This window comes from Velazquezella soli, from assembly GCF_977018685.1.
In genome coordinates this window covers 2,641,022-2,698,692 of the sequence record NZ_CDRNXF010000004.1, presented here as the reverse complement: position 1 = coordinate 2,698,692, position 57,671 = coordinate 2,641,022, and the positions used below count along the sequence as shown (strand labels likewise).

The window sequence follows — 57,671 nt, the reverse complement described above, 5'->3', positions numbered from 1 at the left end:
GCACCCACCCAGCCATAGGTCGTGAGCGTCTTCAGCCAAATATTGTGCTCGTCTTCGCCGAAGATTTTTCCAAGCGCCATCGGTCCCATGCCGAGCGGTCGCTCCATTGCCATCAGAAAGCCGATCTTATGCCGCTCGAAGCGACCAAGCCGCGCGCCGTCGTAATCCTGCACCAGTTTCGCACGGTTGGAAAACAGGTCGGCGATCTGCGGGATCTGCAAAGCGATCGCAAGGGCGAGCACGAGAGCCACGCCGGCACAAATCGAGATGACCAGGATCTTCAGGCGGAATGCCGTCGTGCGCTCCTTGAGGAGCATGAGGACGATCAGCGCGATGGCACCGAACAGCAGGAGGCCCCAGGCCGCGCGTGAAAACGACAGGAAGATGCCGATCGCCAGCACCAGCATGCCGAGGATGAGAAGGGGGGTACGGATGACCGGGCCGGTCAGCATGCGGTAAAGGAGATAGAGGAGCGGGCCGACCAGATAGGGGCCGAACACGTTGGGGTCCTGAAAGGCGCCCATGGCGCGGTTATAGCGGGTAAAGACATGGGCCCCGGGAAACGCGTCGAAATAGCCGAGGATGCCGAGAGTGGCCGTGATGATGGCGGCCGCCACCCAGGCATGAAAGATGATCTTCAGCCGCCGATGGTCGTTCTCTATGACCGCTGCAAAGAACACGGCGGTGAGCGCAAGAAAGATCGAGACCGCATAATACATACCGGCGCCGGACGAATCCTTCATCACGAAGATGGAAAACAGGCCGCTGATGTTGAAGATCAGCAGCATCGCCATCAGCATCGCGACGGTGCGCGAGATTCTGAGCCCAAACAGGAACCAGAGGCCGATCTGGGCCACCATCATCAGTTCGTAAGGGGCAGGCTCCGACATGACGAAGCCGGACAGAAAGACGCCAAAGGCCAGCATGCCGTTTGCCACGAGAGCGAACACGGCCAGCTGGACGTTGAACGGCCGGTTCTTATGTGCGGCCAGCGTCGTCAATATGCATTGTCCGTGTTGAGAAGCCGGATCGGCGTCAGGAACAGGATCTTGAGATCGAACAGGATCGACCAGTTCTCGATATAGTCGAGATCGTGGGCGGTGCGGGCACGGATCTTTTCGTCGCTGTCCAACTCGCCGCGCAGTCCGTTGATCTGCGCCCAGCCAGTCACGCCGGGTTTCACGCGGTGGCGGGCGAAGTAGCCTTCGACGACGTCCACATATCTGCGTTCGCCAGTCTGGGCACTGACCGCATGCGGACGGGGACCAACGAGAGACAGCTCTCCTTTCAGCACGTTGAACAGCTGCGGTAGCTCGTCGATCGAGGACTTGCGCAGAAACCGGCCGACGGGCGTGACCCGCGGATCGCCCTTGGTCACGGCCCTGATCGCGGTCTGGTCGCTCATGCTCGTGTACATCGAGCGGAATTTGAGAACGTTGATGATCTCATTGTTGAAGCCGTGGCGCTTTTGGCGAAACAGCATCGGCCCTTTCGAGCTGAGCTTCACGGCAATGCCGGCAGCCAGCATGACGGGCCAGAGGCAGGCGATCGCGAACACGGCAAAGACGATATCGAAGATGCGCTTTGCGACCGAATCCCAGTCGCGGATCGGCTTGTCGAAAATATCGAACATCGGAACGGTGCCGACGTGACTATAGGCCCGTGGGCGGAAGCGCAGGCGGTTCGCATGCGCCGCGAGCCGGATATCGACCGGCAGAACCCAGAGTTTGCGCAGAAGCTGCAGGATACGCTGCTCGGCGCTGGCAGGAAGCGCGATGATGAGCATGTCGATACGGGCAAGGCGCGAGAATTCCACAAGCTCGGCAAAGGTACCAAGCTTCGGGTAGCCGGCAACGACGGTCGGCGAGCGGTCGCTGTTGCGGTCGTCGAAGATGCCGCAGATGCGGATGTCATTATCCGACTGGCGTTCCAGGGCGCGCACCAGTTGCTTGGCAGGTTCGCCGCCGCCGACGATTACGGCGCGGCGTTCCATAACGCCGTTGCGCGCCCAGTGGCGGATGCCAAGCGCGATCGCCTGCCGCTCGGCGGCAAGGACGACGCAGCTGACGGAGAACCAGACGATGAGACCGGTCACGGGCACCCAGCCGCCCGCGGCAAAGCTGAGCGCGAGATTGGTCAGGACAAAACCGAAGGCCCATGTGATGAGAACCCGCTTCAAGGTCCTGTTGGCGGACCTCAGGGAGGGGATCTGATAGGTGTCGGCAATCTGCAGAAGCAGAAGCGTGATGGCAGAACCGAAGGTGATGATGACCAGGCGGGAAAGCGACATCTCGGTCGCGCCGTAGATCAGGTCGACGATGAGGCCGACAATCAGGATCGCGGCAAATTCGGTAAGCCGGATCAGTCCGACCAGCAGGGATGGCGAATAGCTGGTTTCGCGGAACTGCTGGGCGATCTGGCGTGCGAAGGGATTGAGGACCGCGCCCGCTTCCTTCTCCTCGCTCGCACGCATCTCGGAGACCTTGCGGCGAAGGCTTTCGACGTCGAATTCATCGGGCTTGTTCAGCGGGCTCATGCCAGGATCCTCGACTCAGCTGCCGCGAAGGCGCAGAAGTAGTCTCAGTCCAGTAGCAAAAAGAAGCTAAAGAAGCCTTTAGCTGTACCTGCGGTCCGGGATTTGGCCGAGTAAATCCTGGTACAAGTGAAGCATGTCGTCCGCCATAACGGAGGCGGAAAACACCGCCTTGAAATCGGACGGCTTCGGCATGACGCGGTCATGCCACTCCGGTGTCTGCAGTGCCTGCGTCATCACGTCGGAAAGACTTGTGGCGTCGCCGGGGACGGCAAGGGCCGCACTTTTCACACCCAGCACTTCGGGAATGCCGCCGACACGCGATGCGATGACAGGCTTCCCGGCGGCGAGCGCTTCCAGCACGATATAGGGCATCGCTTCCGCCCGCGACGGAACGACGACGAAATTTGTGAGGGCAAACGCCTTGCGGGCGGGCATGGCCGGCATCATCGTCAGCCGGCGGCCAAGGCCACGTTCGGAAATCATGGCTTCATAGCGCTCACGGTCCGGACCGTCGCCGACCATCAGCGCCGAGAGCGGCCGACCGACCGCGCGTTCCGTTCGGGCAAAGGCGTCGATGAAGACATCCGGTCCCTTCAGGTCGCGCAGCATGCCGATATAGAGAAAGTCGACCGCGGAAATGACCGCTGGGACCGGCTCGAACTCGGCTTCGCCAATGCCGTTATAGATCACGCGCGCAGTCTTGAGCGGTTTTCCGACCTTTTCCTCGTAGGTGCGGCGCTCGTAATCGCAGACAAAGACCAGGGCATCGCCGAAGCGTTCCTGGAACCGTTCGAGCTGCAGCACGACCTTGCCCGAAAGACTGGACCGGTCGAAATGCAGACTGCCGCCGTGCGGCGAATAGAGGCGGGCCACGCAATACCTGTTAACCCGCAAGGCTGAGCCGATCAATCGCGCCAGAACGCCGCCCTTGGCGCCGTGTCCGTGCAATATGTCCGGCCGCAAGCTCTTGATATGCTTGTAGCTTCTGTAGAGTGCCGCAAGATCGGAAGGAGCGATCGAACGGCGCATCGGAATTCGTGTCAGGCCAAGCGAAAGCTGCGGCCGGATCGTGTCGAACAACCTGTCCTCGTGCTCGCCACCGGTCGAGCTGTCGCAGAGGATGCCGACCTCGTGGCCGGCAGCCCGATGTTCTTCCACCAGGTCGCGCACATGGCGGAAGATCCCGCCGACGGGCGACCTGAAACAATGGAGGATGCGCAAGGGAGGGGCCTCAGCCGACATGATGATGTCAGAACAGCCGCTCGCGGACGTAGACCGTGTCGCCAGCGAGGACCTGTGAGGAAATCGTCGTACGGCCCGTGATGACCTCGCCGTTGATCTTGCGTGTGACGTCGACATCGCGCTGGTTTCCGCGAGAGGTAAAGCCTCCGGCGATTGCGATGGCGTTCTGTGCCGTCATGCCGGGCACATAGGAATACTGTCCGGGTCGTCCGACTTCGCCCATGACGAAAACCGGGCGGTAGCGATCCATTTCGATCGTCACGTCGGGATCGCGCAGATAGCCCTGCTTGAGCTTGGCGGCGATTGCACCCTCGAGCGTCGGCATGGTCTGGCCCCGGGCCGTGATCTGACCGATCAGCGGGAAGGCGATATAGCCGGCCTGATCGACGGTATAGGTGTTGGAAAGGCTCGGCTGTTCGAAGACGCTGACACGTAGCCGATCGCCGCTGTCCAGCCGGTAAGGCTGGATCGTCGCTTCCTGAAAGCTTTTGGGAGCCGGTTTGTAGGAGGCGCAGCCCGACAGCGTCATCGCAACGGCTGCCGCCGCAAGAGCCAGAACGGTTTTGGCGCGCTGGTTGCGCGTCGGATTTTTCTTGTCTTGGGCGAATAGCATGTTCGCGTCCCAGGCTCGGGGTGGTGGTTCGACGATTTCGAGCCTGTTATCGATCCATTAGGGTTAATGCCCGGTAAAGAGAGGCGCGACGACCATCGGAAATAATGCCTGCAAGATCAGAGTCCGGTTTTTCTTCGAAGCCGCGACTCATTAACTGTAGCGTTACCATGATAATTTACTGTCCGCCCAAATAGACCAGTTTGGAGCGGGCAATGTCTGGCGTAAACGGCGGCCATCAGGATGTGGATATCGACCTCAGGCAGGTCATCGCGGCCGTCTGGGAACGCAAGGCGAAGATCCTCGCCGTCACGATCGCGGCGGGCGCGCTGGCGCTGGTCGGCGCCTCGCTGATCAAACCCAGCTACAAGGCCGAAACCAGGCTGCTGATCGAATCGCGATCGCCGAACCTCTCCGGCGGGGAAGGGGCAGGCAGTTCCAACGATCCGGTTCTGGACACGCTTAACATCACCAGCCAGGCCCAGCTGCTGCAATCGACCGACCTCATCAAGCGGGTTGCGCGCGATCTGAAGCTTTCCGATCGCCCGGAATTCGACCCGGCTGGACAGTCGGCACTGCCGGACCTTCTGGTGATGGTCGGCCTGAAGCAGGATCCGATGGCGATCGATCCGGAAGACCGGGTCATCCAGAAGTTCCGCGAAAAGCTGTCGGTCTATCCGGTCGAGGGCTCGCGCGTCATCGCCGTCGAATTTGCATCGCATGATCCGAAGCTCGCGGCTGATGTGCCGAACCGGATGGCCGAAGCCTATCTTCAGATCCAGAGTGGCTCGAAGGTGGACACCCATGCCGAAACCGCCCGCTGGTTGGAGCCGGAAATCGCCAACCTGACGACCCGCGTCAACGATGCCGAAAAGAAGGTGGCGGACTACCGCTCCTCGAACGGCCTTTTCCAGACCAGCGAAGCCAACAGCTTTTCCAGCAAGCAGTTGAACGATATCTCGACCGAACTTGCCCGCGTTCGCGCCGATCTCGCCAATGCCGAGGCCCGTTCGGAAAACGTCCGCGCTGGTTTGAGAGCCGGCCGCGCTTCGGACACGCTGGCGGACGTCGCGGGATCGGCGGTCATCCAGCGTCTGAAGGAAACCCAGACCAATTTGCAGGCGCAGATCAATGATCTCTCGACATCCCTGCTCGACAACCATCCGCGTCTTCGGGGACTTCGCGCGCAGCTCAGCGGTATCAATCAGCAGATCGAGCGTGAAACCCAGAAGATCCTGGCAAGCCTCGACAACGAGAGAGAGATTGCACGGCTCCGCGAGCGTCAGCTGACGCAGCAGATGAACGGCTTGAAGGCTGATTCGGCCAAGGCCGGTGAAGAGGAAGTCGGGCTGCGGGCCCTGGAACGCGAAGCGTCTGCCCAGCGCCAGCTGCTCGAAACCTATCTCGTGCGCTACCGCGAGGCGACGTCGCGCCGCGACGCCAATTCAAGCCCTGCGGATGCCCGCATCGTATCGAGCGCGGTCGAACCGTCGGAACCCTTCTTTCCGAAGGTCATTCCGATCGTCATCGTGGCGACGCTTGCGACACTGATCGTCAGCTGCCTGGTCGTCATCATCGCCGAACTGTTCAGCGGCCGGGCGCTCCGCCCTCTCAATCGCCGTCGCGAGGACGATTTCCTGCTGACACCACACGAGGTCGCAACGCCTGCGGTCGAACCGGCCCCGGCCGAGCTCGAACCGACCCCTGCGGGCGCTTTGGTTGCAACAACACCCGCCGCAGCTCCGGTTGCGGCAGAAACTGTTACAGATCGGCCAAAGCGCGAACACAGACTGTTCGCGGCGGCAAAGGAAATGCTGGCTGCCTCCCGCAAGGATGCCGCTGCCGCGAAGGGCGCGGAAGTTGACCAGAAGCAGGAGGCTGCGGTCGCTGCCGAGCCACCGGTCGAAGAAATTGCCGTCACGACGCCGGCGAACGACGGGGAGGAGGAATCCTTCACGATCGCGTCCGTTGCCCGCTACCTCCAGCGCCGTGCGGTGCCGATCGGCCTGGTCGTGTCGCCCGGTGGCGATGCAGGCTCGACGGCGACCGTGATGTTGGCCCGTGAAATTTCGGAGCGCGGTCGCACCGTCGCCCTGATCGACATGACCGGCTCGGCTTGCCCGACACGGCTGATGGCGCAGGACGTCAAGCTTGCCGGCATCACCGATCTGCTGTGCGGCGAGGTTGCGTTCGGGGAAGCCATCCATCCGGACCGTCTCTCGGATGCGCATATCATCCCGTTCGGTTCTGCCGATCCGGTTCGCGCCATGCGGGGCGCCGATCGGCTGCCGATGGTCGTCGATGCACTCGCAGACGCCTATGATCTGGTGCTGATCGAATGCGGCCCGGCGGAAGCGCCGATGCTGTCGCGACTGACCCGCAACGAAAAGGCGGAGGTCATTCTCTCCGTGCCTGAGTTCAAGGAAGAGGATGTCGCAAAGATCGTCCAGGACTTCCAAGGCGAGGGAATTCGCAACCTGCTGGTAATGTCTGACGCCAATGACCGCAGTTCGCCGCGCAAGGCTGGACGACAGGTGGCGTGAGCCACACCGTATGAACCACGATCTACAAGGCGTCTTTCAGGCCGCCTTGTTCGTTTTGGCGGCCCGCAGTTTCTGCAAAAGAGCGTAAAGTCGCGGGTTGTGCTTCACCGCAGCCTTCGCCCTCGTTGCCAGAACCATCAGCGGTTTGAGGACGGAACCCTTCGGTGTGATGGCGATGAGAATATCGTGCAGCACGGTTTCCTGGCTGCACCAGCTGCGCTTGTAGGGCTGGTCGCCAACGCCGAAATCGAACAGTGCCGCGCCTTCGCGGCAGCATTTCTCGATCATCAGCCAGAACAGCAATTCGCCGGGGCTTGCCTCGGGGCAGATGCTGTCGTCGATGGAGCTGAACTGGCAGATCACATGGTCGCCCTTGCGCGACACGCCGGCAATCGCCACCACATGTCCCTCGTGCTCACCCCGCATACGGATCGCGTGAAGGGTGAGCGACGTGTCTGTCCCATCATTCGGCGCGTCCATCAGGCGATGGAAGAAGTCACGGATCTCAGATGCGTGGAAGACATCAGGCAGGCCGAACATTTTCAGCCGCGCCGCCTTCTGCCGGAAGAACGTATCGAGCAGCGCGTGCTTTTCGTCCGCGTCTAGCGCGATCACATGGTCATAGCCGCCGGCTGCTTCGATCTTGCGGCTCTGTGAGCGGAATTTCTTGCGCCGCGTCTTGGCGTTGAGCTGTGCGAGCGTCGTCTCGAAATTCGGAAAAAGCGGCAGCTGGAACGAATGGTTCTGGTTCTCGGTCGTCGCCAGCGCACCCAGCGGATGCCGACTGCCGCGCCAGGAGAGCGGCACGCAATCGAGCACCACGAGATCGGCATAAGGAGAAAGAGCCGTGCGCAGCATGCGCAGGAACGGCTTCAGCTCGGCAGCGGAAGCCACCTCGAGTGCCGGATCGAACAGGCCGGTATTGAGATTGTTGTAATGGTTGCCGGGGAGGCGGGCGATGCGGATGCTTTTTTCGAGCACGATATCGAGCGGCAGGATAAACACGGCGCGACCGCCGATGCGACCGACGACGACTGCGAGCGTGCGGCCGTGGGATTTTACCCAGGCTTCGCACCAGTCGAAACCCTGATGCAGCGAATTGAGTTTGATCGCCTGCAGACGGTGCCAGTCGGACTTCAGATCCGCCATGTCCGTCGCGACTGCCATTTCGATCTGCGCGAAACGCAACGGGACAGTCTCACGGGAAGGCGATCCCGATGTCCCTGCCGGCGCAAGCTCTTCAATCAGTCTCGAGGTTTGCATGACGCGCTCCGCTGTCTTTCAAGCGGGGAGAATAGGCAGCGTGCACCAACAATCTGTTTATTGCTGTGTCGCCTGCCGCCAATACTATCACGGCTGGTTAATGCGGGGTGAACCCAGGCATAACCTAGACTTTCGGCCGTGCGCCCGCCATCCACTTGATGATCAGCATGGCAGGCAGGATCCACAAAAGCCCTGATAGCAGGAAGTAAAGGAAATGCACCCACCACGGCGATGTCGCGAGCAACAGCGTCGCGACGGTGGTTGCGGCCAGCGCGTAGACGATGACGAGCACGATGATCATGATCGTGCCGATGAAACTTCTCAGGCGTGGGACCAACGCGTTTCTCCTCCCGCGACGCGATGCCGCAAAGCATCGGGGCTTGTTTTGCACGTGTCCTTGGGGCAAATCAACGGCAAGAAGCGGAAAGATAACCACGCGCATGGTGCTCTCGAGCTCATGCGAGGCTGATCTTTCTTCGAGCGACAGGAGTTTCCGCATGTCGGCGACTGATAGCGTCATCATCGATGTCATCCATCCGGCAGCAAAACGCCGCGAGCGCGACCGCAGATCGGTGCGTATCTGGCTCGGCTTCGTCGTCTTCGTGCTGTTCTGCCTCGTCCTCGTCGGCGGCGCGACCCGGCTGACCGATTCGGGTCTTTCGATCACCGAGTGGAAACCGATCCACGGTGTCATTCCGCCGCTCAATGCGGCCGAATGGCAGGAAGAGTTCCAGCTCTACCAGCGCATCCCGCAATATCAGCTGGTCAACGCCGGCATGACGGTCGACGAGTTCAAGACGATCTTCTGGTGGGAATGGGCGCACCGTTTCCTGGCGCGCTCGATCGGCCTCGTCTTCGCCGTGCCGCTGATCTTCTTCTGGGTGACCGGTCGCATCGAGAAACGCCTGCGCTGGCCGCTGGTCGGCACGCTGGCACTCGGCGGATTTCAGGGCTTCATTGGCTGGTGGATGGTATCGTCGGGTCTCACCAAGCTCGTCAGCGTCTCGCAATACCGGCTCGCCACCCATCTGGTCATCGCCTGTCTGATCTTTTCGGCCTGCGTCTGGATCATGCGAGGCCTCACGCCCCAGAAGCAGGGGGCGGCCCCGACGCGTCACTCCTATATCGCGGCTGGAGGCCTCGCGTTTCTGGCGCTGTTCCAGATCTATCTCGGCGCACTCGTCGCAGGCCTCGATGCCGGCCTCAGCTACAACACCTGGCCGATGATGGATGGCGCCTTCATTCCGGCCGACCTCTTCCTGCGCGATCCCTGGTGGATCAATCTGTTCGAAAACCCGAAGACCGTGCAGTTCGTCCACCGCTGCGGCGCCTATGTGCTTCTGGCAGCAGCACTGGTCCATATGGTCGTCTCATTGTCGAAGACGCCCGGATCCGTCCATACGGGCCGCGCCGTCATTCTGTTCCTGCTCATCTCTCTGCAGGCCGTGATCGGCATTCTGACGCTGGTTTACCAGGTGCCGCTGGATCTGGCGCTCGCGCATCAGGGTGGCGCGCTTGTCGTGCTTGGCTATGCCATCACCCATCTGCGCGGCTATGTCGGCGAATATCCGCTTGAAGACAGAAAAGCCGCGGCGAACTGAGTTCACCGCGGCTCTGATTTCAAAATTCGGAATGCTTTAGGCCGACAGCATCAGGTCCATGTTCTGGACCGCGGCACCGGAAGCGCCCTTGCCGAGATTGTCGAGCAGCGCCACGAGATTGACATGCGGGCTGCCTGCCGCGCCGAACACGAACAGCTTCATCCTGTCGGTGTTGACCAGTTCCTCGGCCTCGACGCGGGCAAGCTTGGCGCTTTCTGCGAGCGGCACGACGGTGACGATATCCTGATCCTCGTAATGCGCGACAAGGGCACTGTGAATGCTCTCAAGCGTCGCGCCGTTCGCGAGGTCCTCAAGAAACAGCGGCACCTGCACGATCATGCCCTGCGCGAAACGGCCGACGGATGGCGAAAACAGCGGCGCGCGATCGAGCAGGCCGTGTTCCTTCATCTCGGGCACGTGCTTGTGCTTCAGCGTCAGGCCGTAGAGAAAATTGTTGGCGGAGATGGCATCCTCGCGTGACGCGTCTTCCATCTGGCCGATCAACTGCTTGCCGCCGCCGGTATAGCCGGACACCGCATTGACCGAGACCGGGTAGCCATCCGGCAGGAGACCGGCGGCGCGAAGCGGACGCAGTAGCGCGATCGCGCCGGTCGGATAGCAGCCCGGATTGGCGACGTTGCGGGCAGCCCTGATCTTGTCGGCCTGCGCCTTGTCCAGCTCGGCAAAACCATAGGCCCAGTTCGGATCGACGCGGTAGGCGGTCGAGGTATCGATCACCCGCACGTTGTTGTTGCCGGCAAGCATTGTCACGGCTTCTTTCGAAGCCTCGTCGGGCAGGCAGAGGATCGCGATATCGGCGCTGTTCAGCAGGTCCTCGCGCATCGCGGCATTGCGCCGCTCGGCTTCCGGGATCGACAAGAGCTCGACGTCGCGGCGGTCGGCCATGCGGGTGCGGATCTGCAGCCCTGTCGTGCCGTGTTCGCCGTCGATGAAGATCTTTGCCGTCATGGTCTTTATCCCTGAAATGTCAGTGCCTTGGGGTGAGAGCCGGAATCAGTTTGCCAGCTGCTTGATTCAATGTGTCAACGGGCGGAAAGTCGCTCCGCGCGCAGGCCAAGCATATACATCGCAACCGTTGCCCCGGCAATGGCGGTGATATCGGCGTGGTCATAGGCCGGCGCCACTTCCACCACGTCGGCGCCGCAGATCTCGAGGGCGCCGAGTTTGCGCAGCGCCGACAGGATTTTCGCACTCGACGGACCACCGGCAACGGGCGTTCCTGTACCGGGCGCGTAGGCGGGGTCCAGGCAGTCGATGTCGAAGGTGAGGTAACACGGGCGGTCGCCGACATGGGCAAGGATCGCATCGGCGATGGCCTGGGCGCTCAGGTCCTCCACCTCATGGCCCGGCATGATCCTGATGCCGAAATCCTCAGGCGCATGGGTGCGGATGCCGATCTGGATCGAATGCTCAGGCTCGATCACGCCCTGTCGCACGGCGCGCGCCACGAACGAGCCGTGGTCGATCCGTTCGATCTCGCCGGCCTCGTCCGCATCGTCGCTCCAGGTGTCCTGATGGGCATCGAAATGGACGAGGGCGAGGGGACCGTTGCGGGCCGCATGCGCCCTCAAGAGCGGCCAGGTAACGAAATGATCGCCGCCGAGCGACAGCAGAAACGCGCCCGACTCGATGATCTTCGTCGCCTCCGCCTCGATCAGCCGCGGCGTCTTCCAGTGATGACCGTAGTCGAGCATGACGTCACCATAGTCGATGACCGACATGGCTTCGAAGAGATCACGCGAGAACGGATATTGCGGGTCGTTGTCGAAGATCGCCGAAGCGCGGCGAATGGCCTGGGGTCCGAACCGCGCGCCCGGCCGGTTGGAAACCGCCGCATCGAATGGAATACCGAGGACGACCGCATCGGCGCCGATCAGATCCTTGGTATAGCGCCGCCGCATGAAGGACAGCGCGCCCGCATAGGTCGGGTCGGTGGCAGCATCGCGCAGGGACTTGGCGGTAAAGGCGTTGTCGATGGATTTTGAAGCCATTGCATTCTCCCGGATCGCAGAGAAAGTGCAGTGGGAGTGTCTGGAAGACAAGACCCGGACCGAAGAAAGCCCGAAACGAAAAAGGCGGAGCCGAAGCCCCGCCTTTCGAAATGCAAAGTCTTGAAGCGATTAGCGCTTCGAGAACTGGAAGGACCGGCGGGCCTTCGCCTTACCGTACTTCTTACGCTCGACGACGCGGCTGTCGCGGGTCAGGAAGCCACCCTTCTTCAGAACCGGGCGAAGGCCTGGTTCGAAGTAGGTGAGGGCCTTGGAGACGCCGTGACGAACGGCACCGGCCTGACCGGAAAGACCACCACCGGTGACGGTGGCAATGATGTCGAACTGACCTGTGCGGGCAGCGGCAACCAGCGGCTGCTGAAGGATCATCTGCAGAACCGGACGGGCGAAATACGCCGAGAAGTCGCGACCGTTGATGATGATCTTGCCGGAGCCTGGCTTGACCCAGACGCGGGCAATCGCGTTCTTGCGCTTGCCGGTTGCATAGGAACGGCCTTGTGCATCGACCTTGCGGACGTGAACCGGTGCCTGGCTTTCAGCCGGAGCGAGGTCCTTCAAAGAGGAAAGATCGGCCATGATCAGGCGCTCCTTACGTTCTTGCTGTTCAGCGATGCCACGTCGAGAGCGACCGGCTGCTGTGCTTCATGGGGATGGTTGGAGCCGGCGTATACACGCAGGTTCTTCAACTGGCGACGGCCGAGCGGGCCACGCGGGATCATACGCTCGATCGCCTTTTCGACGACGCGCTCAGGAAAGCGGCCTTCGATGATGGCGCGTGCAGTACGCTCCTTGATGCCACCCGGGTAACCGGTGTGCCAGTAGTACTTCTTGTCTGTGTATTTCTTGCCGGTCAGGACAACCTTTTCAGCGTTGATGATGATGACATTGTCACCGTCGTCGACGTGAGGTGTGTAGGTGACCTTGTGCTTGCCGCGAAGGCGATTGGCAACGAGGGTGGCGAGGCGACCGACAACGAGGCCTTCGGCATCGATGATGATCCACTTCTTCTCCACCTCTGCAGGCTTCTGAACGAAGGTTGACATTGTTTTTCTCTCTCATCTGAACCCAAGACCACCGGAAGACCGGCCGTAAGGGCGTTTTTTGTTGCTTGATTTGCTCGGCTATGCCGACAAAAAAGAAAGCGGGCCTTCGAGAGGTCCGCGATCTGGGCGGCTTATACGACGGAGCCTAAAAAGCGTCAAGCAGCCGGCCCGGAGCGGTCGGAAAAATAGCTCAACGTTTAGAATGACTTACTGATGAGGTAAAATAATACCTCACAAATATTCGGCCGGTGTTTCGTCTCTTACACGACTTCTTGAGAAGGGATACCTTGGTTTGAGCCGCAGCAGGCCGGACGCCTGGCTGGTGGGAAAATGTGATTCCGGAACCGAGTTGGAAGATTTCCATTGCTTTCCTATGTCCAGGTGACTGCATGAAGAGGTTAGAACCATGGCTCACGATCGGTATGACGACGACGTCATCGCTGGCGTCTTGAAAAGCACGAAGACGATTGCGCTGGTCGGCGCATCGCCCAATCCCGACCGGCCCAGCAACCGCGTCATGGGATTTCTGTTGCAGCGCGGCTACCGGGTGTTTCCGGTCAATCCCGGCCAGGCCGGCAAGCAGATCCTCGGTCAGGACGTCTATGCGAGCCTCGCGGATGTGCCCGAACCCGTCGATATGGTCGATGTGTTCCGCGCTTCGGAATATCTGGACAGTGTGGTGGACGAAGCGCTGGCGCTGGATCAGCTGCCCAAGGTCATATGGGCGCAGCTTGGCGTGCGCGACGATCAGGCCGCAGTCAAGGCGGAGGCCGCCGGCATCCAGGTAATCATGGATCGCTGCCCGGCGATCGAGTACCCAAGGCTTGCCCGTCTTCTCGGATAGGGTAAGGGAGCGGGGCAGGTAATTCGCGGACTCTTTTCGCAATCGCTGCGAATGCTGCAACGATATTTCTTGATCGCCGTCGGCCCGCAGGCCCTGCTGTGATGAAACGACCCTAGAGGAGACCGGCATGGCCAACCCGAATTCACGAAGTTCCGGCAATCCCGGATTTTCAACGCTCGCTGTTCATGCCGGCGCCGAGCCCGATCCGACGACCGGCGCCCGGGCGGTGCCGATCTATCAGACGACGTCCTTCGTCTTCAAGGATACCGAACATGCAGCCGCATTGTTCGGGCTGAAGGAATTCGGCAACATCTATACCCGCATCATGAACCCGACGCAGGCCGCGCTGGAGGAAAAGGTGGCGGCGCTCGAAGGCGGCACGGCAGCCCTTGCCGTCGCGTCCGGCCATGCAGCGCAGTTGTTGGTCTTCCACACGGTCATGCAGCCCGGTGACAACTTTGTCGCGGCGCGCAAACTTTATGGCGGTTCGATCAATCAGTTCGGCAACGCATTCCAGAATTTCGGCTGGCAGGTGCGCTGGGCCGATAGCGCCGATCCGGAAAGTTTTGAAAACGAGATCGACGATCGCACCAAGGCGATTTTCGTCGAAAGCCTGGCAAACCCCGGCGGCACCTTCGTCGATATCGCGGCGATTTCGGAGGTGGCCCAGCGTTTCGGAATCCCGCTGATCGTCGACAACACGATGGCGAGCCCCTATCTCGTCCGGCCTCTCGAACACGGCGCCGATATCGTCGTGCACTCGCTCACCAAATTTCTCGGCGGCCACGGCAACTCCATGGGCGGCATCATCGTCGACGGCGGCACGTTCGACTGGTCGCGCTCCGGCAACTACCCGGTACTATCAGAGCCGCGGCCAGAATATTCAGGCATGGTGCTGCACGAAACCTTCGGCAATATCGCCTTTGCGATCGCCGCGCGCGTACTCGGCCTTCGTGACCTGGGACCGGCCATCTCACCCTTCAACGCTTTTCAGATCCAGACGGGGATCGAGACGCTTTCGCTGCGGATGCAGCGCCACTGCGACAACGCGCTTGCGGTCGCTGAATGGCTGAGCCGCCATCCGAAGGTTGGATGGGTGAACTACGCCGGCCTGCCTGACGACCCGAACAATGCTCTGCAGAAGCGCTATTCGCCGAATGGTGCCGGCGCTGTCTTCACCTTTGGCCTGAAGAACGGCTACGAGGCCGGCAAGATCTTCGTGGAGAGCCTTAAGCTCTTCTCGCATCTCGCCAATATCGGCGATACCCGCTCGCTGGTCATCCACCCGGCATCGACCACCCACCGGCAACTTACCGAAGAGCAGCAGATCGCCGCCGGTGCCGGACCTGACGTGGTCCGCCTGTCTGTTGGCATCGAGGATGTGGCAGACCTGATCTCCGACCTCGACCAAGCATTAGCAAGGACTTGAGACACTCATGAAGAACTGGCTGACATTCGATTTGACCGCAATCGAACCGGAGGAGGGCGCACCCGCGCCCGACCGCGTCATCTTCGGCGATCCGAAATTCCTCACCTGGAATTTCGAGGAGGCCGACGGCGGCATCTATGCAGGCGTCTGGGAAGCGACGCCGGGCAAGTGGAAGATCGTCTATGACGAGTGGGAATATTTCCACATCCAGTTCTGCTACTCGATCATCACCGAAGAAGGCGCAGAACCGCTGCATCTGAAGGCCGGCGACAGCATGGTTCTGCGGCCCGGGCTGGTCGCGACCTGGGAAGTGGTGGAGACCACCCGGAAGGATTACGTCATCAGGCTCTGAGCCTGACTGCAGGGCCTCCGGCTGCTCCTATCCCCAGATGAGATCGAGCCGCTCCAGCCCGTGGAAATGGTAGACGTCCTTGACAGTCGGCACCCCGGCCAATTTCAGGCCGGGCAGGCGGCGAAACAGGATGGGCAGAACCGTTTTCAGCTCCAGCCGCGCCAGCGGCGCGCCGATGCAGAAGTGGATGCCGGCGCCGAAGGACAGGTTCTGGCCTTCCTGGCGATCCGGCTTGAACGCCAGCGGATCTGAAAATTTCCTGGGGTCCAGATTGGCGGCGGCGAGGATCAGGCTCACCTTGTCGCCACGCTTCAGGGAAACGCCGTCGATTTCCGCGTCCTCGAGCGCCCAGCGCTGAAAGATATGGACGGGCGCGCACAGCCGCAGCGTCTCTTCCACCGTCCGCTCCGTCGCGGCCTCGTCGCGGAAGAGCTCGGCCGGCGAGAGACCGCTTTCGAGAATCACGCGAACCGAATTGCCGATCTGGTGCACGGTCGCCTCGTGGCCGGCGTTCAAGAGCACGATCGTGGTTGAGACGAGTTCGTCATCGGTCAGATACTGGCCCTTGTGCTCCGTATGGATCATGTGGGTGAGCAGGTCTTCGCGCGGTTCACGCCGGCGCTCGGCAATCAGCGTTTTCACATAGGCTGCGAATTCCCCGGCGGCGCGGTCCGCCGCATGTTCGTCTTCCCGCGAGCGCTTGAACATGTACATGCCGACATAGGCATGGCTCCATTTCAGCAACTGCGGCCCCATCTCGTCCGGAATGCCGATCATCCGGGCGATCATCGTCACGGGAATGATGTCGGCAAAGGCCCAGAGCAGTTCCACCCGGCCTTGGCCGTCGAACGCGTCGATCAGACGCTCCGCAAGCTCGGTAATCTCCGGCCGCAGCTTCTCGATATGGCGGGAGACGAAGGCTCGGTTTACCATTGTCCGCAGCCGCGTATGTTCCGGCGGTTCGATCTCCAGGAGCGAGTGCCGCTCGGCGAGGTCGAAATTTGCAAGATGCGCTTCCGGCTCGGGGAGGCCCAGCTCCTCGCGGCTGGCGACATGCAGGATCTGCCGGCCGAATCGGCGGTCGCGCAGGAGAAGGTTCACATGGTCATAACCTGTGAAGAACCACTGCCGCTGCTCCTCCCAGAAGAAGGTTGGGCAGTGCTGATGCAAAAGCCCGTAGACGCGGTTCGGGTCGCTGTAGAAGGCCGGGTTGCGGCCATCCAGCGAGACGCGACGGGTTTCTGGATCGATGCGGAGGAAATCGGGGATCGCGGTCATGCGGAATGGGTAACTCAATCCGCGGTCCCACGAAAGCCCGTCATTCGTCTGTCGCGATACCCTCGCGCCGCGGATCGGCACTTCCCGCAAGTCCTCGGTCGGTGATCTCGATTGCCTGCAGGCCAGACGTCATTTCGCCGGCCTTCACCTCGTAGCCGAGTGACTTCAGCGGCTCCATCAGCGTCTCGGCCCGCGTTCCGGCTTCGATATCGTATGTCCCGAAACGGTTGATCAGATGCGGCTGGGCGACGATTTGCTCCACCGGCATGCCCCAGTCTATATAGGCGACCAGCGCCTGCGCCACATATCCGATGATCTGGCTGCCGCCGGGCGACCCGATGGCCATCAGCGGCTTGCCGTCCTTCATCACGATCGTCGGCGCCATCGAGGAGCGGGGGCGTTTGCCCGGCTCGACGCGGTTGGCGACCGGCAGGCTGCCATCATGCGTCTTGAAGGAAAAGTCGGTGAGTTCGTTGTTGAGCAGGAACCCGTTGACCATCAGCCGCGATCCGAAACCGTTCTCGATCGTCGTCGTCATGCTGGCGACGTTGCCGTCCTTGTCGACGATTGAGATATGGCTGGTGGAGGGAAGTTCGATCGCCTCGCCGCGGCCGAACAGGAGCGCGTGATCCCAGGTCGGCTCGCCAGCCGTCACGGCATCCTTGGCAAGTGCCTTGTCCGTGTCGAGCAGTCTTGCCCGTTCGCCGAGATATTCCTTTTTGAGGAGACCCTTGATCGGTGCCGGCACGAAATCTGGATCGGCCAGATATCTTTCGCGGTCCGCAAACGCCAGGCGCTGCGCATCGCCGATCAGCCTCCAGCTTTCAACATTGTCCGGCCCGAGCCCCTTCAGATCGAAGTTTTCGAGAATGCCCAGCATCTGGCCGACGGCAACGCCACCGGAGGAGGGTGGGCCCATGCCGCATATATCGAGAGCGCGATAGGCAAGGCAGACGGGTTCCCGCTCCTTGACCCTGTAATTGGCGAAATCGGATAGCGAGAGAACGCCGGGATTGCCCTTTGCCTCGCGCACGGCCTTGACGATCGCCTGCGCAATCGGGCCGGAATAGAAGGCATCGGCGCCGCCAGATGCGATCGTTCGCAGCGTTTCTGCATAGGCGGGGTTCTTGAGGAGAGTGCCGATTTTCAGCGGTGCGCCGCCATCGTCGAAGAAATAGCGGATCGTAGCGTCATCGGTCTTCAGCTTGTCACCTTCGGCCGCAAGCAGAGTGCCGAGCCGGGGTGATACCTCAAAGCCGTCAGTGGCGAGGCGCTCGGCGGCAGTAAACAATCCCGCCCAGTTCGCCTTACCGTATTTGCGGTGGACGGTTTCGAGAAGCCGCACCGTGCCCGGCGTGCCGACCGACCGGCCGCCGACCACGGCTGCCATGAACTTCAACGGCTGACCCTGATCGTCGAGAAAGAGCTTTGGCGTCGCTTCCATCGGCGCCGTCTCGCGGCCGTCTAACGTTGTCAGTTTCTTCGAGGCTGCGTCGTAATAGACTAGGAAGGAGCCGCCGCCGAGGCCGGAACTCTGCGGTTCCACGAGGCCGAGCACGGTCTGCACGGCAACCAGCGCATCGGCAGCACTGCCGCCTTTCTCGATCACTGCACGACCCGCTTCCGCGGCGAGCGGATTGGCGGCGGCGACCATGTAGCGCTTCGTCTCGACCCGCTTGGCCGACGTGACTGCCGATGCCTTTTCCGGCGCGGTCGTGTCCGATGCCTGCTGCGCCGAGGCAACCGAGATCGTCAGGAAACCGGCGAGAACAGTTCCGGAAATTTGCTTCAGCATGGCATGTCTCTCCGCATTTTTGATTTTGCTCGGAGAGAGTGTGGAGCATTGTCGCGCCATTGCAAGACTTTAGGCGGTCGTGGGCAACGGCACTATTGGCTGAGGACGACGATGCGTTTCAGCGACGCCACCTGTTGGGACACGCTGATGTCTTCGAAAGGATCTGCGGCAAACGGTGTTGGGGACGCAAAATCCGTTGACGGTACGATCATGATTTCCTGATCCGTATGAACGGCGGTGCGGTCGCGGCCGCTGGTCTTCGACACGTAAAGAGCCTTGTCGGCAGCGGTTAGCAACACGTCGATATCAGCGTCCTTCGTGGAGCACAGCGAGATGCCGGCGCTGACCGTCACGGCTATCCTGTGTTCGCCGACACTGATTGGATGGCGTCTGAGCGTCGAGCGGATTGCCTCTGCGATACTGGCTGCTTCGACCATATCGGAGACGCGGATGATCGACGCGAACTCCTCACCGCCCATGCGTCCGAACGAGCCGCGGCCGCGCTGAGCCGCCGCACCAATCCGTGCAAAGGCGGAGAGCACGTCATCGCCGGCCTGATGACCGTAGACGTCGTTGATCTGCTTGAACCCGTCGAGATCGAACTGGATGAAAGCAATCATGCTGCCATCCAACGCATCAACGCCCTTCGACCGGTGAAACTCTTCCAGCAGACCGCGGCGGTTGAGCACGCCGGTCAGCGGGTCGGTCCGCGCCAGCTCCTTCAGGGTCAGCTCCGACCGCTCGGTCAGGAGTCGCGCCCCGCAGACGATGCTGCCGACAAAGACGAAAGCCGTCGGGAGATAGAGCCACGGCGAATGCGACGCAGCGACAAGCGCATCCGGTCTACCGATGAACACCATCAGGACAATCAGCGCACAGGAGAAGAACTGTATCCCGATGACGCTGGCAAACACGCGACGGGTGATACTGGGCGGACCGCGATGGTAAAGCAGAATGCCGATGATCATGGCGTGACCGACCATGGCCGCGACGTGGTGAAGGATGGCGCGACTGGCGAAGTCGCCGCGGACGGGGTCGAGAAACATCCCGGCAATCCAGATCAGGGCCGGAATGCCAACATAGGGTTCCACGGGCCGGCGGTCGAGTTGCATCAGGCCCGCAGCCCACAGGCCGATACCCGCAAGAACCATGGTATTGGCGATCTCAATCGAAACGAAGTCCGGGATGTCGCCGCGCATTGCGACCAGAGCTGCGCCAATCCCGTGCACAGCGAAGCCGCTGCCCCAGCTGAGATAAAGTGGTTCGCGCTCATAGTACCAGCGTGAAAAGAGCAGGACGGCGAGCGTCACCGCTTCAGCGGCCCAGATCAACAGACCCGTCAAGATATCCACATCCAGCTCCGTCATTCATTCCCGGCCGCGTCAGTATGCGGCCAAGTCTTTAAGGCTGCGTTGCTGTTTTGCGTCGGTTATTTTGATTAGAATGCTGTCATTTATTCATATCCGCTTTACCCTGCTCGATCAAAAATGCTTGGATGGCCGTCGATACTTCTCTTTTGCCTCTGGTATATGAGAGTTGTTGCATTATCGGTCAGCCTCGCGCATCCCAAGCCGATTAAGGATATCGGGCTCTCCGTCTTGAAGTACCCGGCGGTGACACTCTATGTAGGAGATAACCCATTCCAATGATTCCGGAGCGCATCGCCGCCTTCGGCGATGCATTTGACAAAGGACGGACATGAGAAATCCAGTTGATACCGCAATGGCCTTGGTGCCGATGGTCGTTGAGCAGACCAATCGCGGTGAACGCTCCTACGATATCTACTCGCGCCTCCTGAAGGAGCGCATCATCTTCGTCACCGGTCCGGTGGAAGATTACATGGCGTCGCTCGTTTGCGCCCAGCTGCTTTTCCTTGAGGCTGAAAATCCGAAGAAGGAAATCGCGCTCTACATCAATTCGCCAGGTGGTGTCGTCACCGCCGGCATGTCGATCTACGACACGATGCAGTTCATCAAGCCGGCCGTATCGACGCTCTGCATTGGTCAGGCCGCGTCGATGGGCTCGCTGCTGCTGTGCGCCGGCGAGAAGGGCATGCGTTTTGCAATGCCGAACTCGCGTATCATGGTCCACCAGCCCTCCGGCGGCTTTACCGGTCAGGCGTCGGACATCGAACGTCACGCCCGCGACATTCTGAAGATGAAGCGCCGTTTGAACGACGTTTACGTGAAGCACACCGGCCGTACGCTTGAGGAAGTTGAAAAAACTCTCGATCGTGACCACTTCATGACCGCCGACGAAGCTCAGGACTGGGGCGTCGTCGACAAGATCCTGACCACGCGTCAGGAAATGGAAGGCGTTTCGGCGTCTTGAGGCAATAGTGGCATCCGTGCTGCTCACCCGGATTTGAGTGATTTCGGGGGTTTCAAGTGGCACGGAACGCGCTATTAGTACCTATTAAGGCTGTGTTGAGTGTTTATGACATAGCATTGGCGTCTTAGGGGTTTCGTTGCAGCCGGTCATTCTGGACCTGCGAAAGCGAGTTTAAGGCCGGTAGAGTACCCCTTGAGCGAAGACAGGCGCGGCATGGCGTCCGCGCGTGTCGACAGCGACAAAGTTGACCGCGACCGTCTGGACAGGCGGATAGGCGGAGTGCTGGAAGGAAAGTGATATGAGCAAAGTCAGCGGCGGCAACGGCGGCGACTCCAAGAATACCCTGTATTGCTCCTTCTGCGGAAAGAGCCAGCACGAGGTCCGCAAGCTGATTGCCGGCCCGACCGTATTCATCTGCGATGAATGCGTCGAATTGTGCATGGACATCATTCGCGAAGAGAACAAGTCTTCGATGGTGAAGTCCCGTGAAGGCGTTCCCACGCCGCAGGACATCATCAAGGTCCTCGACGAGTACGTCATCGGCCAGAAGCAGGCCAAGCGTATTCTGTCGGTCGCAGTCCACAATCATTACAAGCGTCTCGCGCATGCCTCAAAGGGCGGCGATGTCGAGCTTGCGAAGTCGAACATCATGCTCGTCGGTCCGACGGGTTGCGGCAAGACCTATCTTGCCCAGACGCTCGCGCGCATCATCGACGTGCCCTTCACGATGGCCGACGCGACGACACTCACGGAAGCCGGCTATGTCGGTGAAGACGTGGAAAACATCATTCTGAAGCTGCTTCAGTCTGCGGATTACAATGTCGAGCGCGCCCAGCGCGGCATCGTCTACATCGACGAAGTCGACAAGATCTCCCGCAAGTCGGACAACCCTTCGATCACCCGCGACGTGTCGGGCGAGGGCGTCCAGCAGGCGCTTCTGAAGATCATGGAAGGCACGGTTGCATCGGTTCCGCCGCAGGGTGGTCGCAAGCATCCGCAGCAGGAATTCCTGCAGGTCGACACGACGAACATCCTGTTCATCTGCGGCGGCGCCTTTGCCGGTCTCGACAAGATCATCTCTGCCCGTGGCGAGAAGACCTCGATCGGTTTCGGTGCATCCGTCCAGTCTCCGGACGATCGTCGCGTTGGCGAAGTGCTGCGCGAACTGGAGCCGGAAGATCTGGTCAAGTTCGGTCTCATTCCGGAATTCATTGGTCGTCTGCCGGTTCTGGCAACGCTCGAGGATCTCGATGAGGATGCGCTGATCCAGATCCTGTCGGAGCCGAAGAACGCGCTGATCAAGCAGTACCAGCGCCTGTTCGAGATGGAAGACGTCGAACTGACGTTCCACGAGGACGCGCTGCGCGAGATCGCCAAGCGCGCCATCATCCGCAAGACGGGTGCTCGTGGTCTTCGCTCGATCATGGAAAAGATCCTGCTCGACACGATGTTCGAGCTGCCGGCGCTGGAAGGCGTTCGCGAAGTGGTCATTTCCGACGATGTGGTGCGGGGCAATGCACGTCCGCTCTACATCTACGCCGACAGGCAGGAAGAAAAGGCCAACGTTTCGGCCTGATCCTCAGCGGTCATAGCGACATTGAGAAGGGGCCCCATTGGGGCCTCTTTTTCGTTTTAGCCTCGGCTATTGTTTTAGGCCGTATTACACGATTTTTGCACTGCAAAGAGTTGCAAGATAATCCGCTTGATTTAGACAGGGTCAGGGATGAACCTTTCCGTTCCGGCTGCTTCGCACCTTTTGTGCGTGTGACGTTGATTTCGGACCTCGTCTCGAAAAGCTTTGTCGGCAAGAACGGTGGCGCGTCCGTGCTGAAGAGCTGACATTTTGCGTAAGGCGTTATGCGTGGGCGCTTTGTCTGACGGCTGGTTGCACAAGGTGCAGTGCAGCGACCTTGCAAGGCTTGAAAACGATCTGTGAAAACTCCACTTTTAGCGGGAGTGAAGTGCTTGGGTAATTTCTCAAGCCATCCCGGCAACGGGACGATGGAAAGGAAATGACATGACGAATTCAACGTCTGCGGCATCCGGCGCTGAGACCTATCCGGTCCTGCCTCTGCGCGACATTGTGGTCTTCCCGCACATGATCGTGCCGCTGTTCGTCGGACGGGAAAAGTCCATTCGGGCGCTTGAAGAGGTCATGGGTTCCGACAAGCAGATCATGCTCGTCACCCAGATCAATGCCAGCGACGACGATCCTGAGCCTGAGCAGATCTACAAGGTCGGCACGGTGGCCAATGTGCTGCAGCTCCTGAAGCTCCCGGACGGAACCGTCAAGGTTCTGGTCGAAGGCAAGGCGCGCGCCCAGATCTCCGAATACAGTGACCGCGACGAGTTCTACGAAGCCAAGGCCGAGATTCTGGCCGAGCCCGATGAGGACGCCGTTGAGGTGGAAGCGCTGTCGCGCTCCGTGGTTTCCGAATTCGAGAACTACGTGAAGCTCAACAAGAAGATCTCTCCTGAAGTCGTTGGTGCCGCGAGCCAGATCGAGGACTACTCGAAGCTGGCCGACACGGTCGCCTCGCACCTGTCGATCAAGATCACTGAAAAGCAGGAAATGCTCGAAACGGTCTCGATCAAGCTGCGGCTTGAAAAGGCCCTCGGCTTCATGGAAGGCGAAATCTCCGTCCTCCAGGTTGAGAAGCGCATCCGCTCGCGCGTCAAGCGCCAGATGGAAAAGACCCAGCGCGAGTATTACCTCAACGAGCAGATGAAGGCGATCCAGAAGGAACTCGGCGACGGCGACGAAGGCCGTGACGAGATGGCCGAACTGGAAGAGCGCATCGGCAAGACCAAGCTTTCCAAGGAAGCCAAGGAAAAGGCCGACGCCGAGCTGAAGAAGCTGAAGCAGATGAGCCCGATGTCGGCGGAAGCCACCGTCGTGCGCAACTATCTCGACTGGCTGCTCGGTATTCCGTGGTCCAAGAAGTCGAAGATCAAGACCGATCTTAACGCGGCCGAAAAGGTCCTCGAACTGGATCACTTCGGTCTCGACAAGGTCAAGGAACGCATCGTCGAGTATCTCGCCGTGCAGGCCCGCGCCACCAAGCTCAAGGGCCCGATCCTCTGCCTCGTCGGTCCTCCGGGCGTCGGCAAGACGTCTCTTGCCCAGTCGATCGCCAAGGCGACCGGCCGCGAGTACGTGCGCATGGCACTCGGTGGCGTTCGTGACGAAGCCGAAATCCGTGGTCACCGCCGCACCTACATCGGCTCGATGCCCGGCAAGGTCATCCAGTCTATGAAGAAGGCGAAGAAGTCCAACCCGCTCTTCCTGCTCGACGAAATCGACAAGATGGGCTCGGACTTCCGCGGAGATCCGTCGTCGGCCCTGCTCGAAGTGCTCGATCCAGCGCAGAACTCGACCTTCATGGACCACTACCTTGAGGTCGAATACGATCTGTCCGACGTGATGTTCATCACCACGGCGAACACGCTGAACATCCCAGGTCCCCTGATGGACCGCATGGAAGTGATCCGCATCGCCGGGTACACCGAGGATGAGAAGCGGGAGATCGCCAAGCGTCACCTTCTGCCGAAGGCGATCCGGGACCATGCGCTGCAGCCGAAGGAATTCTCGGTGTCGGACGATGCCCTGATGGCGATCAGCCAGCAGTACACGCGCGAAGCCGGCGTTCGCTCCTTCGAGCGCGAGCTGATGAAGCTCGCCCGCAAGGCCGTGACCGAGATCATCAAGGGCAAGACGAAGTCGGTTGCGGTTACCGCTGCCAACATTTCGGATTACCTTGGCGTTCCGCGTTTCCGTCACGGCGAAGCCGAGGGTGAGGATCAGGTCGGCGTCGTCACGGGTCTTGCCTGGACAGAAGTCGGCGGTGAGCTTCTCACCATCGAAGGCGTCATGATGCCGGGCAAGGGTCGCATGACCGTCACCGGCAACCTCAAGGACGTGATGAAGGAATCGATTTCGGCTGCGGCATCCTATGTCCGCTCCCGTGCCGTCGATTTCGGCATCGAGCCGCCGCGCTTCGACAAGTCGGATATCCACGTGCACGTGCCGGAGGGTGCGACGCCGAAGGACGGTCCGTCGGCCGGTGTGGGCATGGCAACCGCGATCGTTTCGATCATGACCGGCATTCCTGTACGCAAGGATGTCGCCATGACCGGCGAAATCACGTTGCGCGGCCGGGTGCTGCCGATCGGTGGTCTCAAGGAAAAACTCCTTGCGGCTCTGCGCGGCAACATCAAGGTTGTGCTGATCCCGGAGGAGAACGCGAAGGACCTCGCGGACATTCCGGACAACGTGAAAAACGGCATGGAGATCATCCCGGTGTCGCGTATGGGCGAGGTGATCAAGCACGCTTTGGTTCGCCTTCCCGAACCGATCGAGTGGGATGGCACGGTGGAGACACCGGTCATTGCGACGGTTGACGGTGCCGACGACTCGTCGACAACGATCGCTCACTAAGCGGTGCCTTGAAGCCGCCACGAACTGATAAAAAAGCCGGCGAAAGCCGGCTTTTTTTGTGAAAAATGCCCAAGACCCCTTGTTTTTCAGGCTTTTTCGGAGCCTTTGGGTTGCCAAGTGCCGACGCAAAACTATTGTCGGCGCCGACCAAATGAGTCGTTCCAAAACCGTTGAAAGGGTGGAAATATGAACAAGACCGAACTGGTGTCCGCAGTGGCCGAAAAAGCCGGCCTCTCCAAGGCTGATGCCGCCTCTGCAGTCGATGCCGTTTTCGAGACTGTCCAGGCCGAACTGAAGAATGGTGGCGACATTCGCCTCGCTGGCTTCGGCAGCTTCTCCGTTTCGCGTCGCGAAGCATCCAAGGGCCGCAACCCGTCCACGGGCGCTGAAGTCGATATCCCGGCTCGCAACGTTCCGAAGTTCTCGGCCGGCAAGGGTCTCAAGGAAGCTGTTAACAGCTGATCGAAAGCATCTGGCGGCCTGCCGCCGTGATGCAAAGCGTTGAGAAGGCCCGGTGAGAACCGGGCCTTTTTCGTTGAACGAAAAGCGTGTTCGAGCCTTATCCGCAGGTCCGTTCTTTCTGCGTCCAAAACTGTCATCCGCCTGTCATGACAGTGCAGCACAAGCCGAGTGTAGTTTCACGGAGGCTTCCCATGACATTCTCGACACGCGCCGCTTTGACCGCGCTCCTCCTCGGCTCCGTTGCAGCTCCTGCCGGCGCCGAGCAAGTCTTCAACCGCATTGCATCCTTCCCGGTCGCCCAGAACCTGCCCAAGGGCGAGGACAAGGCGACCTCGTCGGAAATCATCACGGCCACCGCCGACGGCAACACGCTCATCTATTCCGATGCGCCGGGCGGCACGATTGGCTTTATCGACATCACCGACGCAAAAGCGCCGAAGGCAGGCGGCTCGGTCAAGATCGACGGCGAGCCGAACTCGGTCGCCGCAGTCGGTGCGAAGGTTCTCGTCACCATCGATCGGACCAAGGACCTCACCAAGCCCGCAGGCCAGCTCGGTGTGGTCGATATCGCCTCCCGGAAACTCGAGAACACCTGTGATCTCGGCGGCCAGCCGGACTCGGTCGTCATCTCGCCGGATGGCACGTTTGCGGCCATTGCCATCGAGAACCAGCGCGACGAAAAGCTCAACGACGGCGCTCTTCCGCAGCTGCCGGCCGGTGAATTGCAGATTGTCACCCTGAACAATGGCGTGCCGGTTTGCGACAGCATCCGTCACGTCGATCTGACGGGACTGTCCACCGTCGCTCCTGAGGATCCCGAGCCTGAATTCGTCAATATCAACGCCAACGGCGAAATCGTCGTGACGCTGCAGGAAAATAACCACATCGTCATCGTCGACAGCAAGACCGCAAAGGTTACCGCCCATTTCACGGCCGGCACGGTTGATCTCGATGGCGTTGACACCAAGACCGACGGCGCACTGACCTTCTCCGGCAAGCTCACGGCCATTCCCCGCGAACCGGATGCGGTGAAGTGGCTCGGTACCGATCGTTTCGTTGTCGCCAACGAAGGTGACTACAAGGGCGGGTCGCGCGGCTTCACCATCTTCGACCGCACCGGCAAGGTTCTATACGACGCCGGCACATCGCTCGAATATGCCGTAGCCCGCGTCGGTCACTTCCCGGAAAAGCGTGCCAAGAACAAGGGCATCGAGCCGGAAGGGCTGGAAGCTGCGACCTTCAACGGTCAGAAGTATTTCTTTGTCCTGTCGGAACGCGGTTCGATGATCGCGGTCTACAAGGATACCGGCGCGGAGCCGGAACTGGTGCAGCTTCTGCCATCCGGCATCTCGCCTGAAGGTGCCGTTGCCATTCCCGGCCGCAACCTGCTCGCGTCTGCCAACGAAGCCGATCTCGGCGAAGACGGCGGTGCCCGCTCGCATGTCATGATCTACGAGCTTGGCGAAGGCGAAAAGGCCTATCCGATGCTGGTCTCCAAGGATGTCGACGGCAAGCCGCTCGGCTGGGGCGCCATGTCGGGCCTCGTCGGTGATGCGGAGAAGGACGGCATTCTCTACGCAGTCAGCGATAGCGTCTATGCCATGCAGCCCTCGATCTTCACCATCGACGCCACCAAGAAGCCGGCCGAAATCACCAGTGTCGTGCGTGTGACCCGCAACGGTCAGCCGGCCCAGAAGCTCGATATCGAAGGTATCGCACTCGACGGCAAGGGTGGCTTCTGGCTGGCTTCCGAAGGCGACAGTGCCAAGTTCGTTGGTCACGGCATCTACAACGTCAGCGCAAAGGGCGAGATCAAGTCCGAGATCGCGCTGCCTGCAGAACTTCTGGCAGGCGAAACCCGCTTCGGCCTCGAAGGCATCACCACAACCGGTTCCGGCGACGACCTGACACTCTGGATGGCAATCCAGCGCGAATGGAAGGACGATCCGAAGGGCCAGGTGAAGCTTCTGTCCTACAAGCCGAAGTCCAAGGAATGGGCCGCCGTTCGCTACCCGCTCGAAAAGACCGAAAAAGGCTGGGTCGGCCTGTCGGAAATTACGGCCCGCGGTGACTACCTCTACATCATCGAGCGCGACAACCTGATCGGCGACAAGGCAAAGCTCAAGAAGCTCTACCGTGTGGCAATCGCCGATCTGAAGCCGGCGAAGCTTGGAGGAGAGCTGCCGCTCGTCACCAAGCAGGAGGTTCACGACTTCCTGCCCGACCTGAAGAACGCCACCAACGGATACGTGGTCGACAAGCTCGAAGGTTTCGCCTTCGACAAGTCCGGCAAGGCCTTCGCCATCACCGACAATGACGGCGTCGATGACAGTTCTGGTGAGACGCTGTTCTTCCCGGTTGAGATCAAGGCGACCAACTAAACCGTTCATCAACAGGAAAAGGCCGGGTGTTTTCGCACCCGGCCTTTTTTATTGCCGATGCGTGACTTAAGTCTGTCGTTCCCGATGTGTTCCAGCAGCCGAGTCGATGACCTCATTCCGCTTCATCCATGCCGCCGATCTGCATCTAGGCAGTCCCTTTCAGGGGCTGGCGCTGAAGGATGCCGAGCTTGCCGATATCTTCATCGAGGCAAGCCGCAAGGCGTTCTCGGGCTTGGTGGACGAGGCGGTGGAGCGCAAGGTCGACTTCTTTATCGTTGCGGGCGATGTCTATGACGGCGACTGGAAAGACAACAAGATCGGCCTGTTCTTCAACCGCGAAATTGCCCGGCTGGAACGCGCCGGCATTCCGGTCTTTCTGCTGAAGGGCAATCACGACGCCGAAAGCGTCATCACCAAGACAATTACGCTGCCGAAGAATGTCAGCGAATTCCCGACCGCAAAGCCCGGAACGTTCAAGCTGGATCACCTGAAGGTTGCGCTGCACGGCCAGGGTTTTGCCGAGCGCTCCGCCAACGAAAACCTGGCGCTTGCCTATCCGAAGCCGGAACCGGGCTGGTTCAACATTGGCGTGCTGCACACCTCGCTGACCGGCCGCGAGCCGCACGCAGCCTACGCGCCCTGTTCCGTCGAAGACCTGCGATCGCGTGGCTACGATTACTGGGCGCTCGGCCATGTCCACGATTTCGAAATCGTTGCCGAAGACCCGCTGGTCGTGTTCCCCGGCAACCTTCAGGGGCGGTCGATCCGCGAGCAGGGGGCAAAGGGCGCCGTGCTCGTGACCGTCGAGGACGGACGCATCGCCTATGAGCGTATCGTGACCGACAGCGCAAGGTTTGCTGAACTCGCTGTTCTTGTCGAGCCGGACGAGACGCCGGCGGCAATCCTGCGGCGGCTGGAAGATCTGCTTGGTTCTGTGATCGATGCCATGGAAAGCCGGCCGCTGGCACTGCGCATCCGCATCAGCGGCCGCAGTCGCTTCCGCAACGAGATCTTGGCGAGAGCGGCCGATTTCCGGGACGAGGTGCAAGCCGCGTGCCATCGGGGTCATGAGGATATCTGGCTGGAAAAGCTGGAGGTCAAACTCGAAGCCGAGATTGCCTCAACTGGGAAAGCCACCGATCTGCTCGGGCTCGAAGGCCTGCTGCCGACGGCGGAGTTCTCGCCGCTTCTGGTCAGCGAAGCCGAGGCCCGCATTGCCGAAATTGCCGCGCGTCTGCCGGGCGGTATCGGTGCCGGTGACCTGGCGCTAGGTGATGATGCGGCAACACTGTTGGCGGAAGCACGCGAGCTGCTTCTGTCGCGCGCGGCAAGGGTAGGGTAGTCACATGCGTTTCACCCGTCTCGACATCCTGCGCTACGGCGCGCTCACCGATCGCGCGCTTGCGTTCCGGCCGGATGCGCAGTTGCATGTCATCTATGGCCCGAACGAAGCCGGAAAGTCTTCCGCGCTGTCGGCAATCTCGGATCTGCTGTTCGGTTTTCCGACCGCTGCCGAATACAGTTTTCTCCACGATGCGACGGCCCTTCGCGTCGGCGCCGAAATCGAGACACGCGATGGCAGCAAGCTGGGCTTTCGCCGTCGTCGCGGCCGCAAGAACACGCTACTCGCGGCAAGCGAGGCGGAAGAGGCGCTGCCCGAGGATGCGCTGGCACCCTTTCTCGGCACGCTGAACCGCGACGTGTTTCAACGCGCTTTCGGGCTTGATTCGGCGTCGCTGCGCGCCGGCGGCCAGAGCATGCTGAAAAGCGGCGGCGAGATCGGCAGTCTGCTGTTTTCTGCAGCGTCGGGCCTTACCGGCCTCTCCGACCTGCGCAAGAGCTTCGATGCCGAGGCCGACACCATCTACGCGGCGCGCCGCTCCAAGGACCGGTTGTTTTACCAGGTGCTCGACAGCCATGACGAGGCGCGCAAGGCCGAGCGGGACAACGAGCTGAAGTCCGGCGACTGGAAGAAGCTGCTCGCCGAACAGTCCGAGCTGGAAGCGGAACTCGCGACGGTCCAGACCGAGCGCGAAACCACGAAACAGACGCTGGAACGGCTGCGCAAGCTGATGCGGCTGGAGCCGGTGCTGCGCGAGATCGACCGCGAGCAGGACCAGCTGGCGCAGTATCAGTCGCTGGGCTCGCTGTCGCCTGGCTTCGAGGATGCGTTGGCGCGGGCTCTGGACGAGGCGCGGCGCAATGACGACGCGCATCGGGCGGCGCAAACCGAAGTCTCGCGGCTGGGCGATGAGATCGCCGCTCTCCATGTCGACGACGCGCTGATCGCCGCTGCCGGCAGCATTCTCGCCCGCCACGCCGACAAGGGCGTCTATCTGAAAGCCCGCGAGGATATCGCGAGGGTTCGCGGCGAGGTCGAGGATTTCGACACCCGGCTGGTGCAGCTGGGGCGCAGGTTAGGTCTTGTCAGGACCGATGACCTTGAACGCTACCTGCCTGCCGATGCCGACCTGGTGCGGCTGAAGACACTGCTCGACGAAGGCAGCGAACTCGACCGCAGCCTGAAACAGCTGCATCTCCGTCTGGAAGAAGAGCGCGAGGCGCTGCGGCGTCTGGATGAAGCCAATCCGGACAGCCGCCTGATCGATCCGAAACCATGGGCCGAGCAGCTCACGGCGCTGCGCCCCGAACTCAGCGATCTTTCCGGGATCGAAAACCTGCAGGTCCGCGCATCGCGGGCAGAAAGCGATCTCGCCGCCGCCGTCGCAAGGCTCGATCCGCCGGTCAAGGACATCGACGCCCTGCTTGCGAGCCCGCTGCCGGATCTTAGCGCGCTGACCAGCCACCGCAAGCTGATCGACGATGCACGCGCAGTGCATGCGAGGATCACCCAGACGCTGACGACGGTGAAGGCCGACGCCAAGACCGTGGCCGATCACATGGCGGCGCTGGAAGGGCAGGGCCGCATCGTTTCGCGTGCTGACATCATGGAAGCCCGCCAGCTGCGCGATGCGGGTCTTGCCGCATTCGGAGCAAAGCCATCAGCGGATAAGCTCGCCGATGTGCACAAGGCCGTTCAAAATGCCGATGAACTGGCCGACGCTGCCCTGACCGACGCCGAGCGTGTGTCCCGGCACGCGCAGCTCAGCCTGCGTCAGCACGAGATCCAGCAGCAGTTGACGAACGCCCGCGCCGAAGCGCGCGAAAGCGATATCGCGCTGTCGGATGCGATCACCGAATTCGAGGACCTGTTCCGCTCGGTGCCCGTCTCCCCGCTGTCGCCCGAACGCATGCTCGAATGGCGCCGCGGCGTCGAAGCCCTGTCGCATCAGGTCGATGCGCTGAAGGATGCACGTGACGCGCTGCAGACCGCGCGGCTGAAGGAAGAGCGGTTGAAGCCGGTGCTGGTCGGTCTTGCGGACGCGATTGGTCTTGCCGCAACCGCCTTGCCGCCTGCGGCCCTGGCGCGCGCTCTCGACCGCAGACTGGCGGAGATAGCGGAACGCTGGACGGAAAGCCGCTCGCTGGAGGGCAAGCGCCATTCCGCCGTCGATGCGCTGCAACGTCTCGAAGAGCGCGAGACCGTTCTGCGCCGTGAAGTCGACACGTGGCGAGCCGCATTCTCCAACGCTGCGACCATGGCCGGCCTGCCGGATGAGGCGACGGTCGAAATGGCGGCTGCAGCGCTCGATGTCTGGCGCAGCGTGCCGGATCTTCTGGCCGAGCGCGAGAACCGCAGGCGCCGGGTGCGCGGCATGCAGCGCGACATGGAAACCTTCGACGAAGAGATCCGCAGCCTCTGCACCAAGGTCGCGCCAGACCTGATCTCGGTGCCGGCAGATGTCGCGGCCGGTCTCCTTAACGATCGGGCGATGGATGCCAATGCCGCCGCCAAGCACAAGGCCGCGATGTCGGCTGACCTCGAACGCGCGACGCTCGCCCTGGAGCGCTATGCCACTCGCGAAAAAAACCTGCAGGACGAGCTGGCCTCCCTTGCCACTTCCGCCTCGCGAGACGTCGCCGACCTCGAACAGGTTCTGGAGGAACTGCGCCAGCGAAGCCGGCTGAACGGACAGCTGCTGCAGTGCCGCTCCCGCTTCAACGAACACGCCGATGGTGACGACGAAGCGGCAGTGCGCTCAGCGCTGGTAGATTTCGACAAGGTGACCGCAGGTCTTGAGATCGAGCAGCTGGAAAGCGCCGATAGCAGGCAGATCGACCGGATTTCTTCCCTGCGGACCGCTGAGGCAGACAATGCCCGCCGCCGCCGCGAACTGGAAAGCGGCATCGGCGCCGAGCGCGCTGTGTTCCAGAAGCATGCGGCCGAAACCGAGGCGAGGGACCTTGCGCGTCGGTGGGTGGTCCTGAAGCTTGCCGCCAGCCTCCTGTCGTCGTCGATGGAAACCTATCGCGAGCAACAGGCCGATCCTGTCATGCAGCGGGCGGGAAAGGTTTTTGCTGATCTCACCGGCGAACGGTTTGCGAAGCTGGTGCAGCTCTATGACGAGAAGGACGAGCTCCAGCTTGCCGTCGAGCGAAACACCGGTGAGCAGGTTCCGCTATCGGGCCTCAGCGAAGGGACCGGCGACCAGCTCTATCTGGCGCTGCGTCTGGCGTTCCTCGAGGATTACTGCAGCCGCAACGAACCGGTACCGCTGATCCTCGACGACATCTTCCAGACATTCGACGACGAACGCACCGCTGCCGGCATCCGCACACTGGCTGCTGCCGGCGACAAGTTCCAGACGGTGCTGTTCACCCACCAGCTCAGCCTGGTGGAAACGGCGCAGCGCGAACTCGGAGAGCGGCTGGATTTGATCAGGCTTTAACGCAATCTGACGGTTGCATAGCGTGGCTAGCCTTGCGGCGAAAAAACTTGCCCCACTGGGAGCGTCAGGCAGCCGATCCGCGTGCTGACGATCGCTCGCTGTGACGCCCTGCCAGGTTCCGGCGTCGGTACCGGGCATGCCGTGGTAACGGGATGGGCAACGAGGAGCAGGTTGAACCGTCTCTGGTCCATCATTTCGGGGACAAAGGTGGCGCGGTAGTTTTCGAGATCGGATTTAAACGCCGTGCGGGCGGAAAGCCTTGCCTCGAGATATGACCGGCTCTGCGGTGTCAGCGACAGGCCGTAACCGTCGAGCGTGGTCAGTGCAGTCTGCAACAGCGCACCGTCGTGGCGCTCATCCGTGAAACTGAGCTTGATCCGGAAGGTACGCAGGTCATCCTCTCCAACCCCTTTCGCTTGGATGAACAGAGACGCGGGATCTTCACCCGGGCCCAGCGGCAGGAAGAACGTGCACTCCCATACATTGGCGCCCGCCAAGAAGTTCGGCGGTTCGCCGCCTATGCCCGCCAGTGCCTGGCAGCGTTCCTCGGTTGATGTCGTAACGGGTGGGATGAGACGCGACGTGTCGTGCGCCAGCGGCCGGACCAGTCTGGGCAGCTGCTTGCTACTCGCCGCAAGCCGTCGCTGGCGCCCGATGCGAACAGCCGGTGCGGGAGGAGGAGGAGGAAGCAGATAGGTTTGCAGGCCGAACTGGCGCACCAGACGCTTATAGTTGCGCCCTTCGTTGACGAAAAGGACGGTCGCCGCAAGCCCGCTGAAGACAACGAGAAGGAATACCGCAAGAACGAACAACCGGCCGCCGCGTCGGCGACGCTGTTCGGCAGGGGTCGAAATTGCAGGCCTCTCCTCTTGCGGCATAGTCTTGTTCCGATCGAGGAATGCCTGCGATGATGCCTGCGCTTACCACATTACTAACAGGCTTCAAATCTAGAGCTTCGCCATATTTTCGATTCGACCAGCGGTCATCAGCGCTTAGCGGACGAGTTTACGCTGGTCGGAGCTGTAGGCTGTCTCGCCTTCTCAACTCCATTTGCAGGCGTGGTGCCGCTTTCTGTTCACTGTATGGTTGATTGTTGCTGTAAGGTATCTGGCGATCCAACCCATGCTAGTATAAACAGGCGCGCCGTAATGTAATGGCTTGTTTATGCAATAACTTTGTGCTTTTTGCACACGCCCGAACCCGTCTCGGGCCATATGTGCATTAGCTTTTCTCGTGACATCCGCTAATAAGTATGTTGTTAAAGTTGTCCGATGCGGGCAGTCCGCATCCGCCATTTTAGCTGTGAAAACAGAGTGACAATGACGATCGAAATTATTGGTAGAGCCTGTGTGGCGCCGGGTGCAAGCTCCGTCAAGGAACTCAAGACGATCCTGAGCGGCGGCCGTTGCACCGTTTCGGAGATCCCTGGAGATCGATGGGACTTGGCACGTTTCTGGCATCCGGCACAGGGTATCGCTGGAAAGACCTATACGTTTGCCGCAGGCGTTATCGACAGGCTGTATGACTTCGATCCTGCCGTTTTCGGCATTTCGCAGCGCGAGGCCATGCAGATGGACCCGCAGCAGCGCGTGCTTCTGACACTGGTCTGGCAGGCGCTGGAAGACGCCAATCTTCCGGCAAGCACGCTCGCCAAGGAAAAGGTCGGCGTTTATATCGGCGCGTCCAGTCTCGAAAACAGTACGCTGTCGTCGGAGGATCCGGCATCCGGTAGCCCGTATTTCATGACGGGCAACACGCTCTCGATCGTCTCGAACCGCATTTCGCACGTCTTCGGCCTCAATGGGCCGAGCATGACCATCGACACCGCCTGCTCGTCGTCGCTGGTGGCGCTGGATCAGGCGGTGCGCTCGCTCGAGCGCGGTGATATCGACACCGCGATCGTCGGCGGCGTCAATATCCTGGTCAACCCGCTCTCCTTCGTCGGCTTCGCGCAGGCGCGGATGCTGTCGCCCGAAGGGCTTTGCCGTGCTTATGACACCAACGGCCATGGCTATGTCCGCGCCGAAGGCGGGGTAGCGATCGTCCTTCGTCGCAGCGATCGCACGAAGCGGGAAAATGACCGCAGCTACGCCAAGATCCACGCAACAGGCGTGAATTCTTCCGGCCGCACCAATGGCATCAGTCTGCCATCGCGTGAAGCGCAGGCCGATCTTCTGCGCTCCATCTATCAGGGTAACGGCATCGACGTGAACCGCGTCGCCTTTATCGAAGGCCACGGCACGGGAACGCGTGTGGGCGACCCGGCGGAAGTCTGGGCCATTGGGACTGTCATCGGCCAGAACCGTCCGGCTCCGCTGCCGATCGGTTCGATCAAGTCGAATATCGGCCATACCGAGCCGGTGTCGGGTCTTTTCGGTCTCATCAAGGCGATGATTGCGCTGGAAAACGATTTCCTGCCCGCGACGCTTCATATCGAAAAAGCCAACGAGGATATCGACTTCGCCTCGCTCAACGTGCGGGTCAACATGTCCGCGATGAAGCTGATGCCTGCCAAGGGCGCTCGGCTCGCCGGCATCAACTCGTTCGGCTTCGGCGGCACCAACGCCCACGTCGTGATCGGCGATCCCGATCCGGTCGACACGCCGGCGCTGCCCACCAAGGCCGACAGCCAGTTCTTCTTTGCCAGCGCCCATAGCGCCACCGCCCTGAAGTCGCTTCTGGAAAACTACCAGTCGGCCCTCGAACGCTCCGATGCTGTCAAGGCACGCCGGATGATCGCCGCCTCCAGCGCCAATCGCGACCCGATGCGTTATCGCTTCGCCGTCGAAGCCAAGGACGAGGGCAGGGTTCTCAAGGCGATCGAAACGCATTTGGCCGGAACGGCTTCGCAGGGGGAGCGCGGAGAAGCGCCGTCCCATGCCGGCAAGACAGCTTTCGTGTTTTCCGGCAATGGTGCGCAGTGGGCTGGAATGGGTGTTGAGGCCTATCGTGAAAGCCGCCATTTCCGCCAGTGCTTCCAATCCTTCAGCGCGCTGTTCGAGTATCACCTGGGCGAAAAGCTCTCGGATCTGCTGTTTGCCGACGATATCGGCAGTAGGCTTGCCGATACGAAGATCGCCCAGCCGATGCTGTTTGCGATCCAGGCTTCCATCTCGGATTGCCTCGCCAATCTCGGCGTCCGCCCGGATGTCGTGTTCGGTCACTCCGTGGGCGAAATTGCAGCTGCCTATGCCGCCAAGGCCCTGACCGCTGCGGAAGCCGTTGCGATCGTCGCCAAGCGCTCCAAGTCGCAGGATCTGTTTGCCGGCAAGGGCAAGATGGCTGCCGCTGTGATGAACGAGGAGACGGCGCTTGCCTTCGCAAAGACCCATGGTCTGAACGAGATCGGCGTCGCCGCCATCAATGCACCGAACTCGGTCACGATTTCCGGTCCGACTGACGAGATCCAGGCGTTTCGCGATGCGGCACGCAAAGCGCAGACCGTCGTGCATGTTCTCGACATCAACTACCCTTTCCATCACCCGATCATCGACAGCGCGCGCGATCTTTTCCTCGCGGACCTGCCGACGATCGAGCCGAAGAGTGGCGCTTGCACCTATGTTTCGACGGTCACCGGCGGCATCTACGACTGCCGCGGCCTGGATGCCGATTACTGGTGGCGAAATGTCCGCGATCCGGTTCTCTTCAAGTCTGCCGCCGAAACTGCACTGGATCTCGGCTGCAACCTCTTCATCGAGATCTCGCCGCGTTCGATCCTGTCGAACTATGTCAGTGAAATCGCCAAGCATGCGTCGCATTCGGCTGTCGTGATCGGCACCCTGCAGCGCGAGACCCCGATCGAGGGACGTGACCCGGTCGCGCAGTCGTTTGCCCGCGCCATCGCCCACGGCGTCTCGCCGAGCGTGTCGCGCCGTAGCAGCAAGCGCGATGCGTTTGCAGGCCTCCCGGTCCTGCCGCTCGAGCCGTCCGTCTTGAAGATGGCGAACACGACCGATGAGGTCGATATCTTCGGCCGCGAACACCGCGGCAGCTACTCGCTGCTCGGATGGCGTACCGATCCCAACAGCGCCCACTGGAAGAACCATGTCGACGCGCAGCTCTTCCCGGATCTTGCGGAGCATGTCGTCGATTCGCGTGCGATCCTTCCGGGTAGCGGATTTGTCGAGATCGCCGTCACAGCCGCCCAGGTGCATTTCGGATCCGACGACGTCGAACTGACGAATATGGAGATCGTGCGTCCGCTCGAACTTCGTACCGACCGGCTGCTCGAGCTATCGACGATCCTGTCGCCCGAGACAGGCGATATCGAGATCCGCTCGCGCGAACGACTGAGCAGCGACGACTGGACCGTGCATGCGGTGGCCCGCTGCCGCAAGCCAGTAGAGCATGCATCTGACCGTCAGATCTGGCGTGCCAACGAAGGCGAAAGCGCGAAGCTCTCCTCGCTGGAGGTCTACGGGACTGCCGAAAAGTTCGGCCTCCAATACGGCCCGCACTTCCAGCTGCTGCGCGAAGCGCGCGTCTTTGGTCGCAACACCGTCGAGGTCGATCTGAAAGCGGCCGAGGCTCCGGCCCACCCCTATCTGACCTACAACCTCAACCCGTTCTCGGTTGATGCTGTCTTCCATGGCCTTGTTGCCATGTTCGACCAGTTATCGGGCAGCGATGCCGGCTCTCCCTATATCCCCGTACGATTTGGTTCGGTTCGGGTGGGGGCGCGGGCCAAGCCGATTACCCGTGCAGTCATTGAGATCGAACGGTTCAGCGGCTTCTCGATCAAAGTCAACTTCCGCATGTTCGGGGAAGATGGCGAAATCGTCGCGTCGTTCGACGACTGCCGGTTCCGCCGCACCTCGTTGCGTCGTCATCACACCTTGGCCTCGGTGGCGTTCCATTACGAAGCCGTGCCGTCGACGATGTCAGGCAATTTCGCTCGGATCGGGTTTGCCGGCGGTCTACTGGCCGCGACGACGGATGCAGAAGCCAAGGACACTGCGTCGTTGATGCTGGATGCAATGATTTACCGTGCCTGCCACGAGATTGCGCTGTCGCTCGCTTCACAGGACGGGTTCGTGTCCGTTACCGAGTTCCCGGGAGAACCCAATTTCCGGGCTTTCCTGGCAAGCTGTCTGTTTATTCTGGAAGATGCCGGGATCGCGTCGTCCGAGGAATCCGGCTGGCGCGTGCCGTCCGAATTCACCATGCCGGCCGTCTCTGAACTTCTGCAGGAAATCTACCGTGAGGATTCCGGCCGTATCGCCGAGGCGGTTCTGCTGCACAATGCCTATCGCGATGCTCTGGAACACCTGTCGCTTGCCGGCCTTCATAGCGGCGAAGACTTCTCCGAAGCGCGCCACACCAGCGAAGCAACGCTCGAACATGTGCTTGTTCACTCGCCACTTGGGCGCAAGCGTTCCGATATGGCGCTGCATCTTGTCGAGCAAGCCTGTCGGGCCAATGGCGGCCGGACCCGGGTCATTGTCGAGCTCAGCTCCACATCCGTATCCGTCAGCAGCAAGCTTGCGTCGCTTGCCGTCGATTTCTCGGCGACGCTCGCGATCGTCGAGCCGCGCGAAAGCGTTCGCCGTACACTCGAACTTGCCTTCGAACAGCATGCACATGTCTCGGTGATCGAGCCGAAGGCGCTGACCGATCTCCGCGGCATCGATGTGATCGTTGCCGCCGGACTTGAAAGCCAGGCGGTTCTGGTCGCCGACGATAGCCTTCGTTCGGCTGTGCGAGGCGCTGCCGCAAGAGGCGCTGCATTCCTGTTCGTCGACCGTGCACCGTCAGCGTTCAACGACTTTGCCTTCGGCCTGTCGGATGACTGGTTTGCCGCAAGTCAGTCGCCGGAATTCCCGGTCGGGCGTCTCGCGACAACCGAACAGGTAACCGACCTTCTGACAGGTCTCGGCTTTGCCGCCCCGCTTGTCGAAGAGAAAGATGTGGCCGAAGGGCTGCTGATCGTTGCAGGCGCATCCTCGGCCGCGGCCGACCAGCTGCAGGCGCTGCCGTCGATCCCGTCGGCGCTCGTCTTCGCTGAAGATGTTGCCCGTGCTGCAGCGTTTGGTGACGGCGACACCGTCGTCCTGCTCAGCGCGGATCCGGATGAGTTTGCGATTTCGCAGTCGCTTGCCCGATTCGATGGCAAAGCCGTGCAAGCCATCTTCCTCGCCGAACGTCTGGGTGATCGCGAAGCCTCCGATGTCGCTCTGGCACGTCTCGAAAACCTGAAGCGTATCGTTGAAGCGTTCACCCGCCATAGCGCCAGCCTCGCGTCGGGCGACCAGTCCCGTCTCGTGATCGTCGCACCCGGCGGCTCGCCGCTTGCCGGTGAGGCGACTGATGACGTCAACGCCGGTCTCTGGACCTTCGCCCGCGTTCTTCAGAACGAATACGATGCGGTCGCCACGCACCTTCTCGATCTCGAGACGGACAGTGCGGAACTCGGCCTTCATGTCGGCGAGATCCTTGCATCCGCCAGTACCAACCGGGAGTGGATCCTGCGCCATGGTTCGCTGTCGGAAATCCGCGCATCGAGCGGTCCGTTCGGGCCGAAGGATACAGAAAGCGCCGACTTCACCGCGGCCACGATCCGTCAGACGGTGAATGGACGCGTCGACAGCATCATCTGGGAGAGCGCCTCCGAGCCGGTGCCGGATGCCGACGAGATCGTTCTCGCCGTGGAAGCGGCCGGCCTCAACTTCCGTGACGTCATGTGGGCGATGGGACTGCTTCCGGAAGAAGCACTCGAAGACGGCTTTGCCGGCGCAACCATCGGCATGGAAATGTCCGGCCGCGTCATCTCGGTCGGTGCGTCGGTGACGGATCTCGTTGCCGGAGACCGTGTCATGGGCATCGGCCCGGCCGCGTTCTCCACGCACGTCAAGGTTCGCCGTGACGGCGTGACGAAGTTCCCCGCACGCCTCGACTTTGAGGCTGCAGCAACGGTTCCGGTGGCATTCCTAACCGCCTATTACGCCATGGTCCAGCTCGGCCATATCGAACCCGGTGAAACCATCCTCATCCATGGCGCAGCTGGCGGTGTCGGCCTTGCCGCATTGCAGATCGCCAAGCTGAAGGGTGCAGTTGTCATCGCGACGGCCGGTACGGTGGAAAAACGCCGCTTCCTGGAAGCGCTTGGTGCAGACCATGTGTTCGACAGCCGCTCGCTGGATTTCGTGGCCCGCGTGCGCGGCGTCACTGGCGGCGAAGGTGTCGACCTGGTGCTCAACTCGCTGTTCTCGGAAGCGATGGAACGCAGCCTGGAACTGGTGAAGCCATTCGGTCGCTTCCTCGAACTCGGCAAGCGCGACTACTATTCCGACCGCAAGATCGGCCTTCGTCCGTTCCGTCGCAACATCAGCTATTTCGGCATCGACGCCGACCAGTTGCTGGTGAAGCTGCCGGCGATCACGAAGAAGATCTTTACCGAGATCGGCGTCCTGTTCGAACGGGGCGACTTGTCTCCGCTGCCCTATCGCGCCTTCGGCTATGACGAGATCGGCAGTGCCTTCCGTCTGATGCAGAATGCCGGCCAGATCGGCAAGATTGTCATCCGTCCGCCGGTTGCCGGCAAGGACAAGGTGGTGATTGCAAACGAAAAGGCGGTCGCCTTCGATCCGGATGGCATCTACGTGGTTGCCGGCGGCATTGGCGGCTTCGGCCTCGTTGCGGCAGACTGGATTGCCGCACGCGGTGCCAAGCAGATTGCACTTTGCTCGCGCAAGGGTGTCGCCGACACTGAAACCGAGGCGGCGATCGCCAAATGGAAGGCGAAGGGCGTCAAAGCATCTGTCCATGCCTGCGATATCACCAGCGAGCCGGCTCTTTCCGGACTCCTCGACAGCCTGCGCAAGCAGGCTCCGATCAAGGGCATCGTTCACGCGGCCATGGTGCTCGACGACGCGCTTCTGTCCAACCTGACGCCCGAGCGCAACCGACCGGTTGTCGAGGTCAAGGTTCGCGGTGCGGCTCTCCTCGACAAGCTGACGGCGGGCGACGATCTCGATCTCTTCCTCGTCTTCTCCTCGGCCACGACCATGCTCGGCAACCCGGGCCAGGCAAACTACGTCATTGCCAACGGCTATCTCGAAGGTCTTGCCCGTGCACGCCGCGCGGCCGGCAAGCCGGGTCTCGCCGTCGGCTTTGGCGCCATTGCCGATACCGGTTTCCTTGCACGCAATGCCGAGGTCAACGAAATCCTGTCCAAGCGAATCGGCAAGACGGCGATGAAGGCGCGCGATGCGCTGGAGCAGGTCGAACGCTACATGGCGTCAGACACCGGCACCATTGATGCGGCAGCCGTGATGATTGCCGAAGTCGACTGGCAGGCAGTGCGGATGCTGCCGATTTCCAACGCCTCGATCTTCGAGACGGCGATCCGTTCGGCTGGCAATCAGCAATCGGCCTCCGATGGCGACCGGATCGATCTTGAGGATCTGATCCGTGGCAAGTCGGCGGATGAAGCGCAGCAGCTTCTTCACAACCTCGTCGCGTCTGAAATCGCAACGATCCTGCGTGTCACGGAAGACAGTATCACGCCGGAAAAGGTCTTGAAGGATATCGGTCTCGACAGTCTGATGGCGATGGAACTCGGTATGAGCTTCCAGCAGAAGACGGGCTTTGATATTCCGCTGAGCGGAGTAGGGGAAGACACGTCCGTCAGCGACGTGGTAAGCCGTCTGAGAGAGCGTGTCGCCAAGCGCAACGGCGAGGACGACACCGTCCAGAACGAAGTGATCGACCGGCTGGTCAAGAGCCATTCGACGCAGCAGAAAGCCGCAACGCAGTGACAGACAGCAGTTCGGATGAAACCCGGCCCTCCAAGCTGAGCCTTGGGGGGAAGGGCAATTTTATCGACCAGATGCGCAAGGCGAATGAAAATGTCGGGCGCAATCGCACGACGCGGCTCAATGCTCAGCCGCAGCAGCCGGCCCGCCCTCCGGTCGGTTTTGACGCCTTGCCCGAATATCAACGGGTCATGGTGCAGCGCAAGGCGAGCGAAATCATCGGCGTCGACAACCCGTTCTATCGCTCGCACGACGAAGCCGCCGGCGCGACGACGACCATGGACGGGGAAGTCTATGCGAATTTTGCTTCCTACGACTATCTCGGTACCAACACGGACCCGAGGGTGACCGAAGCCGCCAAGGCTGCGATCGATCGTTTCGGCATTTCCGCCTCCGCCAGCCGTCTGGTCGCAGGCGAGCGCCCGGTGCATGCGGAACTCGAAGAAAAGCTTGCCAGCGTCTACGGCGTTGATGCTGCAGTCTGTTTCGTCAGCGGCTACCTTACCAACGTTGCGGCAATCAGCTGTGTCGTCGGCCCGAAGGACCTCGTCATCCACGACGAATTCATCCACAACAGCGCGCTGGCCGGCATCAAGCTTTCCGGCGCCACGCGGCGCCTGTTCAAGCACAATGACGTCGATAATCTCGAGACGGTGCTCAACACGCTCGCCGGAGATTTCCGGCGCGTTCTCGTGATCGTCGAAGGCGTCTATTCAATGGATGGCGACATCGCCGACCTGCCGCGCCTGATCGAGCTGCGCAATCGGTACGGCTTCTGGCTGATGGTCGACGAGGCCCATTCGCTCGGCGTTCTCGGCAAGACCGGTCGCGGTTCGTTTGAACATTTTGATGTCGACCCGAAGAGCGTCGATATCTGGATGGGCACCCTGTCGAAGACAACGTCGAGCTGCGGCGGATATATTGCCGGTAGCCGGGCGCTGGCTGACATCCTCAAGGCCGAAGCGGGCGGTTTCGTCTATAGCGTCGGGCTTGCTCCGGTTCTGGCAACGGCTGCAGCCACGGCCCTCGATATTCTGCGCGAGGAACCGGATCGGGCCGAGCAGTTGCACCGGAACGGTTCGCTGTTTTTGAAGCTCGCCCGGGAAGCCGGTCTCGACACAGGATTGAGCCTCGGCTTCTCCGTCGTGCCGATCCTCGTCGGTGATTCGCTTCGCTCCATCCAGCTGTCGAACGAATTGCTGGAAGATGGCGTCAACGCTTTGCCGATCATTCATCCCGCCGTCCCGGAAGGCATGGCCCGGTTGCGATTCTTTATCACCAGCGACCATACGGAAGAGCAGATTCGCCACGCGGTGGAATCGACAGCAAGACGCCTGAAGGACCTGCAGGACAGGAATTTCGGTCTTGCCTCTCTCAGCCCGGAAAAACTGATGCAGCTTGCGCCGCTTCTCCAGTCGCCCGACAACACCTGAGGCTGTGGCGACGACGATGCACGTGATCGTAACGGGTGGATCAAGCGGCATCGGACTGGAAGTGGCGCGGATCTACGCATGCCGGGGTGCGCGCGTATCGATCATCGCGCGCACGGCGGCAATGCTTGAAAGCGCTGTTGTCGACCTCCGCAGTACCGGCAAGGCTGACATCAGATGTGAACGCGCGGATGTCGCGAACGATAGCGAGATCTCGCGTGCTGTTGATGCCTGCGAGGCCGCATTCGGACCGTGCGACGTTCTTGTTGCCTCGGCCGGGATGGTAGAACCCGCTTTTTTCGACCAGCAATCGCAGAGCGACTTTTCCCGCCAGATAGACGTCAACCTGCTCGGTACGGCGAATGCCGTACGCTCGGTCTACGCGGGCATGAAGAGCCGCGGGCAGGGCGCAATCATGATCGTGTCCTCGGGTGCGGCACTGATCGGCATACCCGGCTACACAGCTTATTGTGCCTCCAAGTCGGCGCTCACGGGCTTCGCCGAGGCCCTCCAGGCTGAGTCGGTTGGAGATGGCGTCACCATATCGCTGTGCTTCCCGCCGGATACCGAAACGCCGCAGTTCGAGAGGGAACTCGCCAAACGCCCGGCGCAGGCACGGGCTCTGATGGGAGCCGCGCCGCCGTGGAAGGCGAATGCCGTTGCCGAAAAGATCGTTCGCGGCATCGATCGGCGGTCGAAGAAAGTCTATTTGGGCTTTTCCATCACTGGCCTTGGCCTGTTCGGTCCACTGGTAAAGCCGTTTGTGGCGGCCTGGTTTTCCAGACGTCGCTAGATAAACCGCGTCTCTTCGCCCGCAATCCTCAAAATTGTCAGCTTGCCCGAATAGAATGCCCCGGTATCGATGCCGATTCTGTTCGGTCCGAGCGAGGGCTCAGTCTGCGGCGTGTGGCCGTGGATCACGAAGGTAGATGGCAGGTTTGGTCCTTTTGCAAGGAATGGATCGCGGATCCACATCAGCTCAGCCTCCTCCTGGTCTTTCAACGCGACACCCGGCCGGATGCCGGCGTGGACGAACAGAAGCTGTCCGACCTTCATGCTGATCGGCAAATCGGTGAGGAACTGGCGGTGCGCATCGGGCACGACTTCAGCCAGCAGCTGCTTCAGCGTGCCATTGCGGCTGCGCTGGCGAAAGTTCTGGTCATGCACGTCGAGCCCGTAGGACGCCAGCGTCTGCTCTCCGCCGAGGCTCAGCCATTCGCCATGCGTCTCCGGATCATCGAGGAAGAGGCGGAACACATCGTCATGGTTTCCGCATAGCGGCATTCGGCGCAGACCGTATTCGCTCGGCTTGATCAGATAGTCGAGAACACCCGAGGATGCCGGGCCGCGGTCCACATAGTCGCCGAGAAGAACCACCACGCCCGCACGGCGCGTTTCTTCGATGTCCCGGGCGATCTTCGCCTCGGCTTCCTTGAGGAGCTCCAGGCAGCCATGCACGTCGCCGATCGCGTAGATCGGATAGGTCGGCGCGTCTACGCCAAGGTCGATACGCCGACGGGGACGTGGGACGCTCCCCTGGCTGGAACGTTTCTGGGTGAGCCACCCGATGACCTTGCGCATGATACAGTTCGTTTCGAGAATGAGAGAGAACGTGAGGACACAATGGGAGATGTGCCCCTAATGGACGTTTAACAAGCCCTTTCGGATCTCGTTGCAAACCGTTCAACGATCCCGATGCTGCTGCACCTCCACTGCAGTATGAGAAAGTATAAACCGGCGCTCCACAAAATATAATGCTGCACTGCACCAAGTCCTCGTGCTGCTATGGACAGTTGTTTTATTTTGAAACACTATCGAGGGGAGGAGCTGGGGGAGGGAAATAAATGCGAATACAGATCGTTGCCATCTCGATTATGGCAAGCCTTTTCCTGTGGATTTTCGCATACTATTGTCTGCAGACCACCTACAGGACCGGCCAGGCTTACGGCGTGATGCCGAACCTGAACATCAGCAAACGACTCAGCATCTTTGATTGAACCGGTAAGCGCTTCGAGTGCACGAGAGCTTCTGCGCTGTCGCTAAGGCTGCCTCTGCGCGTAGGTCGCCGCGAGTTGCTTGACCCCTTGGCGATATTTGAACAGCTCTATGCCGCCGACGAAGACGGCGCAGCAGGAGAGCAGAATAAAGGCGACAGCGGCAGCTTTCATGGCGGGACAATGGCATGCCGCTCGCCTCTGCGCCAGTCCCGGTTGAAGTGCTGCCGGACAGGCGTACAAAACAGGAGACCGGAGAGTGTTCGCCGGCCGTCCAAATGCTACAACGCGTATAGTCGTGCAGGCCGACAGTCTTTTGCAACGTAGCCCCTCAGCGATGCAAACCACAATTGTGTAGCTCGCCAACGTCATTTGCCCGTGATCGAATGATTGAGACTGGATAACGAATCGGTTGGAACCTGGCGTTGATGTCGCGCAGTATTCTGTCGGAGCGGATGAGCCGCTTAGAGCCGCCGCCTACTTCCGGTCAACGCAATCGTCCAAAAGGCAGTGATGGGCAAACATGTGCCATTATCAGCGAGAGAGCATTCTACGGAAATTATCTGGTAGGGAAGGCCGAAGATTGGTGGGCGATGACGGACTCGAACCGCCGACATCCTCGGTGTAAACGAGGCGCTCTACCAACTGAGCTAATCGCCCCTAAACTGCAGACCGTTTCGTCTGCCGCTTCGGTGGCCGTGATCTATGCGGATCGCGCGAAAACCGCAAGAGCTTTGACGACATTTTTTTGAATTTTCGACAAAATCCGTGGCAGATAAGGGTTCTTAACGACAAACCACGGGCCTCGATGTGGGAAAGTGAGTGGCGTCATTATTTTGTCTTCAAACTTGCTTGACACCTCCCGTCGAACCTCTTAGGAAGCGGCCAACCGAGCAGTCGAGGCTGCCTGGTGAGAGACGAAAGTTTCTGAAGAAATGTGCGGGTGTAGCTCAGTTGGTTAGAGTGCCGGCCTGTCACGCCGGAGGTCGCGGGTTCGAGCCCCGTCACTCGCGCCATTCTTCTTCCTCGAACGTCGTGTCCAGATGATGCGGCGCCGTAAAGTCGGCAATATGCGCGGGTGTAGCTCAGTTGGTTAGAGTGCCGGCCTGTCACGCCGGAGGTCGCGGGTTCGAGCCCCGTCACTCGCGCCATTTACTTTCTTTCCTCCAAACTGATCAAGCGTCTCTATCCTCACCGGGATGGGGAATGATCGGGTCGTCGAACCCACCTGTCGCGCTGAGAGTTGCAACGTCCGTCCGCCGCGCCTCTCGAATCGCTATTCCTGAATGAAACTCCATCGTTAGAAGACCGTCGGCAGACCCTTGGCCGGGAACATGTCGGGTACTGATTTGTTGGCGAACGAACTGGTGTTTTCCAGTGGAGTATTATTGGTAGGTGAGGGGGACTCAAAGGGCTTGCGCCTTTCCTCACGCTGCGCTAGTCACGCCTTGTTGCAATGCACGTACGCTTGTCGAATTCATGTTCGAGCGTCGCCCGGCGCTAAAGGCAAGCAGGGATCGAATATCATGAGTGAACTCCTCACTTCCTACGTCCCGATCGCGATCTTCATCGGTATATCCTTGGTGATCGGTCTGGCGCTTCTGATCGCGCCTTTCGCCGTTGCCTACAAGGCGCCAGATTCGGAAAAGCTTTCCGCCTACGAATGCGGCTTCAATGCCTTCGACGATGCCCGCATGAAGTTCGACATCCGCTTCTATCTCGTGTCGATTCTGTTCATCATTTTCGACCTCGAAGTTGCCTTCCTGTTCCCTTGGGCTGTGTCCTTCGGTGAAATCGGCTGGTTCGGCTTCTGGTCTATGATGGTGTTCCTGGGTGTCCTCACGATCGGCTTTATCTACGAATGGAAAAAAGGAGCGCTGGAATGGGAGTAGTCGATAGCGGCACAACTCTCGTCGCGCCGAAGTCCAAGGGTATTATCGACCCGAATACCGGCAAGCCAATTGGCAGCGACGACGCGTTCTTTGGCGAGATCAACAATGAGCTCGCCGACAAGGGTTTTCTCGTCACCTCCACCGACGAGCTGATCAACTGGGCCCGTACCGGCTCGCTGATGTGGATGACGTTCGGTCTGGCCTGCTGCGCCGTCGAAATGATGCAGCTTTCCATGCCGCGTTATGACGTCGAGCGTTTCGGCTTTGCGCCACGCGCTTCGCCGCGCCAGTCGGACGTGATGATTGTAGCGGGAACGCTGACCAACAAGATGGCGCCTGCGCTTCGCAAGGTCTATGACCAGATGCCGGAGCCACGTTACGTCATCTCGATGGGATCATGCGCAAACGGCGGTGGGTATTATCACTATTCCTACTCCGTCGTTCGCGGTTGCGACCGCATCGTGCCGATCGACATCTACGTGCCGGGCTGTCCCCCCACGGCAGAGGCGCTGCTTTACGGCGTGCTCCTGCTGCAGAAGAAGATCCGGCGCACCGGAACGATCGAGCGTTGAGGGCTTGAGGAGGATATGATGACCGAGACCCTGAGCGAGCTTTCGACCTACATTCGCGAATCGCGCTCGACGCTGGTCGAAGACGCGGTGATGTCCTATGGCGAGCTGAACCTGATTGCCACCAGCGACAACATCATCGAGCTTCTGACCTTCCTGCGTGATGATCCGAAATGCGGTTTCATCAGCTTCATCGATATCTGCGGCGTCGATTATCCGGCCCGTGCGAAGCGTTTCGATGTGGTCTACCACCTGCTGTCGCCGCACCGGAACCTGCGTATCCGGATCAAGGTTGCAACGGGCGAGGACGAACCGGTGCCTTCGGCATTCTCGGTCTACCCGGGCGCCGACTGGTTCGAACGTGAGGCCTGGGATCTCTACGGCATCCTGTTTACCGGTCACCCGGATCTTCGCCGGATTCTCACCGATTACGGTTTCGAGGGGCATCCGCTCCGCAAGGACTTCCCGACGACCGGCTTCGTCGAGGTTCGTTACGACGACAGCGTCAAGCGCGTCGTCTACGAACCGGTCGAGCTTCGGCAGGAATTCCGCAACTTCGATTTCCTATCGCCTTGGGAGGGGACGGATTACGTTCTTCCCGGTGACGAGAAGGCGAAGACCTGACGCGGTTGATTTGGTAATTGCCGGGTTGGGTGGACTTGGTTGAGGGAGCGGGCAGGCGGGTCGATTAGACGTGGTAATGTGATATCGGTCGAAAATATCAGGAGAGGACAGCAACATGGTTGCACTCCCTGAAAGATCGGTTCCTACTGGGTCGGCGTTCGTCTGAATTGATTGACATGACGATGAAGCAGAATTTCGGGCGGTTGCCCATTTTCCAAAGCGCGGAGCGCTGAAATGACGGAACACAACGTCCGGAACTTCAATATCAACTTCGGTCCGCAGCATCCGGCTGCCCATGGCGTTCTGCGTCTGGTGCTGGAACTGGATGGCGAGATCGTCGAGCGTGTCGATCCGCATATCGGTCTCCTGCATCGCGGCACCGAAAAGCTGATCGAGACCAAGACCTATCTGCAGGCCTTGCCCTATTTCGACCGGCTCGATTACGTCGCGCCGATGAACCAGGAGCATGCCTACTCGCTCGCGGTCGAAAAGCTGCTCGGCCTCGAGATCCCGATCCGCGGTCAGCTGATCCGCGTTCTCTATTCGGAAATCGGCCGTATCCTCTCGCATCTTCTCAACGTCACGACGCAGGCCATGGACGTCGGCGCTCTGACCCCCCCGCTCTGGGGCTTCGAAGAACGCGAAAAGCTGATGGTGTTCTATGAGCGCGCCTGCGGCGCCCGCATGCATGCGGCATACTTCCGTCCGGGCGGCGTCCATCAGGACCTGCCGGTGGACCTGGTTGAAGACATCGGCCAGTGGTGCGATGAATTCCCGGCAAAGCTCGACGACATCGACGACCTTTTGACCGGCAACCGTATTTTCAAGCAGCGTAACGTCGATATCGGCGTTGTGAGCCTCGACGACGCATGGGCCTGGGGCTTCTCTGGCGTCATGGTCCGCGGTTCGGGCGCGGCTTGGGATCTGCGTAAGTCGCAGCCTTACGAATGCTACGCCGACCTCGACTTCGATATTCCGATCGGCAAGAACGGCGATTGCTACGACCGCTACCTGATCCGCATGATCGAGATGCGCGAATCGTGCAAGATCATGAAGCAGTGCGTCAATCGTCTGCTCAGCGACGCAAAGACCGGCCCGGTGTCTTCGACCGACGGCAAGGTCGTGCCGCCGAAGCGTGGCGAGATGAAGCGTTCGATGGAAGCGCTGATCCACCACTTCAAGCTCTACACCGAAGGCTACCACGTTCCGGCCGGCGAAGTTTACGCGGCCGTCGAAGCGCCCAAGGGCGAGTTCGGCGTGTTCCTGGTCGCCGACGGCACCAACAAGCCCTACCGCTGCAAGATCCGCGCTCCGGGTTATGCACATCTCCAGGCGATGGACTTCATCTGTCGCGGACACCAGCTGGCGGACGTGTCCGCGGTGCTCGGTTCTCTGGACATCGTGTTCGGTGAGGTTGACCGCTGATGATGCTTCGCGCCGTCGCAGCCGCTGCTCTCGTGCTCTCTGCTCCTGCGGTCTCGCAGGCGCAGGAGGCGCTGTCGAGTGTCAGCGGCGGTTCGGCGTCGATGGCTACGCTCCTGTCCGAGGGATACGAGATCAAGACATCCGTACTCAACGGCACGAAGCTGATCGTGTTCATGCAGAAAGACAAGACGGCCTATGCCTGCGAATTCGTGACACTCACGAGATCGCGGTGCGGGGTCATAAACTGATAAGGCGTTGAAAGCATGTCCGTTCGTCGACTAGCCGAAGAACAGTTCCAGCCGGCAAACTTCTCCTTCAACGAGGAGAATGCGGTCTGGGCAGAGGCAACGATCAGGAAATACCCGGAAGGCCGGCAGCAGTCGGCCGTCATTCCGTTGTTGATGCGTGCGCAGGAGCAGGATGGCTGGGTCACCCGTTCCGCCATCGAGCATATCGCCGCCAAGCTCGACATGGCCTATATCCGCGTTCTCGAAGTCGCGACCTTCTATACCCAGTTCCAGCTGAAGCCGATCGGCACCCGTGCGCATATCCAGGTCTGCGGCACGACGCCTTGTATGCTTCGCGGTTCGGAAGACCTGATCAAGGTCTGTCAGAAGAAGATCCACCACGATCCGCTGCATCTCAATGCAACCGGCACGTTGTCCTGGGAAGAGGTCGAGTGTCAGGGCGCCTGCGTCAACGCGCCGATGGTGATCATCTTCAAGGATGCCTACGAGGACCTGACCCCCGAGCGTCTTGAAGAAATCATCGACACGTTCGAGGCAGGCAAGGGCGCCGAGGTCAAGACCGGTCCGCAGATCGACCGTCATGAGTCGGCACCGATCGGTGCTCCGATCACGCTGGTCGACGATATCAAGCCTGTTCGCACCAATCTCGAGCCGCAGCCACAGGCTGTGACCGAAGGCGCATCCGTGCCGCCGGCAAATGCCGGTCGTCCAAAGGATACGGCGCCTGAGACCGACAAGTCGCTGAAGACGCCGGTCACGGCGCCGAAGGCTGCTGCCGAAAACGTCAAGGTTGCCGAGAAGGGCGAAGGTTCGCCGACGACAACCGACACGGCGCCAGCGGCAACCGGCAGCAAGGCCGAAGGCGCACCGGCAGAGCTCGGCGTTCCCTCGGGCGAGACGAAGCCGAAGCGCAGCCGCAAGCCGAAGCCTGAAGGGGAAAGCTCCTGATGATGGGCGCGGCAAAGTTTCGGTCCGTCACTACGGGCATGCTGATGATGACATCCGATGTGATAAAGTCGGTCGAGTAGGTAGATAGATCATGTTGCAAGACCAGGATCGCATTTTCACCAATATCTACGGTCTCAAGGACAAGTCCTTGAAGGGCGCGATGAGCCGTGGCCACTGGGATGGTACGAAGATCATCATCGAGAAGGGCCGCGACTGGATCATTAACGAGATGAAGGCTTCCGGTCTTCGTGGTCGTGGTGGCGCAGGCTTCCCGACCGGCCTCAAGTGGTCCTTCATGCCGAAGGAATCGGATGGTCGCCCGCACTACCTCGTCGTCAATGCCGACGAATCGGAGCCTGGCACCTGCAAGGACCGCGAAATTATGCGCAACGATCCGCATACGCTGATCGAAGGCTGCGTGATTGCCGGTTTCGCCATGAATGCGCACACCGCCTACATCTATGTCCGCGGCGAATATATGCGCGAACGTGAAGACCTGCAGGCGGCGATCGACGAATGCTATGCCGCCGGTCTTCTCGGTGTGAACAACAAGAACGGCTGGGATTTCGACATTTACGTCCATCACGGCGCCGGTGCCTATATCTGCGGCGAAGAGACGGCGCTGCTCGAAAGCCTCGAAGGCAAGAAGGGCCAGCCGCGCCTGAAGCCTCCGTTCCCGGCCAATATGGGTCTCTACGGCTGCCCGACGACCGTCAACAACGTCGAATCGATTGCCGTTGCACCGACGATCCTTCGCCGTGGCGCCACCTGGTTCTCGTCGATTGGTCGCCCGAACAATGTCGGCACCAAGCTGTTCATGGTCTCCGGCCACGTCAACAAGCCCTGCACCTTCGAAGAAGCGATGGGTCTGTCGTTCCGCGAGATCATCGAGCATCATTGCGGCGGTATCCGCGGCGGTTGGGATAACCTTCTCGGCGTCATTCCCGGCGGCGCGTCCTGCCCGATCGTTCGCGGCGAAGACATGGCCGATGCCATCATGGACTTTGACGGCATGCGCGACGTGAAATCGTCGTTCGGCACGGGCGGCATGATCGTCATGGATAAGTCGACCGACGTCATCAAGGCGATCTGGCGCATCGCAGCCTTCTTCAAGCACGAGAGCTGCGGCCAGTGCACGCCGTGCCGCGAAGGCACGGGCTGGATGATGCGCGTTCTCGAGCGGATGGTGCGCGGCAACGCGCAGAAGCGCGAAATCGACATGCTCTTCCAGGTATCAAAGCAGATCGAAGGCCACACGATCTGTGCGCTCGGCGACGCGGCCGCTTGGCCGGTCCAGGGCCTGATCCGTAATTTTCGCCCCGAAATCGAGGCGCGTATCGACCAGTACACCAAGGACTCGACCTCACACGGCGCAGTTCTGGAAGCAGCGGAGTAACCGGACGGCATCGGCCTGAAGGTTGAAAAGAATTCGAAGGACAAAGGTGTTGGCGGGCTTGCCGCGATCGCCGCTTGGTCCGAAACAGATATTGCCCGGTTCGAAGACGACCTGGGTTTCGATGGGCGCATTTCGCTGGGCGACTGGGTCGGCCAGGCGAGGGCGCTGTTGAAGTAAGAATGTGTCCCTCGGCGAAACGGCTGATGGATGAACTGAGGGCGTAGTTAAGACGATGACGAAGCTGAAGGTAGACGGCAAGGAAATCGAAGTCCCGGATCATTTCACGCTGCTTCAGGCGTGTGAGGAAGCCGGCGCCGAAATCCCGCGCTTTTGTTTCCACGAGCGTCTGTCCGTGGCAGGCAACTGTCGCATGTGCCTGATCGAGGTAAAGGGTGGCCCGCCAAAGCCGGCGGCATCCTGCGCGATGGGCGTGCGCGATATTCGCGGCGGCCCGAATGGCGAGCTGCCGGAAGTCTTCACCAACACGCCGATGGTCAAGAAGGCCCGCGAAGGCGTGATGGAATTCCTGCTCATCAACCATCCGCTGGATTGCCCGATTTGCGACCAGGGTGGCGAATGCGACCTGCAGGATCAGGCGATGGCCTTCGGCATCGATAGCTCGCGCTACACCGAAAACAAGCGCGCCGTCGAAGACAAGTATATCGGCCCGCTCGTCAAGACCGTGATGAACCGCTGCATTCACTGCACGCGCTGCGTCCGCTTCACGACCGAAGTCGGCGGCATTTCTGAGCTTGGTCTTATCGGCCGCGGTGAAGATGCCGAAATCACGACCTATCTCGAGCACGCGATGACCTCGGAGCTTCAGGGCAACGTTGTCGATCTCTGCCCCGTCGGTGCGCTCACCTCCAAGCCGTTCGCCTTCACGGCCCGTCCTTGGGAACTGAACAAGACCGAATCGATCGACGTCATGGATGCCGTCGGCTCCGCAATCCGCGTCGACACCCGCGGCCGCGAAGTGATGCGCATCATGCCGCGCGTCAACGAGCAGGTGAACGAAGAGTGGATCTCGGACAAGACCCGCTTCATCTGGGACGGTCTGAAAACCCAGCGCCTCGATCGCCCTTACGTCCGCAAGGATGGCCGTCTCCAGGCTGCAAGCTGGGCTGAAGCCTTTGCGGCGATCAAGACAGCCGTTTCCGCGACATCAGGCGACAAGATCGGTGCGATTGCCGGCGATCTCGCTTCGGTCGAGGAAATGTACGCGCTGAAGTCGCTGATGAACTCTCTCGGTTCGCAAAACCTCGATTGTCGCCAGGACGGGACGGCGCTCGATCCGTCGCTCGGCCGTGGCAGCTACATCTTCAACCCGACCATCGAAGGAATCGAACAGGCCGGTGGCCTGCTTCTGATCGGCGCCAACCCGCGCTATGAGGCTTCGGTTCTCAACGCCCGCATTCGCAAGCGTTTCCGGCGCGGCAACTTCCCGATCGGCGTGATCGGCGAAGTGAGTGAACTGCGCTACGCCTATGACTATCTCGGCGCCGGTCCGGACTCGCTTGCCGAGCTTTCCTCCGGCAGCAACAGCTTTGCCGAAAAGCTGCGCGGCGTGAAGAACCCGATGATCATTGTAGGGCAGGGGGCTCTCTCGCGTCCGGATGGTCTAGCCATTCTCCAGGCAGCGGCAAAGCTTGCCGGTTCCGTTGGCGCGCTGACCGACGAGTGGAACGGTTTCGGCGTCCTGCACACCGCAGCATCGCGCGTAGGTGGCCTCGATCTCGGCTTCGTGCCGGGTGCCAAGGGTGCCAATGCCGCAACCATGCTGAAGTCGATGGACGTTATCTTCCTGCTTGGCGCCGACGAGATGGAGTTCTCGACGAAATACGCCAAGTTCACAGTCTATATCGGCAGCCACGGCGATAACGGCGCGCATACCGCCGACGTCATCCTGCCGGCCGCGACCTACACGGAAAAGTCCGGAACCTGGGTCAACACCGAAGGCCGCGTCCAGATGGGCAACCGTGCCGGCTTCGCGCCGGGCGAAGCCCGCGAGGATTGGGCAATCATCCGCGCCCTGTCAGACGTGCTCGGCAAGAAGCTGCCGTTCGACTCGCTCTACGCTCTGCGCGCGAAGCTTTATGCGGATCACCCGCATTTTGCGGATCTCGACGAGATCGCGACCGGCTCGGTCAACGACATCGCCACCCTCGGCCTGAAATCCGGTGAGCTTTCCAAGGGCGGCTTCACTACGCCGATCAAGGATTTCTATCTGACCAACCCGATCGCCCGCGCATCTGCCGTCATGGCGGAGTGCTCGGCACTGGCCCGCAACAATTTCCAGGTTGCGGCGGAGTAATATGAACATGGATTCGTTCTTCTGGACCTACGTTTGGCCGGCACTGATCATGGTTGGGCAGTCTCTTCTGCTCCTGGTCTGCCTTCTGGTCTTCATTGCCTATATCCTTCTCGCCGACCGCAAGATCTGGGCGGCCGTTCAGCTGCGCCGTGGTCCGAACGTCGTTGGTCCGTTCGGTCTGTTCCAGTCCTTCGCCGACCTTTTGAAGTTCATCCTGAAGGAGCCGATCATTCCGGCTGGCGCCAATAAAGGAGTCTTCCTTCTGGCGCCGCTGATTTCGGTGACGCTGGCGCTCGCCACCTGGGCGGTCATTCCGTTCAGCCAGAACTGGGTTATCGCCAACATCAATGTCGGTATCCTCTACGTCTTCGCGATCTCGTCGCTCGAAGTCTACGGCATCATCATGGCCGGCTGGGCATCGAACTCGAAATACCCGTTCCTCGGCGCGCTCCGCTCCGCGGCGCAGATGGTGTCTTATGAAGTCTCGATCGGCTTCGTCATCGTCTCAGTCCTGCTCTGCGTCGGTTCGCTCAACCTGACCGATATCGTCAATGCACAGCACGACGGCCTCGGCACGATGATGGGTCTGCCGGCTTCGTTCCTCGACTGGCACTGGCTGGCGCTGTTCCCGATGTTCGTGATCTTCTTCATCTCGGCCTTGGCAGAAACAAACCGTCCCCCGTTCGATTTGCCGGAAGCGGAATCCGAACTTGTCGCCGGTTACATGGTCGAGTATTCGTCAGCGCCATACATGATGCTGATGCTCGGCGAATACGCCGCCATCCTGATGATGTGCTCGCTGACCACTATTCTTTTCCTCGGAGGCTGGCTGCCGCCGGTAGACGTCTGGTTCCTCAACTGGGTTCCCGGCATCATCTGGTTCATGCTGAAAGGCTCCATGGTCTTCTTCATGTTCGCTATGGTGAAGGCCTTCGTACCGCGCTATCGCTACGACCAACTCATGCGTCTCGGCTGGAAGGTGTTTCTGCCTCTGTCGCTCGCCATGGTCGTGATCGTTGCATTCGTGCTGAAACTGATGGGATGGGCATGATCATGGCCCGTTCGTCACTCGGCATCATTGGAGAATAAGATGGCTATTGCCCAGGCTATCAACTCGCTGTTCCTGAAGGAATTCGTCGGCGCCTTCTTCCTGTCGATGAGGTATTTCTTCAAGCAGAAGGCGACGATCAACTACCCGTTCGAAAAGGGTCCGGTCTCGCCGCGCTTCCGTGGCGAACATGCACTGCGCCGCTATCCGAACGGCGAAGAGCGTTGCATCGCCTGCAAGCTGTGCGAGGCGATCTGTCCCGCCCAGGCGATCACGATCGAAGCCGGCCCGCGCCGTAACGACGGCACCCGCCGCACGGTGCGTTACGATATCGACATGGTGAAGTGCATCTACTGCGGCTTCTGCCAGGAAGCCTGCCCGGTCGATGCGATCGTCGAAGGTCCGAATTTCGAATTCTCGACGGAAACCCGCGAAGAACTGTATTTCGACAAGGCACGTCTTCTCGAAAACGGCGATCGTTGGGAGCGTGAAATCGCGCGCAACATCGGGATCGACTCGCCCTACCGGTAACGGGGCGAGCATGCCGTCGCTCTGATCGGGCGCCGGGCAAGCATTGGTCATTTAATCTCGGTGCGTTCGAAGCGCCGGGTTCTGACGGGCAGGGGGCTTTTTGGAAGCGCCGCCCGATGAGGAACGAAAAGGCACCACGATGGGTCTGCAGGCTATCTTTTTCTACATCTTCGCGTTCATCGCGGTGGCGTCGGCGTTCATGGTCATCTCGGCCAAGAACCCGGTCCATTCGGTGCTCTTCCTCATCCTCACCTTCTTCAATTCGGCGGGCCTGTTCCTGCTGACCGGGGCCGAGTTCCTGGCGATGATCCTGCTCGTCGTCTATATCGGCGCGGTCGCGGTTCTCTTCCTGTTCGTCGTGATGATGCTCGACATCGACTTTGCCGAACTGCGGTCCGGTATTCTTCAATACGCGCCGATCGGTATCGTCATCGGGCTGATCCTCGCGGCTGAATTGATCGTCGTGATCGGCGGCTCGGTCCTGGCACCGGAGGCAGCGAAATCCATCACGATGCCGATCCCGAACCCAGCCGTGCGCACCAACACGGCCGCCCTCGGCGATGTGCTCTATACGAATTACGTCTATTTCTTCCAGCTCGCCGGCATGGTGCTCCTGGTCGCAATGATCGGCGCCATCGTGCTGACGCTGCGCCATCGCACCAACGTCAAGCGTCAGGATATTTCGAGGCAGGTCGCACGCTCGCCGGAAACCGCCGTCGAGGTGGTCAAGGTCAAGTCCGGTCAGGGTCTCTGAAGGTAGCGGGAACAAGGAACAACAAACATGGAAATCGGTCTTTCCCACTATCTCACGGTCAGCGCCATCCTGTTCACGCTCGGCGTGTTCGGCATCTTCCTGAACCGCAAGAACGTCATCATCATCCTGATGTCGGTCGAGCTTATCCTGCTCGCGGTCAACCTCAACATGGTGGCCTTCTCGTCCTTCCTGAATGACATCGTCGGCCAGGTCTTCGCACTGTTCATTCTGACCGTCGCTGCTGCGGAAGCCGCCATCGGTCTTGCAATTCTCGTCGTCTTCTACCGCAACCGCGGCTCGATCGCGGTCGAAGACGTCAACATGATGAAGGGCTGATCGGGTCATGATCTACAAGGCAATCGTCTTTCTTCCCCTGATCGGCTTCCTGATCGCCGGCCTGTTCGGCCGCCAGATCGGCGCCAAGGCTTCCGAATACGTCACCAGCGGTCTGATGATCATCGCGGCGATCCTCTCCTGGATCGTCTTCTTCAACGTGGCCCTTCACCACGGCGAAGCCGGCGAAGTCATCAAGGTTCCGGTAATGCAGTGGATGCAGTCCGGCGGCATCGACGTCGAGTGGTCGTTCCGCATCGATACGCTGAGCGCGATCATGTTCGTCGTCGTCAACTCCGTGTCGACGCTCGTGCACATCTACTCGATCGGCTACATGCACCACGATCCGCATCGCCCGCGGTTCTTCGCCTACCTGTCGCTGTTCACCTTTGCGATGTTGATGCTGATCACGTCCGACAACCTGGCCCAGATGTTCTTCGGCTG

At 60.6% G+C, this 57,671-nt stretch carries 44 protein-coding genes and 3 tRNA genes (2 of these 47 running past the window's edge); 31 read left to right on the top strand and 16 right to left on the bottom strand.

What is annotated here, in order from left to right; translation table 11 throughout:
* The 4 genes from AC0JZ8_RS16635 to AC0JZ8_RS16620 form a co-directional block, all read right to left on the bottom strand.
* Window positions 1–1,001, bottom strand: the 5' portion of a protein-coding gene (locus AC0JZ8_RS16635) for an O-antigen ligase family protein (RefSeq protein WP_471892979.1). 253 nt of this gene lie to the left of the window's left edge; the window shows 1,001 of its 1,254 coding nt (coding positions 1–1,001); its start codon is at window positions 999–1,001; its stop codon lies beyond the left edge, outside the window.
* Entirely contained in the window at window positions 998–2,536 is a 1,539-nt protein-coding gene (locus AC0JZ8_RS16630; protein WP_062453263.1) for an undecaprenyl-phosphate glucose phosphotransferase, read from the bottom strand. Before AC0JZ8_RS16630 ends, AC0JZ8_RS16635 begins: the two co-directional genes overlap by 4 nt.
* A 78-nt stretch (window positions 2,537–2,614) precedes the next feature.
* Window positions 2,615–3,778 (bottom strand): glycosyltransferase family 4 protein, encoded by a 1,164-nt coding sequence (locus tag AC0JZ8_RS16625; RefSeq protein WP_092661951.1) that lies wholly within the window; start codon window positions 3,776–3,778, stop codon window positions 2,615–2,617.
* A gap of 7 nt (window positions 3,779–3,785) precedes the next feature.
* Entirely contained in the window at window positions 3,786–4,307 is a 522-nt protein-coding gene (locus AC0JZ8_RS16620; RefSeq protein WP_062454730.1) for a polysaccharide biosynthesis/export family protein, read from the bottom strand.
* Window positions 4,308–4,603: 296 nt separating this feature from the next.
* Here AC0JZ8_RS16620 and AC0JZ8_RS16615 point away from each other — a divergent pair, with 296 nt between their 5' ends.
* On the top strand, window positions 4,604–6,931 hold the full coding sequence (locus tag AC0JZ8_RS16615) for an exopolysaccharide transport family protein (protein WP_471892978.1): 2,328 nt from the start codon (window positions 4,604–4,606) through the stop codon (window positions 6,929–6,931).
* Between the two features lie 36 nt (window positions 6,932–6,967).
* Here AC0JZ8_RS16615 and AC0JZ8_RS16610 read toward each other — a convergent pair whose 3' ends face one another.
* Together AC0JZ8_RS16610 and AC0JZ8_RS16605 are read right to left on the bottom strand one after the other, a co-directional pair.
* Window positions 6,968–8,194, bottom strand: coding sequence for a GNAT family N-acetyltransferase (locus tag AC0JZ8_RS16610; protein WP_471892977.1), 1,227 nt, complete (start codon window positions 8,192–8,194; stop codon window positions 6,968–6,970).
* Between the two features lie 124 nt (window positions 8,195–8,318).
* Window positions 8,319–8,531, bottom strand: coding sequence for a DUF2842 domain-containing protein (locus AC0JZ8_RS16605; RefSeq protein ID WP_062453259.1), 213 nt, complete (start codon window positions 8,529–8,531; stop codon window positions 8,319–8,321).
* A gap of 160 nt (window positions 8,532–8,691) precedes the next feature.
* On the opposite strand from AC0JZ8_RS16605, the gene AC0JZ8_RS16600 reads away from it, so the two are divergent.
* Window positions 8,692–9,795 carry a COX15/CtaA family protein gene (locus AC0JZ8_RS16600; RefSeq protein WP_471892976.1) on the top strand — a complete coding sequence of 368 codons (1,104 nt, stop codon included), beginning with the start codon at window positions 8,692–8,694 and terminating at the stop codon, window positions 9,793–9,795.
* Window positions 9,796–9,831: 36 nt separating this feature from the next.
* Here the strand turns inward: AC0JZ8_RS16600 and argC are convergent, their stop codons facing one another.
* The 4 genes from argC to rplM all read right to left on the bottom strand — a co-directional run bounded on the left by argC (window position 9,832) and on the right by rplM (window position 12,868).
* A complete protein-coding gene (gene argC / locus AC0JZ8_RS16595) occupies window positions 9,832–10,764 on the bottom strand; it encodes an N-acetyl-gamma-glutamyl-phosphate reductase (protein WP_471892975.1) in 933 nt (310 codons plus the stop codon).
* A gap of 74 nt (window positions 10,765–10,838) precedes the next feature.
* Window positions 10,839–11,807 (bottom strand): agmatinase, encoded by a 969-nt coding sequence (speB, locus tag AC0JZ8_RS16590; RefSeq protein WP_471892974.1) that lies wholly within the window; start codon window positions 11,805–11,807, stop codon window positions 10,839–10,841.
* Window positions 11,808–11,936: 129 nt separating this feature from the next.
* Entirely contained in the window at window positions 11,937–12,401 is a 465-nt protein-coding gene (gene rpsI, locus AC0JZ8_RS16585; protein WP_062453256.1) for a 30S ribosomal protein S9, read from the bottom strand.
* Window positions 12,402–12,403: 2 nt separating this feature from the next.
* Window positions 12,404–12,868: a 50S ribosomal protein L13 gene (gene rplM, locus AC0JZ8_RS16580; RefSeq protein ID WP_062453255.1), complete on the bottom strand. Its 465-nt coding sequence runs from the start codon at window positions 12,866–12,868 to the stop codon at window positions 12,404–12,406.
* Between the two features lie 406 nt (window positions 12,869–13,274).
* On the opposite strand from rplM, the gene AC0JZ8_RS16575 reads away from it, so the two are divergent.
* The 3 genes from AC0JZ8_RS16575 (at window position 13,275) to AC0JZ8_RS16565 (ending at window position 15,493) form a co-directional block, all read left to right on the top strand.
* The gene (locus AC0JZ8_RS16575; protein WP_471892973.1) at window positions 13,275–13,712 is read left to right on the top strand and encodes a CoA-binding protein; all 438 of its coding nucleotides are present in this window, start codon (window positions 13,275–13,277) and stop codon (window positions 13,710–13,712) included.
* Between the two features lie 127 nt (window positions 13,713–13,839).
* The gene (locus AC0JZ8_RS16570) at window positions 13,840–15,141 is read left to right on the top strand and encodes an O-acetylhomoserine aminocarboxypropyltransferase (protein ID WP_471892972.1); all 1,302 of its coding nucleotides are present in this window, start codon (window positions 13,840–13,842) and stop codon (window positions 15,139–15,141) included.
* 7 nt (window positions 15,142–15,148) lie between these two features.
* On the top strand, window positions 15,149–15,493 hold the full coding sequence (locus tag AC0JZ8_RS16565; protein WP_471892971.1) for a cupin domain-containing protein: 345 nt from the start codon (window positions 15,149–15,151) through the stop codon (window positions 15,491–15,493).
* 27 nt (window positions 15,494–15,520) lie between these two features.
* On the opposite strand, the gene AC0JZ8_RS16560 is transcribed toward AC0JZ8_RS16565, so the two are convergent.
* From AC0JZ8_RS16560 to AC0JZ8_RS16550, 3 genes are all read right to left on the bottom strand, one after another.
* Entirely contained in the window at window positions 15,521–16,771 is a 1,251-nt protein-coding gene (locus tag AC0JZ8_RS16560; protein ID WP_471893385.1) for a cytochrome P450, read from the bottom strand.
* Between the two features lie 40 nt (window positions 16,772–16,811).
* Window positions 16,812–18,566, bottom strand: coding sequence for a gamma-glutamyltransferase (ggt, locus tag AC0JZ8_RS16555; protein ID WP_471892970.1), 1,755 nt, complete (start codon window positions 18,564–18,566; stop codon window positions 16,812–16,814).
* Between the two features lie 92 nt (window positions 18,567–18,658).
* Complete coding sequence (locus AC0JZ8_RS16550; RefSeq protein WP_192086719.1) at window positions 18,659–19,918, bottom strand: diguanylate cyclase; 1,260 nt, start codon at window positions 19,916–19,918, stop codon at window positions 18,659–18,661.
* Between the two features lie 346 nt (window positions 19,919–20,264).
* Between AC0JZ8_RS16550 and clpP the strand changes: the two genes are divergently transcribed.
* The 7 genes from clpP (at window position 20,265) to AC0JZ8_RS16515 (ending at window position 32,968) form a co-directional block, all read left to right on the top strand.
* Window positions 20,265–20,897: an ATP-dependent Clp endopeptidase proteolytic subunit ClpP gene (clpP, locus tag AC0JZ8_RS16545; RefSeq protein WP_062453248.1), complete on the top strand. Its 633-nt coding sequence runs from the start codon at window positions 20,265–20,267 to the stop codon at window positions 20,895–20,897.
* Window positions 20,898–21,195: 298 nt separating this feature from the next.
* On the top strand, window positions 21,196–22,473 hold the full coding sequence (gene clpX, locus AC0JZ8_RS16540) for an ATP-dependent Clp protease ATP-binding subunit ClpX (RefSeq protein ID WP_062453247.1): 1,278 nt from the start codon (window positions 21,196–21,198) through the stop codon (window positions 22,471–22,473).
* Between the two features lie 441 nt (window positions 22,474–22,914).
* Window positions 22,915–25,335 (top strand): endopeptidase La, encoded by a 2,421-nt coding sequence (gene lon / locus AC0JZ8_RS16535; RefSeq protein WP_192086718.1) that lies wholly within the window; start codon window positions 22,915–22,917, stop codon window positions 25,333–25,335.
* A 186-nt stretch (window positions 25,336–25,521) separates the two neighbouring features.
* Entirely contained in the window at window positions 25,522–25,797 is a 276-nt protein-coding gene (hupB, locus tag AC0JZ8_RS16530; RefSeq protein WP_062453245.1) for a DNA-binding protein HupB, read from the top strand.
* A 191-nt stretch (window positions 25,798–25,988) separates the two neighbouring features.
* Complete coding sequence (locus tag AC0JZ8_RS16525) at window positions 25,989–28,178, top strand: esterase-like activity of phytase family protein (protein ID WP_471892969.1); 2,190 nt, start codon at window positions 25,989–25,991, stop codon at window positions 28,176–28,178.
* Window positions 28,179–28,284: 106 nt separating this feature from the next.
* On the top strand, window positions 28,285–29,520 hold the full coding sequence (locus AC0JZ8_RS16520; RefSeq protein WP_192086716.1) for a metallophosphoesterase family protein: 1,236 nt from the start codon (window positions 28,285–28,287) through the stop codon (window positions 29,518–29,520).
* 4 nt (window positions 29,521–29,524) lie between these two features.
* Entirely contained in the window at window positions 29,525–32,968 is a 3,444-nt protein-coding gene (locus tag AC0JZ8_RS16515) for an ATP-binding protein (RefSeq protein WP_471892968.1), read from the top strand.
* A gap of 26 nt (window positions 32,969–32,994) precedes the next feature.
* Here AC0JZ8_RS16515 and AC0JZ8_RS16510 read toward each other — a convergent pair whose 3' ends face one another.
* The gene (locus AC0JZ8_RS16510) at window positions 32,995–33,846 is read right to left on the bottom strand and encodes a DUF6030 family protein (RefSeq protein ID WP_471892967.1); all 852 of its coding nucleotides are present in this window, start codon (window positions 33,844–33,846) and stop codon (window positions 32,995–32,997) included.
* A 441-nt stretch (window positions 33,847–34,287) separates the two neighbouring features.
* On the opposite strand from AC0JZ8_RS16510, the gene AC0JZ8_RS16505 reads away from it, so the two are divergent.
* The 3 genes from AC0JZ8_RS16505 to AC0JZ8_RS16495 are packed head-to-tail and all read left to right on the top strand — an operon-like array spanning window position 34,288 to window position 43,944.
* Complete coding sequence (locus tag AC0JZ8_RS16505; RefSeq protein ID WP_471892966.1) at window positions 34,288–41,724, top strand: type I polyketide synthase; 7,437 nt, start codon at window positions 34,288–34,290, stop codon at window positions 41,722–41,724.
* Complete coding sequence (locus AC0JZ8_RS16500) at window positions 41,721–43,154, top strand: aminotransferase class I/II-fold pyridoxal phosphate-dependent enzyme (protein ID WP_471892965.1); 1,434 nt, start codon at window positions 41,721–41,723, stop codon at window positions 43,152–43,154. Before AC0JZ8_RS16505 ends, AC0JZ8_RS16500 begins: the two co-directional genes overlap by 4 nt.
* 16 nt (window positions 43,155–43,170) lie before the next feature.
* A complete protein-coding gene (locus tag AC0JZ8_RS16495) occupies window positions 43,171–43,944 on the top strand; it encodes an SDR family oxidoreductase (RefSeq protein WP_471892964.1) in 774 nt (257 codons plus the stop codon).
* On the opposite strand, the gene AC0JZ8_RS16490 is transcribed toward AC0JZ8_RS16495, so the two are convergent.
* Window positions 43,941–44,732 (bottom strand): metallophosphoesterase family protein, encoded by a 792-nt coding sequence (locus AC0JZ8_RS16490; RefSeq protein WP_471892963.1) that lies wholly within the window; start codon window positions 44,730–44,732, stop codon window positions 43,941–43,943. The two genes, AC0JZ8_RS16495 and AC0JZ8_RS16490, sit on opposite strands and share 4 nt — an antisense overlap.
* A 263-nt stretch (window positions 44,733–44,995) precedes the next feature.
* Here AC0JZ8_RS16490 and AC0JZ8_RS16485 point away from each other — a divergent pair, with 263 nt between their 5' ends.
* Complete coding sequence (locus AC0JZ8_RS16485) at window positions 44,996–45,148, top strand: hypothetical protein (protein WP_210184910.1); 153 nt, start codon at window positions 44,996–44,998, stop codon at window positions 45,146–45,148.
* A gap of 581 nt (window positions 45,149–45,729) precedes the next feature.
* Here the strand turns inward: AC0JZ8_RS16485 and AC0JZ8_RS16480 are convergent.
* A tRNA-Val gene (locus AC0JZ8_RS16480) sits at window positions 45,730–45,805 on the bottom strand.
* A 279-nt stretch (window positions 45,806–46,084) separates the two neighbouring features.
* Here AC0JZ8_RS16480 and AC0JZ8_RS16475 point away from each other — a divergent pair.
* The 15 genes from AC0JZ8_RS16475 to nuoL all read left to right on the top strand — a co-directional run.
* Window positions 46,085–46,161 (top strand) — tRNA-Asp (locus AC0JZ8_RS16475).
* Window positions 46,162–46,219: 58 nt separating this feature from the next.
* Window positions 46,220–46,296, top strand: a tRNA-Asp gene (locus tag AC0JZ8_RS16470).
* Between the two features lie 375 nt (window positions 46,297–46,671).
* Entirely contained in the window at window positions 46,672–47,037 is a 366-nt protein-coding gene (locus AC0JZ8_RS16465) for an NADH-quinone oxidoreductase subunit A (protein WP_062453237.1), read from the top strand.
* A complete protein-coding gene (locus AC0JZ8_RS16460) occupies window positions 47,028–47,609 on the top strand; it encodes a NuoB/complex I 20 kDa subunit family protein (RefSeq protein ID WP_062453236.1) in 582 nt (193 codons plus the stop codon). The genes AC0JZ8_RS16465 and AC0JZ8_RS16460 overlap by 10 nt, the downstream gene beginning before the upstream one ends.
* Window positions 47,610–47,627: 18 nt before the next feature.
* Window positions 47,628–48,230 carry an NADH-quinone oxidoreductase subunit C gene (locus AC0JZ8_RS16455; RefSeq protein ID WP_184654921.1) on the top strand — a complete coding sequence of 201 codons (603 nt, stop codon included), beginning with the start codon at window positions 47,628–47,630 and terminating at the stop codon, window positions 48,228–48,230.
* A 234-nt stretch (window positions 48,231–48,464) separates the two neighbouring features.
* The gene (locus AC0JZ8_RS16450; protein WP_062580001.1) at window positions 48,465–49,655 is read left to right on the top strand and encodes an NADH-quinone oxidoreductase subunit D; all 1,191 of its coding nucleotides are present in this window, start codon (window positions 48,465–48,467) and stop codon (window positions 49,653–49,655) included.
* Between the two features lie 2 nt (window positions 49,656–49,657).
* The gene (locus AC0JZ8_RS16445) at window positions 49,658–49,903 is read left to right on the top strand and encodes a hypothetical protein (protein ID WP_113111260.1); all 246 of its coding nucleotides are present in this window, start codon (window positions 49,658–49,660) and stop codon (window positions 49,901–49,903) included.
* A gap of 15 nt (window positions 49,904–49,918) precedes the next feature.
* Complete coding sequence (gene nuoE / locus AC0JZ8_RS16440) at window positions 49,919–50,851, top strand: NADH-quinone oxidoreductase subunit NuoE (protein WP_113167095.1); 933 nt, start codon at window positions 49,919–49,921, stop codon at window positions 50,849–50,851.
* 91 nt (window positions 50,852–50,942) lie between these two features.
* On the top strand, window positions 50,943–52,247 hold the full coding sequence (nuoF, locus tag AC0JZ8_RS16435; protein ID WP_062453233.1) for an NADH-quinone oxidoreductase subunit NuoF: 1,305 nt from the start codon (window positions 50,943–50,945) through the stop codon (window positions 52,245–52,247).
* Between the two features lie 232 nt (window positions 52,248–52,479).
* Window positions 52,480–54,561 carry an NADH-quinone oxidoreductase subunit NuoG gene (gene nuoG / locus AC0JZ8_RS16430; protein ID WP_471892962.1) on the top strand — a complete coding sequence of 694 codons (2,082 nt, stop codon included), beginning with the start codon at window positions 52,480–52,482 and terminating at the stop codon, window positions 54,559–54,561.
* 7 nt (window positions 54,562–54,568) lie between these two features.
* Complete coding sequence (gene nuoH, locus AC0JZ8_RS16425) at window positions 54,569–55,612, top strand: NADH-quinone oxidoreductase subunit NuoH (protein WP_062454722.1); 1,044 nt, start codon at window positions 54,569–54,571, stop codon at window positions 55,610–55,612.
* A gap of 39 nt (window positions 55,613–55,651) precedes the next feature.
* Window positions 55,652–56,140 carry an NADH-quinone oxidoreductase subunit NuoI gene (nuoI, locus tag AC0JZ8_RS16420; RefSeq protein ID WP_062580005.1) on the top strand — a complete coding sequence of 163 codons (489 nt, stop codon included), beginning with the start codon at window positions 55,652–55,654 and terminating at the stop codon, window positions 56,138–56,140.
* 139 nt (window positions 56,141–56,279) lie between these two features.
* Complete coding sequence (locus AC0JZ8_RS16415) at window positions 56,280–56,894, top strand: NADH-quinone oxidoreductase subunit J (protein WP_471893384.1); 615 nt, start codon at window positions 56,280–56,282, stop codon at window positions 56,892–56,894.
* A gap of 27 nt (window positions 56,895–56,921) precedes the next feature.
* Complete coding sequence (gene nuoK, locus AC0JZ8_RS16410) at window positions 56,922–57,230, top strand: NADH-quinone oxidoreductase subunit NuoK (RefSeq protein ID WP_062453229.1); 309 nt, start codon at window positions 56,922–56,924, stop codon at window positions 57,228–57,230.
* A gap of 7 nt (window positions 57,231–57,237) precedes the next feature.
* Window positions 57,238–57,671, top strand: the start of a protein-coding gene (nuoL, locus tag AC0JZ8_RS16405) for an NADH-quinone oxidoreductase subunit L (RefSeq protein WP_430256412.1). The gene runs 1,567 nt beyond the window's last position; the window shows 434 of its 2,001 coding nt (coding positions 1–434); its start codon is at window positions 57,238–57,240; its stop codon lies beyond the right edge, outside the window.

Excerpts from the sequence above, each read along its gene's own strand:
- AC0JZ8_RS16630 (WP_062453263.1), bottom strand. The coding sequence starts at position 2,536 with ATGAGCCCGCTGAACAAGCCCGATGAATTCGACGTCGAAAGCCTTCGC.
- AC0JZ8_RS16625 (WP_092661951.1), bottom strand. The coding sequence starts at position 3,778 with ATGTCGGCTGAGGCCCCTCCCTTGCGCATCCTCCATTGTTTCAGGTCG.
- AC0JZ8_RS16620 (WP_062454730.1), bottom strand. The coding sequence starts at position 4,307 with ATGACGCTGTCGGGCTGCGCCTCCTACAAACCGGCTCCCAAAAGCTTT.
- AC0JZ8_RS16615 (WP_471892978.1), top strand. The coding sequence starts at position 4,604 with ATGTCTGGCGTAAACGGCGGCCATCAGGATGTGGATATCGACCTCAGG.
- AC0JZ8_RS16610 (WP_471892977.1), bottom strand. The coding sequence starts at position 8,194 with ATGCAAACCTCGAGACTGATTGAAGAGCTTGCGCCGGCAGGGACATCG.
- AC0JZ8_RS16600 (WP_471892976.1), top strand. The coding sequence starts at position 8,692 with ATGTCGGCGACTGATAGCGTCATCATCGATGTCATCCATCCGGCAGCA.
- argC (WP_471892975.1), bottom strand. The coding sequence starts at position 10,764 with ATGACGGCAAAGATCTTCATCGACGGCGAACACGGCACGACAGGGCTG.
- speB (WP_471892974.1), bottom strand. The coding sequence starts at position 11,807 with ATGGCTTCAAAATCCATCGACAACGCCTTTACCGCCAAGTCCCTGCGC.
- rpsI (WP_062453256.1), bottom strand. The coding sequence starts at position 12,401 with ATGGCCGATCTTTCCTCTTTGAAGGACCTCGCTCCGGCTGAAAGCCAG.
- rplM (WP_062453255.1), bottom strand. The coding sequence starts at position 12,868 with ATGTCAACCTTCGTTCAGAAGCCTGCAGAGGTGGAGAAGAAGTGGATC.
- AC0JZ8_RS16575 (WP_471892973.1), top strand. The coding sequence starts at position 13,275 with ATGGCTCACGATCGGTATGACGACGACGTCATCGCTGGCGTCTTGAAA.
- AC0JZ8_RS16570 (WP_471892972.1), top strand. The coding sequence starts at position 13,840 with ATGGCCAACCCGAATTCACGAAGTTCCGGCAATCCCGGATTTTCAACG.
- AC0JZ8_RS16565 (WP_471892971.1), top strand. The coding sequence starts at position 15,149 with ATGAAGAACTGGCTGACATTCGATTTGACCGCAATCGAACCGGAGGAG.
- AC0JZ8_RS16560 (WP_471893385.1), bottom strand. The coding sequence starts at position 16,771 with ATGACCGCGATCCCCGATTTCCTCCGCATCGATCCAGAAACCCGTCGC.
- ggt (WP_471892970.1), bottom strand. The coding sequence starts at position 18,566 with ATGCTGAAGCAAATTTCCGGAACTGTTCTCGCCGGTTTCCTGACGATC.
- clpP (WP_062453248.1), top strand. The coding sequence starts at position 20,265 with ATGAGAAATCCAGTTGATACCGCAATGGCCTTGGTGCCGATGGTCGTT.
- clpX (WP_062453247.1), top strand. The coding sequence starts at position 21,196 with ATGAGCAAAGTCAGCGGCGGCAACGGCGGCGACTCCAAGAATACCCTG.
- lon (WP_192086718.1), top strand. The coding sequence starts at position 22,915 with ATGACGAATTCAACGTCTGCGGCATCCGGCGCTGAGACCTATCCGGTC.
- hupB (WP_062453245.1), top strand. The coding sequence starts at position 25,522 with ATGAACAAGACCGAACTGGTGTCCGCAGTGGCCGAAAAAGCCGGCCTC.
- AC0JZ8_RS16525 (WP_471892969.1), top strand. The coding sequence starts at position 25,989 with ATGACATTCTCGACACGCGCCGCTTTGACCGCGCTCCTCCTCGGCTCC.
- AC0JZ8_RS16520 (WP_192086716.1), top strand. The coding sequence starts at position 28,285 with ATGACCTCATTCCGCTTCATCCATGCCGCCGATCTGCATCTAGGCAGT.
- AC0JZ8_RS16515 (WP_471892968.1), top strand. The coding sequence starts at position 29,525 with ATGCGTTTCACCCGTCTCGACATCCTGCGCTACGGCGCGCTCACCGAT.
- AC0JZ8_RS16510 (WP_471892967.1), bottom strand. The coding sequence starts at position 33,846 with ATGCCGCAAGAGGAGAGGCCTGCAATTTCGACCCCTGCCGAACAGCGT.
- AC0JZ8_RS16505 (WP_471892966.1), top strand. The coding sequence starts at position 34,288 with ATGACGATCGAAATTATTGGTAGAGCCTGTGTGGCGCCGGGTGCAAGC.
- AC0JZ8_RS16495 (WP_471892964.1), top strand. The coding sequence starts at position 43,171 with ATGCACGTGATCGTAACGGGTGGATCAAGCGGCATCGGACTGGAAGTG.
- AC0JZ8_RS16490 (WP_471892963.1), bottom strand. The coding sequence starts at position 44,732 with ATGCGCAAGGTCATCGGGTGGCTCACCCAGAAACGTTCCAGCCAGGGG.
- AC0JZ8_RS16485 (WP_210184910.1), top strand. The coding sequence starts at position 44,996 with ATGCGAATACAGATCGTTGCCATCTCGATTATGGCAAGCCTTTTCCTG.
- AC0JZ8_RS16465 (WP_062453237.1), top strand. The coding sequence starts at position 46,672 with ATGAGTGAACTCCTCACTTCCTACGTCCCGATCGCGATCTTCATCGGT.
- AC0JZ8_RS16460 (WP_062453236.1), top strand. The coding sequence starts at position 47,028 with ATGGGAGTAGTCGATAGCGGCACAACTCTCGTCGCGCCGAAGTCCAAG.
- AC0JZ8_RS16455 (WP_184654921.1), top strand. The coding sequence starts at position 47,628 with ATGACCGAGACCCTGAGCGAGCTTTCGACCTACATTCGCGAATCGCGC.
- AC0JZ8_RS16450 (WP_062580001.1), top strand. The coding sequence starts at position 48,465 with ATGACGGAACACAACGTCCGGAACTTCAATATCAACTTCGGTCCGCAG.
- AC0JZ8_RS16445 (WP_113111260.1), top strand. The coding sequence starts at position 49,658 with ATGCTTCGCGCCGTCGCAGCCGCTGCTCTCGTGCTCTCTGCTCCTGCG.
- nuoE (WP_113167095.1), top strand. The coding sequence starts at position 49,919 with ATGTCCGTTCGTCGACTAGCCGAAGAACAGTTCCAGCCGGCAAACTTC.
- nuoF (WP_062453233.1), top strand. The coding sequence starts at position 50,943 with ATGTTGCAAGACCAGGATCGCATTTTCACCAATATCTACGGTCTCAAG.
- nuoG (WP_471892962.1), top strand. The coding sequence starts at position 52,480 with ATGACGAAGCTGAAGGTAGACGGCAAGGAAATCGAAGTCCCGGATCAT.
- nuoH (WP_062454722.1), top strand. The coding sequence starts at position 54,569 with ATGGATTCGTTCTTCTGGACCTACGTTTGGCCGGCACTGATCATGGTT.
- nuoI (WP_062580005.1), top strand. The coding sequence starts at position 55,652 with ATGGCTATTGCCCAGGCTATCAACTCGCTGTTCCTGAAGGAATTCGTC.
- AC0JZ8_RS16415 (WP_471893384.1), top strand. The coding sequence starts at position 56,280 with ATGGGTCTGCAGGCTATCTTTTTCTACATCTTCGCGTTCATCGCGGTG.
- nuoK (WP_062453229.1), top strand. The coding sequence starts at position 56,922 with ATGGAAATCGGTCTTTCCCACTATCTCACGGTCAGCGCCATCCTGTTC.